This is a genomic window from Streptomyces sp. NPDC056161, assembly GCF_042268025.1.
Classification (GTDB): Bacteria; Actinomycetota; Actinomycetes; order Streptomycetales; family Streptomycetaceae; genus Streptomyces.
In genome coordinates, this window is record NZ_JBHJUV010000007.1 from 112,533 (window position 1) to 169,347 (window position 56,815).

The following is a 56,815-nucleotide window of genomic DNA, read 5'->3' on the forward strand; positions in this document are numbered from 1 at the left end:
TGCCCTGGACACGGGAGCGGTCGTACGCGTGCAGGGGCTGGCCCAGCTCCAGCATCACGTAGTTGGTGATGTCCACGGCCAGCGAGATCGGGCGCATGCCGGCCTTCTGGAGGCGCCGCTGGAGCCAGATCGGGGAGCGCGCCTCCGGGTCGAGGCCGGTCACGGTGCGGGCGGTGAAGCGGTCGCAGCCGACGCTGTCGGCGACCTGGACCGGGTAGCCGAAGGCGTTCGCGGCGGGTACGTCGAGCAGCGCGGGGTCGAGCAGCGGCAGGCCGTAGGCGATCGCCGCCTCGCGGGCGACGCCGCGCAGGGACAGGCAGTAGCCCCGGTCGGGCGTCACCGCGATGTCGAGGACCTCGTCGACCAGTTGCAGCAGCTCAATGGCGTCCGAGCCGACCTCGCACTCCGGCGGCAGCACGATGATGCCCTTGGAGTTGTCGTCGCCCATGCCCAGCTCGTCGCTGGAGCAGATCATGCCGTGCGAGACCTTGCCGTAGGTCTTGCGCGCGGCGATCGCGAAGCCGCCGGGCAGCACGGCGCCGGGCAGCACCACGACGACCTTGTCGCCGACCGCGAAGTTGCGGGCGCCGCAGACGATCTCCTGGGGTTCGCCGGTGCCGTTGGCCTGACCGACGTCGACGGTGCAGAACCGGATCGGCTTCTTGAAGCCCTCCAGCTCCTCGATGGTCAGCACCCGGCCGACGACGAGCGGCCCCTTGAGGTCGGCGCCGAGCTGCTCGACGGTCTCGACCTCCAGACCGACCGAGATCAGCTTCTCCTGGACGTCACGGCCGGTCTGAGTCGCCGGCAGCTCGACGTACTCCCGCAGCCAAGAAAGCGGGACCCGCATCAGATCTCCATCCCGAACGGCCGGGTGAACCGGACGTCACCCTCGACCATGTCTCGCATGTCTTCGACGTTGTGGCGGAACATCAGCATCCGTTCGATGCCGAACCCGAAGGCGAACCCGCTGTACTTCTCCGGGTCGACGCCGCAGGCGACGAGCACCCGCGGGTTGACCATGCCGCAGCCGCCCAGCTCGATCCAGCCTTCGCTGGAGCAGGTGCGGCAGGGCCGGTCGGGGTTGCCGACGGACTCGCCCTTGCAGACGTAGCAGAGCATGTCCATCTCGGCGGACGGCTCGGTGAAGGGGAAGTAGTTCGGCCGCAGCCGGGTCTTCATGTCCGCGCCGAACAGGGAACGGACCATGTGGTCGAGGGTTCCCTTGAGATCGGCCATGGTCAGGCCCTCGTCGACGGCCAGCAGCTCGATCTGGTGGAAGACCGGGGTGTGCGTGGCGTCCAGCTCGTCGGTGCGGTACACCCGGCCGGGGCAGACGATGTAGACGGGGGGCTCGCGGTCGAGCAGGGAGCGGGCCTGCACCGGCGAGGTGTGGGTGCGCAGCACGACCCCGGACTCGCCGTGGTCGCCGTCGGGGCCCGCGACGAAGAAGGTGTCCTGCATCTGCCGGGCCGGATGGTCCGGGGTGAAGTTCAGGGCGTCGAAGTTGAACCACTCCGCCTCGACCTCGGGGCCCTCGGCGATCTCGTAGCCCATGGAGACGAAGACGTCCGCGACCCGCTCCATGAACGTGGTCAGCGGGTGCCGCGCGCCGGCCGGTACCCGGTCGTAGGGCAGCGTGACGTCGACCGACTCCTCGACCAGGACCCGGGCGTCCCGCTCCACCTCCAGTGCGCTCTGGCGGGCGGCGAGCGCCTTGTTCACGGCGCCGCGGGCCTGGCCGACGCGTTTGCCGGCGTCGGCCTTGGCGTGCGGCGGCAGGGCGCCGATCTCGCGGTTGGCGAGGGCCAGCGGGGAGGCGGGGCCGGTGTGGGCGACCTTGGCCTCGTGGAGGGCGTCGAGGGAGTCCGCGGCGGCGAAGGCGGCGAACGCCTCGTCCCGCATGCGCTCGATCTCTTCCGGTTTCAACGCCTCGACCTCGACCGGGTCGTACGACTTATTCGGTGCCGACATCTCTTCCCGTGCTTCCGATTGGCTGGCTGGAGGTCCCCGTCACGGCTCGTGGCGGAACCGTCCCGGCGATCCTGGGAGGGATCGGTACGGTCCCCGGGACACAAAGGTGCCAAAGGCCGAGTCTAACGGGGCCGGGGATGACGGGTGCGCCCGCGGGCAGCACCGGGCCCACGGCGGCTGAGGTTCCCCGTCCCCCACCACCGTCCTATCCGACTCCGCGTGGCAGCTCGAATTCGAAGGCCGGGGTGCCCGCGGGCAGGGTGAATCGGAATTCCGCGCCGCCGCCTGCGGCGCGGCCGACCGTGATGGTGCCGCCGTGGGCCTCGACGATGCCCTTGACGATGTAGAGCCCGAGGCCGGTGCCACCGCGCTTGCTGCCCCGCCAGAAGCGGGTGAAGACGCGCTTCATGGACTCCTCCGGGATGCCGGTGCCCTCGTCGCTCACGGTGACCGATGTACCGGCGTCCTCTCCTTCGCGGGGGGACGCGGCGGGCGTGATGTCGATGGTGACGGTTCCCTCGCCGTGCCGCACGGCATTTTCGATGAGGTTGCTGAGCACCTGGTCGACCTTGTCGGGGTCGGCCCACAGGATGGGCAGCGGCTGCTCGATGCGCAGCAGGAAACGGTCGGCGGGCTGGCCGGCGGCGACGTACGCCTGGATGTGCCGTCCCACGGCCGCCCCCATGTCGACGGGCTGGCGGCGCAGCTCCAGCCGTCCGGAGTCGATGCGGGAGATGTCGAGCAGTTCGGCGATGAGCCGGGTGACGCGGTTGGCGTCCGCGTCGACGGTCTCCAGCATCAGCCGCTTCTGGTCGTCGGTGAACCTCTCCCACTTGGCGAGGAGGGTGGCGGTGAAGCCCTTGACGGAGGTGAGCGGCGAGCGCAGTTCGTGTGCGACGGTGGCGATCAGTTCGGCGTGGCTGCGCTCGGTGCGGCGCCGGGCCTCGGTGTCCCGCAGGGAGACGACGACGCGGCGGACGGGTCCGGTGGGCTCACCGCGCACGTACCGCGCGGAGACCAGGACCTCCCGGCCGCCGGGCAGCAGCAGGTTCCGTTCCGGCTGGCGCACCCGGATGGCCAGCCCGCCGTACGGATCGGTGAGCTGCCACCAGCGGCGTCCCTCCAGGTCTTCTAAGGGCAGGACCTTCTCCAGCCGGCGACCGACGGCGTCCTCCGTGCGGACGGCGGTGATCCGGGCGGCGGCCGAGTTGAAGCAGACGACGAGCCCGTGCTCGTCGGCGACCACGAGGCCGTCGGGCAGGTCGTCGGGGTCGATGCCGGGTCCGGCGAGGCCACTGTGCCGGGGCGCGGGCACCCGCCGTACGTCCCGCCCTCCCGGAGCGCTGCTCGTGCCGACGCTCATCCCCGTACTCCACCTCTCAGCCGGCCTGGGGTACCTCGCCGGGGTGTCCCAGGCGGGCCACCCTACTAGCTCACGGTGACACAGCGGCACCCTCCGGAGGCGCGCTGTGCACGGGCCGAGGCATACAGACAGACGGCTGCGGCCGTCGCCAGGTTCAAGCTCTCGGCCATTCCGTGGATGGGGACGCGGACGACGGCGTCCGCGAGCGCCCGGGTCTCCTGCGGCAGTCCCCATGCCTCGTTGCCGAACACCCACGCCGTGGGTCCGCCCATGGTGCCCTTGTCGAGTTCGTCGTCGAGGTCGTCCGGGCCCGCGCCGTCGGCGGCGAGGACACGCACCCCGGCGCCCCTGAGCCCGGCGACGGCCTGTTCCACGGGGACACCGACGGCGACGGGCAGATGGAACAGGGAGCCGACGGCGGCGCGTACGGCCTTGGGGTTGTAGACGTCGACGGAGGCGTCGGTGAGCACGACGGCGTCGGCACCGGCCGCGTCCGCGCAGCGCAGCACGGTTCCGGCGTTGCCGGGGTCGCGCACGTGCGCGAGGACGGCGACGAGGCGGGGCCCGGTCGCGAGGATCTCCTCGAAGGGGGTGTCGAGGAAGCGGCAGACACCGACCAGGCCCTGCGGGGTGACGGTGGTGGAGATGTCGGCGATCACCTCGTCGGAGGCGAGGTGCACCCGGGCGCCGCCGGCCCGCGCCGCGGCCACGATGCCGGCGTACCGTTCGGTGGCCTCGCCGGTGGCGAACAGTTCGACGAGGGTCGCCTGCCCGGCGGTCCGGTGCGCCGCCGCCTCCCGTACGGCCTGCGGCCCTTCGGCGAGGAACAGCCGCTCCTTGCCGCGGAAGTTCCGCCGGGCCAGCCGCCGGGCGGCCGCCACACGGGCGGAACGGGGGGAGATCGGCTCGTCAGCGGCGGGGGCCATGGAGGTTCACCTTCGGTGTGCTACCCGCCGGGCGGCGCTCGGCCGTCAGGGCGGACTGGGGTCCCCCGGCGTCCTTCGGGCCGTGCGGGGGTGCCAACGGGTGCCGCGGAGCGCGGCGTGTCCGGTGCGGCAACGGCAGGACCCGCAGGCTCGCGGCCTGCGGGTCCTCAAGTCACATCGGCCGGCGCCGGCGCGGCGTCAGGCGGCCTTCGGCGCGTTGACGTCCGCCGGCAGCGCCTTCTGCGCGACCTCGACGAGGGCGGCGAAGGCGCCCGCGTCGTTGACCGCCAGCTCGGCCAGGATCTTGCGGTCGACCTCGACGTTCGCGGCCTTCAGACCCTGGATGAAGCGGTTGTAGGTGATGCCGTTGGCGCGGGCAGCGGCGTTGATGCGCTGGATCCACAGCTGACGGAAGTCGCCCTTGCGCTTCTTGCGGTCGTTGTAGTTGTAGACCAGCGAGTGGGTGACCTGCTCCTTGGCCTTGCGGTACAGGCGCGAGCGCTGACCGCGGTAGCCGGATGCCTGTTCGAGGATCGCCCGGCGCTTCTTGTGGGCGTTGACTGCCCGCTTGACGCGTGCCACTTGTTTAACTCCTTGTAGCGGGGCCGTGGGGGTACGCACACGACCCGGAAACGACTGGGTCCCGGTCCTGGCGCGGGGCGCTCGGCTGCGAGCGCCCGTACGTCACTTGCCGAGAAGCTTCTTGATCTTCTTGGCGTCGCCCGGGGCCATCTCGGCGTTGCCGGTGAGGCGGCGCGTCACACGGGACGACTTGTGCTCAAGCAGGTGGCGCTTGCCGGAGCGCTCACGGAGCACCTTGCCCGAGCCGGTGATCTTGAAGCGCTTGCTGGCACCGCTGTGCGTCTTGTTCTTCGGCATAGCGCCGTTCTCTCCTCGTCGGTGGCGCTCCGGTGCCCGGTCGCGAAAACCGGGCACGGTGGAGCGTCGCTCTTGTTTCGGTTGTGTCCTGGGACTCGCGTCCCGGGTGTGGCTCCGGGGTTCCGGAGTTCCGTACGCCCCAGGGGGGCCGTACCTCCGGACCGCCGGGTGTCGCCCCGGGCGGGTGGCCCCGGGGATCACGCCTCGGCAGGCTCCTCGGCAGGCTCCTCGGCGGGCGCCTCCTGCGGGGAGGCCGCCGTGCGGCCCTGACGCTCGGCCTTGCGGGCCTCCTGCGCCTGGCGGGCCTCGGCCATCGCCTCGGTCTTCTTCTTGTGCGGACCGAGAACCATGATCATGTTGCGGCCGTCCTGCTTCGGGTTCGACTCCACGAAACCGAGGTCCTGGACGTCCTCCGCGAGACGCTGCAGCAGTCGGTAGCCCAGCTCGGGGCGGGACTGCTCGCGGCCACGGAACATGATCGTGATCTTGACCTTGTCGCCCTGCTTGAGGAACCGGACGACGTGACCCTTCTTGGTGTCATAGTCGTGCGGGTCGATCTTCGGCCGGAGCTTCATTTCCTTGATGACCGTGTGCGCCTGGTTCTTGCGCGCCTCACGGGCCTTCATGGCCGACTCGTACTTGAACTTGCCGTAGTCCATGAGCTTGCAGACCGGCGGACGTGCGCTCGCCGCCACCTCGACCAGGTCGAGGTCGTACTCCTGGGCAAGCTCCAGCGCCTTGGCAAGCGGAACAATCCCGACCTGCTCGCCGCTGGGACCGACAAGTCGCACCTCGGGAACGCGAATCCGGTCGTTGATGCGGGGCTCGGTGCTGATGGATCCTCCTCGGTAGCACCACACGACGGTCTGGCGGACAGCCGCGTAACGTCTGTATTCGTGAGACCTAACCGCACCGAAGCAGAAAAAATGCCCCGGACGATCACATGCGGGGCTCCTTGCACTACCGGAGCACCTTCGCGATGACCGCGGGGCGCTATCGGGCGACTCCATTCGTACGCAACGACGTCGGTCGCCTGACCGGATGACCTGCCGCCCCGCAGGACGGTCAGGTGGGAGATCGGAGCCTCCACTTGTAGGCCGGGCACAGTCGTGTCCGGCCGGTCGTTGTTTCAGGCTAGCAGCTCGGGACGGGAACGGCGAACCGAGGCCGGACGGGGCCGGGCACCGTACGGGGAGCGCCAGCACCTATGGTGTCCCGCATGAGTGAGACCTCCCCCTCCGGCCCGGCCGAGCAGCCCGACTTCGACGAGATGGCGCGTGACATCGCCGAGGTCCCCGCGGTCGAGGTGATCGTGACGGTCGCCGTCAACCTGATGAGCGCCGCGGCCGTGAAGCTCGGACTGACGGAGGAGGGCGACAAGTACAAGGACCTGGACGAGGCGCGCAAGCTGGTGACCGCCCTCGCCGGGCTGCTGGACGCGAGCGCGACCGAGATCAGCTCCTTCCACGCGGCGCCGCTGCGCGACGGCCTGAAGTCCCTGCAACTGGCCTTCCGGGAAGCCTCGATCGTCGCGGACGAGCCCGGCCAGGGCCCCGGCGAGAAGTACACCGGACCCGTCTACGGCTGAGCGCCGCGCAGGCCGGGCGGGAGGGCGCCGCCGTTCGTCCGCGGCACGGCGGTGGACTTCGCCCGGCCTTCTCGGCCGCGGTTCATCCGCGTACGTACAAGGGCGTGCCCGCAGGTGCGGTCCCGGCCGGCAGCAGCGCCAGGTCGAGGCCGTGCACCAGGCGGGCGCGCAGTGTCTCGTCGGCGGCGAGACGCCCGGCGACGGCACGGGCGACCGCGGCCGGCTCCGCCACCGCGTCGAGGACGAGGCCGAGGATGCCGTCGGCCCGGCCGGGCCCGAGGTGTGCGCGCAGCACGGCGGGCTCGGCGGCGACCGCGGCCCGTACCGCGTCGACCACGGCCGGGTCGGCGAGCGGGTCGGTCGTCGTGCGGCCCTCGGCGAGGGCGAGCAGCGCCGGGCCGGTCAGTTCGAAGGGCACCGGGCCCGACATGTCCAGGACGACCGTGTCCGCCTTCTCGTGCGCGGCGGCCCGCAGCGCCTGGTGCAGGGGCACGGCGACGGGGCGGGCGGCCGGGTCCCAGCGGGCCAGCGACGCGGTGGAGGTGAAGGCGGGCAGGGCGGTGCGTGATCCGGCCCGCAGGGTCGGCACGGCCATGTCGCTGGTCTTCTCGCGGCGCAGCCCCTTCTCGTCCTCCTCCACCTCGCCGAGGACGGCCACGACCGGAACGAGCAGCCGGGCGCCGCGCAGCGCCTCCAGGACGGGCCCGACGGCGGTGCGGTCCTCGGCCCAGGCGGCGAGCGCGGCGCTCAGCCGTGGGTCGGCGGTTCCGTCGTCGTCGGAGAAGCCGGAGTCGGGAATGTTCTTGTTCGCCACGGTCGACGACCCTATCGAGGGGGTGCCGCCGGGCCGCCGCGGGCCCCGGAACGCGACGGCGGCGGAATTCACCGGAATCTCAGATTCCACTGACCGGGCTCTCACGTTCGTCAAACGACGTCCACAGTCCGCGCCCCGAGCATCGCGGCATGAAGTCCCCCTCAGCCCGCCGGCGGCGCCGGTCCCGCCCGTCCGGGCGCCGTCGTAGGCTCGTGCACCTGGCGCTCGCGGTGCTCGCCGTCGTGGGCGTGACGGCCGGCGGGACGGTGTACGTGAAGGCGCGGGCGCGCCCCGGCGCGCAGGCCGTATCCTCGGCATCCTCGGCATCCTCGGCAACCTCGGCGTCGTCACCGGCGGCCACCGCCTCGGCAACGGCGGGCGAGGAGAAGTCGGTGGAGCCCACAGTGAACCGGAACGCGCTGCTGAGCACGGCGATGGCGACAGTCGCCGTGCCGTCGGGCGCGAAGGTGTCGGCGGCCGTGCTGGACCTGGACTCCGGCGCGAGCGCCCGCTACGGCGACGCGGCCTTCGACACGGCGAGCATCGTGAAGGTCGACATCCTGGCGACGCTGCTGTTGCAGGCGCAGGACGCGGGACGGCAACTGACCACGACGGAGCAGGCGTACGCCTCGAAGATGATCGAGAACAGCGACAACGACGCGGCGTCGGCGCTGTGGCAGAGCATCGGCGGCAAGGACGGACTCGACGCCGCGAACAAACGGTTCGGGCTCACGGGCACCACCGGTGGCGACGGCCCGCTGTGGGGGCTGACGCAGACCACCGCGGCCGACCAACTCGCCCTGCTCCAGCAGGTGTTCGGGGACGGTTCGCAGCTGAGCGAGGCGTCGCGGGACTATGTCCGGGAGCTGATGGAGACCGTCGAGACCGACCAGCGGTGGGGTGTGTCGGCGGTGGCCGACGGTTCCGCCACGACGGCCCTGAAGAACGGCTGGCTGGCGCGCAGCACGACCGGGCTGTGGGACGTGAACAGCATCGGACGGGTGACGGTGGACGGCACCGCCTACCTGGTCGCCGTCCTGTCGAAGGGCACGGTGTCCCAGGCGCGCGGCATCGACCTGGTGGAGGCGGCGGCGCGGGCCGCGGTGTCGGCGTTCACCGGCAGGACCCCCTCGGCCGTGGCGTCCCCGGACGCCACGGTCTCCACGGACTCCACGGACTCCACGGACTCCTCCGAGTCGGCGGTCACGTCGGTGTCCGCGGTCGCGCCGGTGTCCACGGTTCCACCGGTGTCCGCGGCTGGGTAGTTCCCCGGCCGCCCTGCGCCTCCCGTGGCCCTGGCACTCGGCGTCGTACGCCTGGAAACCGGCGTCGTACGCGCGGGGTTCAGCGCTCCGTCTCGCGGCGGCCCCGCCACAGGACCACCGCCGCCACCAGCAGTACCCCGCCGGCGCCGCCCGCGAGCGGACCCGCCCAGCCCGCGGTGGAACCGGCCCGCCGGGCGGCGTCCGGGCCGGACCCGAAGTACTTGTCCGCGTAGGCCGCCGCGTGCGGTTTCTCCGGCTCGATCCGGCGGGCCGCGCTGATCGCGGCGGCGGGGTCGACGAAGCCGAAGCCGCGCGAGTCGTCCCGGCCACCGCTCGGCGCGTCGCGTGCGGTGTCCTCCAGCAGCTTCTTGATCTGGGCCGGGGCCAGGCCGGGGTGGGCCGCCTCGACCAGGGCGACGGCGCCCGAGACGAAGGCGGAGGCGGCGCTGGTCCCCCAGCCCTCGTAGTACTTGTGGTCCGGGTCCGCGATGACGATGTCCACGCCGGGTGCGCTGACGGTGGCGTACCAGCGGCGGGTGGAGAAGGCGGCGCGGGTGCCGTAGCGGTCGACGGCGGTGGCGGCGATCACGCCCGGGTAGGCGGCCGGGTAGGAGATGTGGTCGCCCTGGTCGCCGCCGTTCCCGGCGGAGGCGACGACGACCACGCCCTTCTTCAGGGCGTACTGCACGGCCTCGTCCTCGCTGGGCTCGGGGTGCGCGGAGTCGGAGTCGTCGCCGAGCGAGAGGTTGATGACGTCGGCGCCGTGGTCGGCGGCCCAGCGGATGCCCTCGGCGAGAGCGTTGCCGCGGGTGGCGCGGGCCTTGCCGCGGGCCGTGTCGCCGTCCTCCAGGATCACCCGCACGGGCAGGATCTTCGCCTCGGGGGCGATGCCCATGACGCCGTCGGCGTTGCCGGGCCCATGGCCGTGGCCCGCGATGATGCCGGCCATCGCGGTGCCGTGCCGGGCCCAGGTGCGGTCGCCGGGCTCGGCGCCGAAGCCGACGAAGTCCTTGGTGGGCAGGACGTTGCCGACGAGGTCCGGGTGGTCGGTCTCGACTCCGGTGTCCAGCACGGCGACGGTGACGCCCTTGCCCTTGGTGGTGCGCCAGGCGTCCTCGGTGTGCATGGCGGACAGGGCCCACTGCTGGGAGCGTATGCCGTCGGCGTGCGCGGTGGTGGCGGGCAGGAGGGCCAGCGAACCGGCGAGGAGGAGGCTCAGGGCCGTGCCGGCCGGGCCGGGCCCGCGGCGGCCGCCCGTCGTTCGCGTCATGAGGGCTGCTCCGTGGCCGTGCTGACGGTCTGACGCAGGCGCCGTTCGACGCGGTCGGCGAGACCCTGGGCCTCCTGGCCGAGGCCCGCCTGCGCGGGGGCGGTGGTGGCGCCGGACTGCACGGCCTCCGCGGCGGGCTGGGGCGCGTCGACGGTGCGGCCGTCGGACCAGCCGGAGACGGCGTAGGCGACGACGGGCGCGTCGGTGAGGACGGAGACGGTCCAGGATGCGCACTGCCGGTCGCCGAAGTCCTCGGCGACGGTGTCCTTGGCGGCGTACGGGCGAGGCAGCAGATCGGTACGGCGGTCCAGGCGCTCGTCCTTGAAGCGGGCGGCGAGGGCGGCCATGGCGGCGGAGTCGGCCTTGGTGAACAGCAGCCCGACGGTGGTGACATGGCTTTCGGTGGCGTCCGTGTAGGTGGCCCGCAGCAGCCGTTCACAGCCGACGGGGGCGAGGACCTTGCCGAGGAGCGGGTCGAAGGCGTCGGCGCAGCCGCCGTCCGGGGCAACCGCGATCCGGGTCCAGGTCCGGTCGGCGCCGCCGGGTCCGGCACCCCTGCCCTCGACGGTGGGCGGGAAGAGCGCGTCGACCGGCTCGCTGTGCCAGAGGTCGCCTGCCGCGGCGAAGCCGGTCTCGGCGTCCGCGCCGCCGGCCTCACCGGTGAGCCAACTCCCGGTCACGGCACCGCCGATGAGTCCGAGGCCGAGGACCAGGCAGACGGCGGCAGCGGCGGTGCGGCTGTGCGGGCGCCCGCCCAGCGGTCTGGGCCGGGCACGGTCGTCGTATCCCTCGGGCTGCCCGAACGACACGACGGGTCGTCCGCCCGGCGGCGGGAACGCGCTCCAGGACAGGGCGGGATCGGGCGGTACCCCGCGCCCGGCACGCTCCGGTCCGGCCCCCGGAAAGTCCCCGGGCCGCCGGGCGCCGTCCTCGGTCCCGTCGCCGGCGGCGCCGGGACCGGCCCAGCTCGCGGCGCCGGTGGACCGGTTCGTGGCGCCGGGCCACGCGACGGTCGACGGTGGTTCGCCGCCGGGCCCGGCCGGTGTGCCGGACTCGTGGGCGGGTGGTGCCGGCCGCAGGCGCGCGCTGGTCCCCTTGGCGGCCTCGGCAGGAGGCCCGGACCGGCGGGGCGGAACCGGGGTACGGCCGTCATGTCCGGGGCTCCCGTCCCGTCCGGAGCGGGTGCCCGCGGTGGGCGGGGCGTCCGGGAAGCGGGCCGAGGCGGGTGGCGGCGGGGGCGACGGGACGCCGGGGGTGCCGCCGGGCGCGGCATGGGACCGGCGTGGTCCAGGACAGCGCGGCTCGGCGTCGCCTGGGCCGGACCGCACGGGAGCGGGGCCGTCCGCGGCGCCGGCGCGCGGTGCCGAAGTGCTGGTGCGCGGTACCGAAGTACCGGTGCGCGGTACCGAAGTACCGGTGTGCGGTTTCGAATCACCGGCGCGCGGCGCCGGAGTTCCGGCTTCCGTCGGCCGCTCGGCCCGGTCGGCCCCGGTCGGCGGACGCGCGGACACGGGAGGGTTTCCGCCCGTACGAACGCGGGGCGGCTCCGCGTCCGTCCGCGGGCCCGGGGGCACCGGCGTACCCACGGCACGGCCGTCGGCCGGACCCGGGCCCGTCGGCGCCTCCTCCGTACCGGCGCGCCCGACGGACATCGGGGTACGGGGGGAAGAAGCAGCGCCGCCCGCGGTGTCGACCGGGTGCGCGGTGATCGCCGTGTTCCCGCCCGGTCCGGGTTTCCCCGGACCCGACGAGCGCCCGGCCTGCGCGCTCCGCCCGGCCTCTCCGACCTGTGCGGCTTTCACGCCGTTCTCGCGGTTCTCGCCGTTCTCAGGGTTCTCAGAGTTTGCAGAGTTCGCAGAGTTCGCAGAGTTCGCTGGGTTCGCTGGGTTCGCTGGGTTCTCGCCGGTTTCGGCGTCTGCCGTTTCCGTGCTGTCCGCCGGGCTGTCGGGGGCGTTCGTGGAGGTGGGGCGCGGGGGGATCGGAGCGTGGCGCGCTTCCGTGCTCATGCACCCCCCGTTTCCTAGTGCCCGGCCGACTCCTCGGTGCGCGGGCGGCCATGCCCCCCGCCCAGGGCCCGGCATGGCCCGTCCCGGGCACTGCATACCCGCGCGGACGCGACGGCATCCCAGCGCGGGATCCGCGGCCCCGCGGCCCGTCCCGTCGTGCGTGCGCGTCACTCTACGGGTTGTTCCACGGCGAACGGGAACCAGTCCGTGACGCCGCGGCATCTGCCCGGAACGTCCCTCTACCCAGCGGTAATCCGGTCTGGCAGGCTTCGTGCATGACTGCGCGCGCCGCCGACCGGGCCCGTTACGACCGGGCCACCGCCCATCTCGACGCCCCTCTCGCGATCGTGGACCTGGACGCCTTCGACGCCAACGCGGACGACCTCGTGCGCCGGGCGGGCGGGAAGCCGATCCGCGTCGCCAGCAAGTCCGTACGCTGCCGCGCCCTGCTCGAACGTGCGCTCGCCAAGGACGGATTCCAGGGCGTCATGGCCTTCACGCTGGCCGAGTCGCTCTGGCTGGCGCGTTCCGGGTTCGACGACGTACTGCTCGCCTACCCGTCCGCCGACCGGTCCGGTTTCGCCGAACTGGCCGCCGATCCCAAGCTCGCCGCGGCCGTCACCGTGATGATCGACAACCCGGCGCAGCTCGATCTCATCGACGCCTCCCGCGGCGGCGGCGCCGAAGTCGTGCGCGTCTGCCTGGAGTTGGACACGTCGCTGCGACTGCTCGGCGGGCGGCTGCGGTTCGGGGCGCTGCGCTCCCCGCTGCACTCCCCCGACCAGGTCGCCGAGCTGGCCCGCGCGGTGCTGCGGCGGCCCGGATTCACGCTCGTGGGGATCATGGCGTACGAGGGTCACATCGCCGGTGTGGGCGACCACGTCGCGGGCCGGCCGGCGCGTTCCCGAGCCGTCCGTCTGATGCAGGCGACCGCCCGGCGTGAGCTGGCCGAGCGGCGGGCCGCCGTGGTGCGGGCCGTCCGGGCGGTGGCGCCGGGTCTGGAGTTCGTCAACGGCGGTGGCACGGGGAGTGTGCAGTACACGGCCGCCGAGGACGTCGTCACCGAGATCGGGGCCGGTTCGGGGCTGTATGTGCCGCACCTGTTCGACACCTACACGTCGTTCACCGGCCGGCCGGCCGCGCTGTTCGCGCAGCCGGTCGTACGGCGGCCGGGCGTCGGGGTGGTGACGGTGCTCGGCGGGGGCTATCCGGCGTCCGGCACGGCCGGCCGGGACCGGCTGCCGGTGCCGTATCTGCCTCAGGGACTGCGCTACGACTCCCAGGAGGGGCCGGGCGAGGTGCAGACGCCGCTGCTCGGTTCGCCCGCCGACGACCTGCTCATCGGCGACAAGGTGTGGTTCCGGCACGCCAAGGCCGGTGAGCTGTGCGAGCGGTTCGACGCGCTGCACCTGGTCGAGGGGGACAGGGTGACGGCGACCGTGCCCACCTACCGGGGCGAGGGCCGCACGTTCCTCTGACCGGCCGAGTCCCCCCGGCCGTGGGGGTTCCCGGGTGTGTCGGTCGGCGCGGCCCTCCGGGTGGGGGCCGGTTCAGCCCGCCGGGTCGAGGCGGGCGGCGCCCCCGCTGGCGGCGGTGGCGTTGTCCTCCGAGCGCGCCCGGTCGGCGGTCCGGCCCGGCAGGGTGCCGCCGGCGAACCGGTCGACCACGACGGCGGCATCATCGGCGGCCGGGGTCCCGGCGGATCGCGTGGCGGGCGTGGGCGCGGCAGATCGCGCGGCGCTCGTGGCGGGCGTGGGCGCGGCTCCGGCGTGGAGGGAACCACCGCGGTCCTCGTGGTCCTCGCGGAGCAGGAGGGCGCCGATGACGATCGCCGCTACCAGAACGGCTCCGGCGGCGATCAGCGCGACCGCCTTGGCCCGCCCGGAATTCGGTTCCGGCGCCGGCGGCGCCACGTCCGCTCCCCGCGCCCGGCGGTGCTCGGTCCAGGCGCCGCCGTCCCACCAGCGCTCCAACCGGGGAGCGTTCGGGTCGGGGTACCAGCCCGGCGGCGGCGTCATGCTCATCACGGCACTGTAAGCCGGACGCCACGGCCCGGTACACGGCGCCCGGCCAGAGGGAACGGCCGGGCGCCGTCGTGGGGGCGCCGTCGTGGGGGCGCCGCGAGCCGGCAACGGCGGGCGGTCCGGCCACGCGGGCGTCCGCACGGGCCTCTAGAGGGGCGTGACGTACGCGCCCGAGATGCCGCCGTCCACCAGGAAGTCGCTGGCGTTGACGAAGGAGGAGTCGTCGCTGGCGAGGAAGGCGACGGCGGCGGCGATCTCCTCGGCCTCGGCGAACCGGCCGGCCGGGATGTGCACCAGGCGGCGGGCGGCCCGTTCGGGGTCCTTGGCGAACAGCTCCCGCAGCAGGGGGGTGTTGACCGGACCCGGGCACAGCGCGTTGACCCGGATGCCCTCCCGGGCGAACTGCACACCCAGTTCGCGGGACATGGCGAGCACCCCGCCCTTGGAGGCGGTGTAGGAGATCTGGGAGGTCGCCGCGCCCATGCGGGCCACGAAGGAGGCCGTGTTGATGATGGAGCCCCGGCCCTGGCGGCGCATGTAGGGGATGGCGGCCTTGCAGCACAGGTAGACGGAGGTGAGGTTGACCTCCTGGACGCGCTTCCACGCCTCCAGGCCGGTCTCCAGGATGGAGTCGTCGTCGGGCGGGGAGATGCCCGCGTTGTTGAAGGCGACGTCGACGCTGCCGTAGGTGTCGTAGGCCGTCTCGAACAGCGCCTCGACCTGATCGGGGTCGGTGACGTCGGCCTTCACGAACAGAGCGCCGACCTCGTCGGCGGCGGCCTGGCCGCGGGTCTCGTCGATGTCGGCGCAGACGACGTGGGCGCCCTCGGAGGCGAGGCGGCGGGCGGAGGCGAGGCCGATGCCGCTGCCCGCTCCGGTGACGACGGCGGTCCGGCCGGCCAGTCGGCGACAGATGATCTCAGGGTTCTCGGACGTTCCAGCGGTCACTGTGCGGGGCCCTCCGTGCTGATGAAGACGTTCTTGGTCTCGGTGAAGGCGGACAGGGCGTCCGGTCCCAGCTCGCGGCCGAGACCGGACTGCTTGAAGCCGCCGAACGGGGTCCAGTAGCGGACGCTGGAGTGGGAGTTGACGGACAGGTTCCCGGCCCGCACGGCCCGCGAGACCCGCAGGGCACGGCCGAGGTCCCGGGTCCACAGGGAACCGGCCAGGCCGTACGGGGTGTCGTTGGCGAGCCGGACGGCGTCGGCCTCGTCGGTGAACGGCAGCAGGACGGCGACCGGGCCGAAGATCTCCTCGCGGGCGGCGGGCGAGTCGGGCCGCTCCCCGGTGAGCACGGTCGGCGCGAACCAGTAGCCGGGTCCCTCGGGCGCGGTGCCGCGCAGGGCGGGGGCGCCGTCGGGGACGAAGGACCGCACCCGGTCGCGTTGCCGGGCCGAGATCAGCGGGCCCATCCGGGTCTTCGGGTCGGCCGGGTCGCCCACCACGACGGCCGCGAGCGCGTCCGCCAGCACCTCGCGGACCTGGTCGTACACCGGCTCCTGCACCAGGATCCGGGTGCGGGCGCAGCAGTCCTGGCCGGAGTTGTCGAGGAAGGAGAACGGGTCGACGGCGGCTTCGACGTCGGCGTCGGCGAAGACGATGTTGGGGCTCTTGCCGCCGAGTTCGAGGGTGACCGGTTTGACCAGGCGGGCGCACCGGGTCATGACCTCGCGGCCGGTGCGGGTGGAGCCGGTGAACACGATCTTGGCCACGTCCGGGTGGTCGACGAGCGCGCGGCCGGCGATGTGGCCGTGTCCGGGCAGCACCTGGAAGAGATGCTCGGGCAGGCCCGCGGCCAGGCCGAGTTCGGCGAGGCGGAGCGCGGTGAGCGGGGTGGTCTCGGCGGGTTTGAGGACGACGGCGTTGCCCGCGGCGAGGGCGGGGAAGGAGCCCCAGGCCGCGATGGGCATCGGGAAGTTCCAGGGCGCGATGACCCCGACCACGCCCAGCGGCTCCTGGAAGGTGACGTCCCAGCCGCCGGGTGCGGGGATCTGCTTGCCGAGGAGGCGTTCGGCGCCGCCCGCCGCGTACAGCAGCAGGTCGCGGGCGTTGCCCGCCTCCCAGCGGGCGTTGCCGAGCAGATGCCCGGCCTCGCGGACCTCCAGCTGCGCCAACTCCTCGGTGTGGGCGTCGACTTCGTCGGCGAAGCGGCGCAGCAGCCGGGCCCGGTCGGCGGGCGCGAGGGCGGCCCAGCGGGTCTGGGCCGCCGCGGCGCGTACGACGGCGGCGTCGACGTCGGCGGCGGTGGCGGCCGGGACCGTGGCGACGACCTCTTCGGTGGCCGGGTCGCGCACCTGGAGCTCGGGATCGGTGGACGCCTCGGTGGCCGGTTCGCCGGGCGGCTGCGGGGACTGCTCGTCGGACAAGGCGGGCCTCACATGCGTTCGAAGGAGCGGCGCAGCTCCCAGTCGGTGACGGCGGCGTCGAAGGCGTCCAGTTCGACGCGGGCCAGGTTGTGGTAGTGGTCGACGACCTCGTCGCCGAAGGCGGCTCGGGCGATGGGGCTGGCCGCCCAGCGTGCGGCGGCCTCCCGCAGGGTGGTGGGGACGTGCTCGTACTCGGCGGTGTAGGCGTTGCCCGGGCAGGGCTCGGGCAGCTCCAGTTCCTGTTCGATGCCGTACAGCCCGGCGGCGACCAGTCCGGCGACCGCGAGGTGCGGGTTGACGTCGCCGCCGGGCAGCCGGTTCTCGAAGCGCAGGGAGCGGCCGTGGCCGACGACGCGCAGGGCGCAGGTGCGGTTGTCGTGGCCCCAGGCGACGGCGGTCGGGGCGAACGACCCGGGCTGGAACCGCTTGTAGGAGTTGATGTTGGGGGCGTAGAGGAGGGCGAAGTCGCGCAGCGCCGCCAGCTGTCCGGCCAGGAAGTGCCGCATGACCTCGGTCATGCCCTCGGGCCCGGCCATCGCGTTGGTGCCGTCGGTGTCCGCGAGCGAGAGGTGGATGTGGCAGGAGTTGCCCTCGCGCTCGTTGTACTTGGCCATGAAGGTGATCGAGACGCCCTCCTGGGCGGCGATCTCCTTGGCGCCGGTCTTGTAGACGGCGTGCTGGTCGCAGGTGACCAGGGCCTCGTCGTAGCGGAAGGCGATCTCGTGCTGGCCGGGGTTGCACTCGCCCTTGGCCGACTCGACGGTGAGGCCGGCGCCGGCCATCTCGTTGCGCAGGCGGCGCAGCAGCGGCTCGATGCGGCCGGTGCCGAGGATGGAGTAGTCGACGTTGTACTGGTTGGCCGGGGTCAGACCGCGGTAGCCCGTGTCCCAGGCCCGCTCGTAGGTGTCCTTGAAGACGATGAACTCCAGCTCGGTGCCGACCTGGGCGGTGTAGCCGAGCCGGGCCAGTTTCTCCAGCTGGCGGCGGAGGATCTGGCGGGGCGCGGCGACCACCGGCGAGCCGTCCGCCCAGGCGAGGTCGGCGACGACCAGCGCGGTGCCCGGGTGCCACGGGACGCGGCGCAGGGTGCTCAGGTCGGGGTGCATGGCGAAGTCGCCGTAGCCGCGGTCCCAGGAGGACATGGCGTAGCCGTCGACGGTGTTCATCTCGGTGTCCACGGCGAGCAGGTAGTTGCAGCCCTCGGTGCCGTGCTGGAGGACCTCGTCGAGGAAGAAGCGGGCGGCGAACCGCTTGCCCTGGAGCCGCCCTTGCATGTCGGGGAAGGCCAGGACGACAGTGTCGATCTCACCGCCCGCGACGAGGGCGTGCAGTTCCTCGACGGCGAGCGGGGGTGTGCGGTCTGCCACGGGAGAGCCTCCTTCGGCTTCTTCGGCCGGCCGGTAGCCATAAGGTATTGGTGAGAACCATTGGTTGGGAAGGGGGCGCGGCCGTATGGCGCGGGACATGCGGCGGGGGACGCCGGACGACCGGCTCGCGCCGGTGCTGCGGCCGGTGCGGGCGGGCAACGGCTTCGAGGAGGCGTTGGAGCAGATCCTCCAGGTCGTACGGCTGGGTCTGGTGCCGGGCGGCGAGCGGCTGCCCGCCGAGCGCGAGCTGGCGGAGCGGCTCGGGATCAGCCGGGTGACGCTGCGCGAGGTGCTCAAGGTGCTCCAGGACCAGGGCCTGGTGGAGTCCCGGCGCGGGCGCTACGGCGGCACGTTCGTACTGCCCAGGGCCGATGCGAGCGGCGGGGCGGAGCTGCGGCGGCGCCTCGCCGGGGTCGACCTCGACGACGTGCTGCGGTTCCGGGAGGTGCTGGAGGTCGGCGCGGCCGGGCTGTGCGCGGCGCACGCGCTGTCCGACGGGCAGTCCGAGCGGCTGCGTACGGCGCTGGCCCGCACGCACGACGCGCCGCTGGCCGAGTACCGGCGGCTGGACACGCTGCTCCACCTCACCGTGGCCGAGCTGTCGGGTTCGCCGACGCTGGCCGCGCAGTACGCGGCGGTCCGGGCGACGGTCAACGACCTGCTCGACTGCATCCCGCTCCTGGTCCGCAACCTGGAGCATTCGCAGCGGCAGCACACGGCGCTGGTCGAGGCGGTCCTGGCCGGCGACGCGGACGCGGCGCGGGCGACGATGCGGGAGCACTGTGCGGGTACGGCGGCACTGCTGCGGGGGTTCCTGGCCTGACCGCCCGCCCGACGGGCCCTCCGCCCGGCGGCTGCGGGGCGCCGTCCGGCCGAGCTGCGTCTGTCCGGACCGCGCGGGCGATGGGCTCGGCCCAGGAGGAGTCGGCCGCCGGAGGGCTGACCGGCGGCGGGCCCGACCGGTGGAAGGCCGGACCGGCGGAAGACCCGACCGAGGGGATCCGACCGGCGGAAGACCCGACCGAGGGGATCCGACCGGCGGAGGACCCGACCAAGGGGATCCGACCGGCGAACGACACGGCGGTGGCGGGCTCGTTCGGTGCGGGACTTGTCCGGCACGGGTCCGTCCCCGTGGGGCTCGTCCGGTGCGGGACTTGTCCGGCGCACGGTTCGCGGCAAAGGTATGTGAGCATGCCATTAGCGCAGTGAAGGAGGGGCCATGGCGGGCAGGCCGTTGATCGGTGTCAGTACGTATCTGGAGTCCCGGGCGCGCTGGGGGGTGTGGGAACTGGAGGCATCGCTACTGCCGGCCGGGTACCCGCGGCTGGTGCAGCGGGCCGGCGGGCTGGCCGCGCTGCTGCCGCCGGACGGGCCCGAGCACGCCGCGGCCGCCGTGGCGCGGCTGGACGGGCTGGTGATCGCGGGCGGCCCGGACGTCGAGCCGGTCCGCTACGGCGCCGCGCCCGGACCGCGGACCGGCCCGCCCGACCGGGCCCGGGACGCCTGGGAACTCGCCCTGATCGACGCCGCGTTGGCGGCGGACGTACCGCTGCTCGGGATCTGCCGCGGCATGCAGCTGCTGAACGTCGCCCTCGGCGGCACACTCGTGCAGCACCTGGACGGGCACGCGGAGGTGCCGGGGATCTTCGGGCGGCACCCCGTCAAGCCGGTGCCCGGCACCCGGTACGCCGGCATCGTCCCGGACGAATGCTCCGTACCCACCTACCACCACCAGGCCGTGGACCGGCTCGGCGGCGGACTCGTGGCGTCGGCGCACGCGGCCGACGGGACGGTGGAGGCGGTCGAACCCGCGGGACCCGCCGGGTGGGTGCTGGGAGTGCAGTGGCATCCGGAGATGGGCGAGGACCTACGGGTGATGCGGGCACTGGTGGAGGCGGCGGCCGGGCCGCCGGACCACCCCGGAGCGGCCGGCTGACCGTCGGCCGGAACGGCCCACCGGCACCCGTCCGAGGCCGGTCGGCCGGTCCCCGCTCACCCCCGCGTCAGCGACAGCAGCTGCCGTGCCGGTCCCGTCGGCCGGTGTCCCGTGCGCCACACCGCGCGCAGCTCACGGCCGAAGGACGTCTCCCGCACGGGGATGCGCACCAGGCGGCGCAGTGCCAGTTCCTCCCGTACCGCCAGTTCGCTCAGGACCGCGGGCCCGGCGCCGCCGACCGCCGCGGCCTTGACCGCCGTGGTGGAGGACAGCTCGATCAGCGGGCGGGCCAGGCCGCCCAGGGCGGCGTCCAGGACCTGACGGGTGCCCGAACCGCGTTCCCGCAGGATCAGAGGGGTGGTGGCCAGTTCGTCCGCGGCCAGCGGGCCGCGTCGGCGGGCCCAGGGGTGTGCGGGGGCGGTGACGACGATCAGGTGGTCGTGCGCGATGACAGCGGAGTCCAGCCCCGCGGGGACCGTGAGCCCTTCGACGAAGCCCAGGTCCGCTTGGTCCGCGAGCAGCCGCTCGGCCACCATCGCCGAGTTCCCGGCCAGCAGGGACACCGCCGTGTCCGGCCGCTCGGCGCGCAGGGCCAGCAGCCAGCCCGGCAGCAGGTACTCGGCGATCGTCATGCTGGCCGCCACCCGCAGCCGCGAGTCGCGGCGGTCCCGCAGCGCGTGCGCGCCCGCGTCGAAAGCCTGCGCCGCCTCCACGATCCGCCGCGCCCAGTCCGTCACCAGCACCCCGGCGTCGGTGAGCCGGGAGCCGCGCGGCGAGCGGTCCACCAGGGCCACGCCGAGCTGGCGCTCCATGGAGCGGATCCGGCTGCTGGCCGCCGGCTGGGTGACGCCCACCTCCCGGGCCGCCGCGCCGAGGCTGCCGGTACGGGCCACCGCCAGCAGCAGTTCCAACGCGCCGAGATCCGGCACCCGATGGGCCAGCGATCCCGCCCCGCGCCGCTCCTCCGCCTCGCTCATAAGACCAGCTTATGCCCTCATAGACGAGTGCTCCCTGGTCGGCGCTCCCGGCGCGCGGGACGGTGGACCCATGGTCACCGCAGTCCAGCCCCTCGTCCTCCGCCGGGTCCCGGCCGTCCGCCACCTCGGCCCCAACTGGTACGCCGCCGTCATGGGCACATCGGCGGTCGGCACCGGCGGCGCCGTGCTGCCGGGTCTCACCGACGGCCTGCGCACCGTCTGCACCGCCGTGTGGGCGCTCTCCCTGGTGCTGCTGGTGGTCGTCCTCACCGCCCGCGCCCTGCACTGGACGTACCACCGCGACCAGGCCCGGACCCACCTCCTCGACCCGGCGATCGCGCCCTTCTACGGCTGTCTGTCCATGGCGTTGCTCGCGGTCGGCGGCGGTGCCGTCACCGTCGGGCGGGGGTGGCTCGGGACGCCGGGAGCCGTGGCCCTGGACGCCGTGCTGTTCACCGTCGGCACAGCGGTCGGACTCGTGACGGCCACGGCGGTGCCGTTCCTGCTGACCGTGCGCCACCGCACCGAGCTGGGACAGGTGACCCCGGCGTGGCTGCTGCCGCTCGTCGCACCCATGGTGTCCGCCGCGCTCGGCCCGCTGCTGCTGCCGTACCTGCCGCCGGGCCCGCCCAGGGAGACCCTGCTCATCGGGTGCTTCGCCCTCTTCGGGCTCAGCCTGTTCATGACCCTGCTGATGCTGTCCCTCGTCTTCGCCCGGCTGGTCCTCGCGGGCCCGCTGCCCCTCGCGCTCACCCCGACGCTGTTCCTGGTGCTGGGGCCGCTCGGGCAGTCCACCACCGCGGTGGGGATCTTCGGGGACCGGGCGCCCGGGGTCGTACCGGCGCCGTACGACCGCGGCCTGGCCGACTTGGCCGTCCTGTACGGGATTCCGGTGATGGGGTTCGCGCTGCTGTGGCTGGCGTTCGCGACGGCGCACGTGGTGCGGGCCCGGCGGCGCGGGATGCGGTTCGCGATGACCTGGTGGGGGTTCACCTTCCCGGTGGGCACCTGTGTCACCGGCAGCGCGGCGCTGGCCCGGCACACCGGACTGGCCGCGTACGACTGGCTCACGTTCGGCCTGTACGGACTGCTGGTCGCCTGCTGGGCGGCGGCCACCGTGGGCACGGTGCGCGGGCTGGTCAGCGGCGAACTGCTCGCAGCGCCTCGGACAGCACCCGCGGAGCCTCGGCGAGCGATGGCCCGTACCACGTCAGATGCCGTCCGCTGACCAGGGCGCAGGGCAGGCCGGGGAACGCCTCGGGGCCGTCGTCGGCCGTGAAGCGGTAGGGCTCGTCGGGCAGTACGACGAGATCGCAGGCGGCGGCCCGCAACTCGTCCAGCGGGACGCGCGGGTAGCGGTCGGGGTGCCCGGCGTACACGTTGTCCACGCCCAGCCGGACCAGGACGTCGCCCGCGAAGGTGTCCCGGCCGAGGACCATCCACGGCCGGCGCCACACCGGCACCACCGCCCTCGCCCGCTGCCCGGACGCCGTCCGCGGCGCCGTTCCCGTCGGCGGCGCCGACCAGGCGTCCTCCGCCTCGTCCAGCCACCGCGGCCGTGCCGTCGCCCCGCACGCCGTCAGCACCCGGGCCAGTTCCCGGAACGCCTGCGGCACGCTCCGCACCTCGGTGACCAGCACCGTGAGGCCCGCCGCGCGCAGCGCCGCCAGATCGGGAGCGCGGTTCTCCTCCTCGTTGGCGACCACCAGGTCCGGGGCGAGGGCGACGATCCGCTCCACCTGGGGGTTCTTGGTGCCGCCGACACGGGTGACCGACAGTTGCGCCGGGTGGGTGCACCAGTCGGTGGCGCCGACCAGGGCACCGGGTACGGACTCGGCGACCGCCTCGCTGAGGGAGGGTACGAGGGAGACGACCCGCATCAGCGGGGCCGGTCGTGGACGGCCTCGATGTGCTCGGCCACCGCGACCACGACCACCCGGGTGTCCGGCACCGTGGCCCGCCAGCGGTGACGCACCCCGCCGGTGAGGTAGAGGGTGTCGCCGCGGCCCAGCCGGTAGGCGCGGCCCTCCGCCTCTATCTCCACGGCGCCGTCGGCCACGTACAGCAACTCGTCGTTGCGGTGCTGGAATTCGCGGCCCGCGTCGTGGTCGCCGGTGAACTCGGAGGCGTGCAACTGATGGTGACCACGCACCAGCGAACGCACCCGGGGGGTGAAGTCCGCCTCGGCGGCCTCGCCGCGCACGACGTCGACGCTGCATGCCGGGTCGGCCGCGGCGAGGAGTTCGACGGCCGTGGTGCGCAGCGCGTCGGCGACCTTTTCCAGGGAACTCGTGCTGGGGCGGGCCCGGTCGTTCTCGATCTGGCTGAGGAAGGGCACCGACAGGCCGCTGCGCTCCGCTACGACGGCGAGGGTCAGCTCCAGCGCGCGACGCCGCCGCCGGACGGCCGCGCCCACGCGGACGGGCTGTTGTTCTTTGTGGTCGCCCATCGCTCCGGCTCCCTCCTTCGCTCGTCGTGCCGCCGTGCCGGGGACCTGCGTCGGGCCCCTGCGCCCTGATGGGTTCTCTGCACCCTACGCAGGTTCGGCAAACCATTTCATGCGGCCGTCACATCCATGTCACGTCGGGTAGGCACGACCATCACGGTTCGCGCCAGTGGCCGTGCGGGCCGCCGGCCGAACCGGCCGACCGCGGGACGGTGGCGCCATGGCGACCAGCTCCCGGATTCGTGGCGCGACGCTGACCCCGTCTCAGCACGGGACCGCGTCCCTCTTTTTCAATGCGCCGGCGGCCGCAAGTGTTCCCGGGCCGTGCACCGCGTCCCGAAGGTGCGGTGGAGCCGCTGGTCAGGGCGGGTGTGCCGGGCGGAATCCGGGCGGGGCCCGCTCCGGGCGGCGATCGGCCGGGCGGCGGGGCGGGCCGGTGGCCGCCGCGGATGCGGTCGTGGCCCGCGGCCGGCCGTCGGAACTGGCCTGGGCGGGCCCGGACGGGCTCGGACAGGCTCGGACAGGGCCGTAGCGCTCTGTGGTTGGCCGGATCCTTGTCGTGGCTGGGCGCACTCCCCCGACGCGGCGGCCGACGCCAGGTGTCCTCGGGACACCGGCGCCGGCTTCTCCTCAGGACACCGGTGCCAGCTTGTCCTCAAGTCCCGGCTGGGCGTCCAGCCACTTCCGTGCGGACGCCTTCTCGTTCCCGGCGCCGCCCTGCTGGATCGCGACCTCCAGGGAGGTGAGCTGGCCCTCGGTCAGCTTGAAGTTCTTCAGCCAGCCGGAGAACTCCGGGAAGTCCTGGCTGAAGGTCTTCTTGCCCACCATGTGGATCCGCTCGCCCTGGCCCCAGGCGGTCATGGGGTCCTTGAGCTTCTTCAGGTCGTACTTCCCGTACGCCCAGTGCGGCGACCACAGGGTGACCACCACCGGCTGGTGATTCTTGATCGACCGGTCCAGCTCCGCCAGCATCGCGGACGTGCTCGACGACACCACCTGGTACTCGTCCTGGAGCCCGTACGCCTTCAGGACCTTGTTGTTCAGTGTCGCCATCTCCCCGGCGCTCGCCTCGATGCCGATGATCTTCCCGCCGAACTTCTTCCCCTGGCCCTTCAGATCGGCCAGCGAATCGATCCCCTTCACGTACGAGGGCACCGACAGCTCCAACGAGGTCGGCCCGTACCACGACCCCAGGTCCTCCAGCTGGGACCCGTACTTGTCCATGTACGCCTTGTGCGTCGTCGGCAGCCACGAGTCCAGCTGGATGTCCATCTGGCCCTGCGCGAGGGAGCTGTAGAGCGGGCCCGGGTCGAGCTGCTTGAGGTTCGGCTTGTAGCCGCGGTCCTCCAGGATGTTGTCCCAGAGGAAGGTGCTGGCGATGGCCTCGTCCCACGGGAAGTAGCCCATGTCGACGGTCTTGCCTGCGTCCTTGCCGGGACGGGCTGCGGAGCCCGCCTCGGCCTTGCCGGAACCGGCCAGGTTCAGACCGCCGGCGACCAGCGCGAGCACGACGACACCGACGACGGCGACCGCGCCCGCCGGCCGGTAGCGCGCGAACCTGGCGCGCCCCGCCAGGGAGCCGGCCCTGGCCGCCGCGCGGCGGCCCAGCGGGGACACCCGTTCGCTCAGGGCGCCGGTCATGCGGTCGAGGTACATCGCGAGGATGACCACGGCCACCCCGCTCTCCGCCGCGAGACCCACCTTGAGCTGGGTGATCGCCGAGTAGACCTGCTCACCGAGGCCGCCCGCGCCGGCCATGCCGCCGATGACCACCATCGACAGGCTCAGCATGATCACCTGGTTGACGCCGGCCATGATGGTCGGCAGGGCCAGCGGCAGCTGGACCCGCAGCAGGACGTCGCGGGGCATGGTGCCGAACGCCTCGGCCGCCTCGACGAGTTCGCCCTCCACCTGGCGGATGCCGAGTTCGGTCATGCGGACGCCGGGCGGCATCGCGAAGATGATCGTCGCGAGCAGGCCCGGGGTCGTACCGACGCCGAAGAACATGACGCCGGGGATGAGATAGATGAACGCCGGCATGGTCTGCATGACGTCGAGCAGCGGCCGCAGCTGGGCGCTGACGCGCCGGTTGCGCGCGGCCAGGACACCGAGCGGGACGGCGATCACGACGGTGATGACCGCGGCCACCAGCACGAGGGACAGGGTGTTCATCGCGTCGTCCCACAGCCCGAGCGCGTCGATGAGCGCGAGCCCCACGAAGGCGAGGACGCCGGGCAGCAGACCGCGCAGCCAGGCGGCGATCACGGCGAGGATGCCGGCCACCAGCAGCGGTTCACCGCCGCCGAGGACCGTGTCGACACCGCTGTACATGCCGTCGAGTACGGCGTTGACGATGTCGAAGACCCAGGTCAGGTGGGACTGCAACCAGTCGACCGCGGTCTCCACCCAGTCCCCGAAGTGGATCCTAGGCACGGGCGGCCCCCTCTCCTTGGCCCGTACTGCTACAGGGCTCGGGCTCGCCCTGCTGGTCGCCGAGGAAACCGACGAGGCGCTGGCGCGGGACGACTCCGACGAGCGTGCGGTCGCCGTCGACGACGGCGACCGGGTGGGTCAGGCGGGCGCTGATCGCGCACAGCTCCGAGAACGGCGTGTGCGGCGTGGCGGTCTCGCAGTCGCAGTCGGCCTCGTCGCCGCGGAGTTCGGTGTCCATGACGGCGGCGGCGGTCAGCACGCGGGAGCGGTCGACGTCCTTGGTGAACGAGGCGACGTAGTCGTCGGCGGGGCGGACCAGGATCTCCTGTGCCGTACCTGTCTGGACGATCCGGCCGTCGCGCATCACGGCGATCCGGTCACCCAGGCGCATGGCCTCGTTGAGGTCGTGGGTGATGAAGACGATCGTCTTCTTCAGGCTCTGCTGGAGTTGCAGCAACTGGTCCTGCATGTCCCGGCGGATCAGCGGGTCGAGCGCGCTGAACGACTCGTCCATCAGCAGCAGGTCGGCGTCCGTGGCCAGGGCGCGGGCCAGCCCCACCCGCTGCTGCATCCCGCCGGACAGCTCGTCGGGCCAGGACTCCTCCCAGCCGGCCAGTCCGCACAGGGCGAGCGCCTCGTCGGCGCGGCGCTCGCGCTCGGCGCGGGGCAGGCCCTGCACGCTCAGGCCGTAGGCGGCGTTGTCGCGGACGCTGCGGTGCGGGAACAGCGCGAAGTGCTGGAAGACCATGCTGATCCGCTGGGAGCGCAGCGCGCGCAGCTCGCGGTCCGGCAGCGTGGTCAGGTCCTGGCCGTCGAACCTGACGCGTCCCGCGGTGGGCGCCGACAGGCCGTTCAGCATGCGCAGCAGCGTGGACTTCCCGGAACCGGACAGTCCCATCACCACGAAGATCTCGCCGGGCGCCACCTGGAAGGAGGCGTCGATCACGGCTGCCGTGGTGCCGTCGGCGCGCAGCTCCTCCCGCGCGGCACCCTGCCGAAGCCGTTCCACTGCCTGATCGGGTCGTCTTCCGAACACCTTGTACAGATGGTCGGCCTCAAGCCTGGATGTCACGCGCACCTCTCGTCTCAGGGGATGGGACAGACGCCGCGCCTGCCCCGAGTAGAGGCGGGCAAACTTTTATGTGATTCAGGTCATATACAGCGGGTGCGGGTCGTCGCCGTCGCTCACGGGTGGGGGGCGAGCGCCGCCCGGGGGTGGCTGTCGGTGCCGTACGGCATGATGCGGAGCGTGACCGGACGACTGATGCTCCTCGACACCGCCTCGCTGTACTTCCGCGCCTACTTCGGTGTGCCGGACTCCGTCAGAGCCCCGGACGGCACGCCGGTGAACGCCGTGCGCGGGCTGCTGGACTTCATCGACCGGCTGGTGAAGGACCACCGGCCCGACCGCCTGGTGGCCTGCATGGACGCCGACTGGCGGCCGAAGTGGCGGGTCGAGCTGATCCCCACCTACAAGGCGCACCGGGTCGCCGAGGAGCACGCGGCGGGCCCGGACGCGGAGGAGGTGCCGGACACCCTCTCCCCGCAGGTCCCGGTCATCGAGGACGTCCTGGACGCGCTCGGCATCGCACGGGTGGGCGTCGCCCGCTACGAGGCGGACGACGTGATCGGTACGTTCACGGCGCGGGCCGCGGGACCGGTCGACATCGTCACCGGCGACCGCGACCTGTACCAGTTGGTGGACGACGCCCGCGGGGTGCGGGTGCTGTACCCGATCAAGGGCGTGGGCACGCTCCAGCTCACGGACGAGGCCGTGCTGCGCGAGAAGTACGGCGTCGACGGCCGGGGGTACGTGGACCTGGCGCTGCTGCGCGGCGATCCCAGCGACGGACTGCCGGGGGTGCCGGGCATCGGCGAGAAGACGGCGGCCAAACTGCTCGCCGAGTTCGGCGACCTGGCCGGGATCATGGCGGCGGTCGACGACCCGCGGTCCCGGCTGACCCCGGCACAGCGCAGGCGTCTGGCCGAGGCCCGGCCCTACGTCGCCGTCGCCCCGAAGGTCGTCCGGGTAGCCGCCGACGTGCCGCTCCCCGACGTCGACACGGCGCTGCCGCGCACCCCGCGCGACCCGGCGGGCCTGGACGCGCTGGCGGCGCGCTGGGGACTGGGCGGATCTCTGCAACGGCTGCTCACCACGCTCGCCGCGTGACGGGCGCTCCGCCCCGTCCGGCGGACCGGCCGGCTCCCGCCCGGCGGACGGTGTCCCCGTGCGGCGGTCGATGTTTCTGTCCGCCGCACAGGCCGTGATGCTAACTTAGGTAAACCTAAGGTCGTGCATTGGAGGTCGCCATGGCAGAACGTCCGGCCCGCAAGCCGCGCAAGCCCCATACCGCGCAGGTCGTGCGCACCGAACGGCTGAGCCCCCACATGCAACGCGTGGTGCTCGGCGGGGCGGAGCTGGCCGGCTTCGAGGCCGACACCTGCACCGACCACTATGTGAAGCTGCTGTTCCCGGCCGCGGGCGTGACCTATCCGGAGCCCTTCGACATGGAGCGGATCCGGGCGGAGTTCCCGCGCGATCAGTGGCCGGTGACCCGGACGTACACGGTGCGGGCCTGGGATCCCGCGCAGCGGGAGCTGACCCTGGACTTCGTGGTGCACGGCGACGAGGGCCTGGCCGGTCCGTGGGCGCTGCGCGTACGACCCGGCGAGACCGTGCGGTTCATGGGCCCCGGTGGCGCCTACGCGCCCGACGCCGGCGCCGACTGGCATCTGCTGGCCGGTGACGAGAGCGCCCTGCCCGCCATCGCCCGTTCCCTGGAGACGCTGCCGGAGGGGGTCCGGGCCCATGCCTTCGTCGAGATCTCCGGCCCGGAGGAGGAGCAGAAGATCGACTCCGGTGTGCCGGTCGTCTGGGTGCACCGCGGGGACCGGCCGGTCGGCGAAGCCCTGGTCGAGGCCGTGCGGGCGCTGGAGTTCCCGGCGGGCCGGGTGCACGCGTTCGTGCACGGTGAGGCGGGCTTCGTGAAGGAGCTGCGCCGACTGCTGCGGGTCGAGTACGCGATCCCCCGCGAGGATCTCTCGATCTCCGGCTACTGGCGGCTGGGGCACAACGAGGACGGCTGGCAGGCGTCCAAACGGGAGTGGAACGCGCGTGTCGAGGCGGAGCAGGAGGGAGCCGCCGCCGCGTGAGCCCGGCGGCACCGTGAGAAGCCGCCGCGTCCCACCGGCACGGCGGCGCCCCTTCGGCGCACGCCGGCCCCGCTCCCCCATCGGTCACGTCGGCTTCTGCGCGACCGGCCGCGCCCGCCGTTCGCCGTCGCCACGCTCGTTACGCACCCGTCGCGGCGCCCATCACGGCGCCCACCGCCGCGCGCGTTACGGCGCCCCTCGCCGCGTCGGCTCAGACCGACCGCTGATACGCACGGAACGTCCTGATCGACACCCACACCGCGGCCAGCGCCAGTGCCAGCAGCGCCCCGCCGCGGAGGGCGACGTCCGCCCAGTCGGGATCCGCGGACATCGCCGAACGGCCCGCCACCATGGCCCAGTCGAGCGGGTTGAAGTCGGCGACGTGCCGCATCCAGGACGGCATCTGGGACGGAGCCATGAAGGCGGAGGAAAGGAAGGTCAGCGGCAGCAGCAGGAAGGTGTTGATGCCGATGATCGACTCCCGCTCGCGCACCAGCATGCCCAGGGTGTTGGAGAGCGCCCCGAACACCGTGCCGAGCAGCACCGAGGCGAGCACCAGGACCGCGATGCCGCCGATCCCGCCCGGGTAGTCGGCGCCGCCCAGCAGTCCGAGCAGCACGATGACCACCGACTGGAACGCGGTGACCAGGCCGTTGTTGACGACGTTGCCGTTCATCAGGGCGGCCCGGCTGACCGGTGTGGTCAGGAAGCGGTCGAGGGTGCCGCGCTGGATCTCCTCCAGCGTGCCCATGCCCGCCCACATGTTGGAGCTGAGGGCGCTCATCACGACGACGCCCGGCACCAGGTAGTCCAGATACGAGGTGGTGCCGAAGCCACCCAGTTCGACGACCTTCTTGAAGAGGTTCCCGAACAGGAACAGCCAGATCACCGGCTGGATCAGCGTGATGATCGCGTACGCGGGCTGCCGCGCGAACACCATGAGCTGACGCTGGGTCATGTACCAGGTCTGGGTGAGCGCGTTGCTCATCGCGCACCTCCGGCGAGCGCGGGGGCGGCCGACTCGGATGCGGACTCGGCATCGGCGTACCGGCGGCCCGCGTAGCGCAGATAGACGTCGTCCAGGGAGGGGCGGGCCACGGTGGCCGAGGCGACGGCCACCCCGGCCCGTTCGAGCGCGGCCAGCAGCGCGGGCATCGCGGCGGCCCCGTCGGCGGCGCGGGCACTGACCCGGCGCCCGTCGACGAATGCCTCGTGCACGCCGGGCAGCCCGGTGAGCGCGCCGGCGAGCAGCGTACGACCGGCGTCGCCGACCGCCTCGCGCAGCTCCACATGGACGGCGTCACCGCGGAGTTCGCCCTTGAGCCCGTTGGGGGTGCCGGTCACCACGACCCGGCCGCGGTCGACGATGGCGATGCGCTCGGCGAGCCGGTCGGCCTCCTCCAGGTAGTGCGTGGTGAGCAGGATGGTCAAGCCCTCGTCGCCGGCCAGCCGGCCGATCTCCTCCCACATCGCGGTGCGGGCCTCGGGGTCCAGGCCGGTCGTGGGCTCGTCGAGGAACAGCACCTCGGGCCGGTGCACCAGGCCGAGGGCCACGTCGAGACGGCGCCGCATGCCGCCGGAGTAGCCCTTGACCGGGCGGCGGGCGGCGTCGCTGAGCGAGAGGCGTTCCAGCAGCTCGTCGACCCGCCGGTCGAGGCCGGGCCCGCGCAGCCCGTGCAGCCGGCCCTGGAGCCGGAGGTTCTCGCGGCCCGTGGCGACGGGGTCGGCGCCGGAGTTCTGGGCGACCACACCGATCGCGCGGCGCACCCGGTCCGGGTGGCGCAGCACGTCGTGCCCGGCGACGGTGGCCGTGCCCGAGTCGGGACGGGCCAGGGTGGTGAGGATCTTGACGGTGGTGGACTTCCCGGCCCCGTTCGGGCCGAGGAGGCCGAAGACGGTGCCCGGCTCGACGGTGACGTCCAGGCCGCGCAGCGCGGTGACGTCACCCGGGTAGGTCTTGATCAGCTGGCGCGCCTGCACCGCGGGCGCACGGGTGTTCATGATGGCTGCTCTCCTCGTGAGCGAGTGAATGACAGCTGATCCACGTGCCGGGCGCCGGGCTATCCTGGGTGTGCCGCACCTCGATCGCCTGGAGCCGTCGCGACGGCGGAGTCAGCTCGGGGTTCGAGACCCCGGCGGGGCTGCTGCAACAGCGCCGCCGGGGTTTTCTCGGTTCTGGATCACGTCTCGGTCTCGGGTGCCTCCCAGTCGTCCGGCTCCCGGAATACGGGCGGGATCTCACCTGTCTCATGGAACTGCCGCCATGCCTCGACCCCGGGCAGTGAGCCCTTCCGGATCTCGTCGAGGAAGCCGCGCACCCACTCCGCCTGCGCCTCCAGCATGTGCAGTTGGTACTCGGTCTCCACCAGAAAGAGCCGGGGCAGCGTCTCGTACAGCTTGGCCAGCGCTCCGCGTCCGCTCGCCGCCTTGACCTCCAGGGCGCTGAGCCGCTCCTCCAGGAGCCGCACCACTTCGTCGGGCGGCAGGACGCCGATCAGCGACAGTACGGTCTCGAAGATCGGGAACTCCTTGACCGGGACGGCCAGCAGATCGGCCATCCACTCGGTCAGCTCCCCGCGTCCGGCATCGGTGAGGCCGTAGATGGTCCGCTCGGGGCGGTTGCCCTGCCGCTCCACGTCGGTGACCTCGACGAACCCGTGCTTCTGCAGGTTCTGCACGACCGTGTAGAGCGAGCCGTAATTGATCTTCGTGCTGGTGTCCTTGCCCTGCCGGCGCAGGGTCTGGGCGATCTCGTACGGATGCATCGGCTTCTGCCAGAGGGTCGCCAGCACGGCGAGCGCCAGTGGGTTGCTGAGCTTGCGGCGCCGCATGGCCACGGCAGATCACCTCGCTTCCGAATATCCGTTGACGAACATATCTTGACTGCATCGCGAAGGTCAATACACACGATGTATCGCGTTCGGATTCCCGGCAAGGGCGCACGGAAGCAGGGCGGCCGCTCCGGCGCACGCGTCGCGCCGCCGCCCGCCCGTACCGCCCGCCCGTACGCTGGGCCGTGATGAGACGCAAGACGCGGATCCCGCCCGCTCCCCTCCCCCAGCGCGACGGCGTCGATCCCGTACGGGTGCGGCTGCCCGCCGAGGGACCCTGGGAGACGGTACGCGCGCACCTCGTGGCACGGCTGTCCGGGGCGCCGCCCGGCGTGGTCGACGGGATGCTGGCGGCGGGCCGGATCGTCGGGGCGGACGGACGGGCGGTGGCCCCGGACGATCCGTACGTGCCCGGCATGTACGTCTGGTTCCACCGGGAACTGCCCGCCGAGGTGCCCGTGCCCTTCCCGCTGGAGGTCGTGTACCGCGACGCGCATCTCGTCGTGGCCGACAAACCGCACTTCCTCGCCACCACCCCGCGCGGCGGCCACATCACCGAGACGGCACTGGCACGGCTGCGCCGGGAGCTGGGCGTCCCCACGCTGTCCCCGGCGCACCGGCTGGACCGGCTGACGGCCGGTCTGGTGCTGTTCACGGTGCGGCCCGAGGAGCGCGGCGCCTACCAGTCGCTGTTCCGCGACCGGCTGGTGCGCAAGGAGTACGAGGCCGTCGCCCCGTACGATCCCTCGCTCGCCCTGCCCCGGACGGTGCGCAGCCGGATCCTGAAGGAGCGCGGGACACCGGCCGCACGGCAGATCGCGGGCGAGCCGAACGCGGTCACCCGGGTCGAACTGGCCGAGCACCGGGGGCCCGGCGGACCGGCCCGCTACCGCCTGATCCCGCACACGGGGCAGACCCATCAGCTGCGGGTGCACATGAACGCGCTGGGCGTGCCGATCCTCGGTGATCCGCTGTACCCGGTGGTGCTCGACCCCGAACCGGCCGGTGACTTCCGCCGGCCGCTGCAACTGCTCGCGCGGCGGCTGGAGTTCACCGATCCGGTCACCGGGACCGAGCACCGGTTCCACAGCGGGCGGGTGCTCACGGCCTGGTCCGCGTACCAGGAGTGGGCGGGGACGGGACCGGGCCGACCGTGACCGTCGTCGGCCCGGTGATCGCCACCGTCCCGGTGACTGCCGTCGCTCCGTGACCGCCGTCGCCAGCTCAGCGACCTCCGCCGACTCACCGACCTCCGCCGACTCACTGACCTCCGCCGGCTCACTGCCCCCTGTCGACTCGCTGACCCCCGTCGGCCCACTGCCCCCCGTCGGCCCACTGACCGCCGTGGGATCGGCGGCCGAGGCGGGTCAGTGACCGCGCCACCAGCGGCGCAGCCGCTGCCAGACGCCGCGCGGGCGGCGCGGCTCGGGTGCCGCCACGGGCTGTGGGGCCGCCGCCAGGGGCTCGACGGCCGGCACGGGCGCGGGTGCCGGAATCGGACGGCCGGTGTCGATCTGCCAGCCGGCCCGCTGCGGCGGGATGGGCGCGTGGCTCGGCATGGCCTTCACGTCCTGCTGCGTCTTGGGTTCGAAACGCACCGGAAGGGCCACCAGACGGCGGGAGGCGATCGACTCCTCCCACTCCAGTTCGTCCTCCTCGCAGTCCAGTTGGACGTCCGGCAGCCGCATCAGCAGCGCGTCGACGCCGACGTCGGCGATGGCCCGCCCGATGTCCTGACCCGGACACTCGTGCGGGCCGCCGCCGAAGGCGAGGTGCGAGCGGTTGCCCTGCATGCTGGCGGTCAGGTCGGGCCGTACCCGGGGATCGATGTTCCCCGGGGCCGGCGCGAACAGCAGCCCGTCGCCCTGCCGGATGCGCTGGCCGCCCAGCTCCGTGTCCTGCTTGGCGAAGTAGGCGAAGACGGTGCTGAAGGGCGGCTCGTCCCACAGGGACTGCTCGACCGCCTCCGGCACCGTCATCTGGCCGCCGTTGAGCTGGGCACGGAAGCCCGGCTCGGTGAGTACCATGCGCAGCGCGTTGCCGAGCAGGTTGGCGGTGGTCTCGTAGGCGGCGAACAGCACCAGGCGCAGGTGTTCCCTGACCTCGTCGTCGGTCAGCCCGGCCGGATGGGCGATGAGATGGCTGGTGAAGTCCTCCTCCGGGCGGGCCCGGCGGCGGACGGTCAGTGCGCTGAGCGCGTCCATCACGTACTGGTGGCTGGCGATCGCGGTCTCGGAGCCCTTGAGCGCGTCACGGGCGGCCTGCACCATGCGCTCGTTGTACTCCTGGGGCATGCCGAGGATCTCGCACATCACGGCCATCGGCAGCGGCTCGGCGAACTGGGAGACCAGATCGGCCCGGCCCTGCTCGCAGAACTCGTTCACCAGGCGCTGGGTGTAGCGGCCGATGTGGCGGCGGATGCCGCGGTGGTCGATGGTCGACATGGCGCCGGTGACCGCAGCCCGCAGCCGCTGGTGCTCGTCGCCCTCGGCGTGCGAACAGATCGGCTGCCAGGCGATGTGCGGCATCAGCGGGTGGTCGGGCTTGACCATGCCCTCAAGGAGCGGGTTCCAGATGCGGCTGTCCCGGGTGTACTGCGAGGGGGTGCGCACCATGTGCATGTTCTCCGCGTGACCGAGGACCACCCACATCGGTACGTCGTCGTGGAGCAGCACGGGTGCCACGGGACCGTGGTTCTCGCGCAGCTTCTCGTACAGCCCGCCCAGGTCCTCCGTCCCGGGGCCGTAGAGCCGGTGCAGCCCTCCGGAACCCGGGGTGTGCGCCGGGCAGCCGGGCGGCGGGGCGGGCGCGGGATCGTCCGTGCCGGTGAGGGAGTGGGGTTCAGGCGTCACAGTGGTCGCTCCGAAACTGAAGTGGATCCGAGGTAACGGGGTCGGAATAACGGGGCCGGAGATAACGGGCCGGAGATGACGGGCCGGAGATGACGGGCCGGAGATGACGGGATGTCAGGGGATCGGCCGGTGCGGTTCAGGTGAGCGCACCGGTCATGGCGAGCGAGTGCAGGAACCGCATCAGGGTCATCAGCACGTCGCGGCTGGAGGCCCGGCGGCGCACGTCGCACTCCACGAGGGGGATCTCCGGGGGGAGGTCGAGCGCCGTGCGCAGTTCCTCCATCGGGTAACGGGGCGCGTCCGGAAAGGAGTTGATGGCGACGACGAAGGGCACGCCGCGTTCCTCCAGACGCCCTATGACGTCGAAGCTGACCTCCAGGCGCCGGGTGTCGACGAGCACGACCGCGCCGAGGGCCCCCTCGAACAGCCCGTTCCACAGGAACCAGAAGCGTTCCTGGCCAGGCGTGCCGAAGAGGTACAGCACCAGCTTCTCGGTGATGCTGATCCGGCCGAAGTCCATCGCGACGGTCGTGGCCGTCTTGGAGTCGGAGCCGTAGTTGTCGTCGACACCGACGCCGGCCTGCGTCATGGTCTCCTCGGTGGTCAGCGGTCTGATCTCGCTGACCGACCCGACCATGGTCGTCTTGCCGACGCCGAAACCGCCCACGATGACGATCTTCACCGCGGCCTGAGCGGTCTGCGGGAGATGGTCCTCGGTGCGCGGGCCGGGGATGGTGTCAGAGCTTTTGAAGTCCATGCATCACCGCTTCGAGGAGTGACCGGTCAGGGCGCGCCTGGCGGGCGATCGGCGCGCGCGCCTGCACCAGTCCGTCCGTGATCAGCTCGGTGATCAGTACGGTCATCGCGCTGAACGGAAGGCTGAGATAGGCCGAGAGTTCGGCCACCGACAAGGGGGCGGTGCACAACCGGAGCAGCGTGGCCTGCTCCGGCGGGACGGACGGCGGCGGGTCGGAGCGCGCCACGATCAGGGTCACCAGATCGAGTTCGGCGCGGCCGCCGTCAGCGGCACCGGTGATCACGTACAGCCGCTCGGGATTCTTCGACCGGCCCTGTTCGCCGCCGTCGGCGCCAGCGGCCGGTCTGGGGGTCGGCGGCGGTTCCTGCTGTGGCCGGCGCCGTTTGCGTCGCGGAGGAGTCATACGGTCTGCCCGTTGCGCCGGGGCGGGCTCGTCAGGTGGGCGCCGATCCGGACGACGAGGTCGCGCATCCGGTTGCTCATCCGGCCGGGTTCGCAGACCACGTCGGCGAGGACGGCCAGGTAGGCGTTGGCCCCCGCGGCCATGAGGTAGAAGTAGCCGCCGTCGATCTCGATGACGACGAGTTTCATCTCGCCGCTGCTGCCCGGGAGTTCCTGGGCCACGGCGCCCGCCAGGCTCTGTACGCCCGCGCAGGCCGCGGCGAGCCGGTCGGCGGAGTCGGGTTCGCCGCCGTGGCGGGCGATGCGCAGCCCGTCGGCCGAGAGCACCACGATCATCTCGATGCCTGGTACGCCGTCGGCGAGTTCCTTGAGCATCCAGTCGAAGTTGGCTCGCTGCTGGATCACTTGAGGTCCCCCTCGTCGTCGGCCTCGCTGTGGGCCGGTTTGTCGATCAGATGCAGGTATGCGGTCGGGTTGCGCGTGAAGTCGGTGGGGTGGACGCCTTCGTTGTCCTTCTTCAGCCCCTCCCAGAAGGCTTCCACCCACAGTCCGGGTTCCCGGTTCTTCAACTTCTCGCGCTCGGGGTCCGCCTCGGGCTCGGGCCTGGGCTGGGACCAGATGGTCGGCCTGCCCTCGCGCTCCGCCCGTTCGATGGCGGCCTCCTCGGCGAGCCGCTGGCTGAGCGGGACCTTCACCTTGCTGCGGCGCTGCGGCAGGCCGTTCGCCGTCCACTCGGTGACCTCGGGTACGTCGTCCTCCATCGAGATCCCGGCGGGGATGCGCGGGCTGGTGGGACGGCGCTTCTTGGGCGGGCGCTTGGGACCCTCCAGGGCGCCGAGTTCGGCCTTGGGCACCGCGGTGGCGCCGATGCCGTGGGCGAGTCCGGGTGCGGGCTCGGTCGTCATCATGTTGCTCGGCACGATGAGCACGGCCCGGACCCCGCCGTACGCCGAGGCACGCAGCGAGACCTGCATGTCGTACGTCGAGCAGAGCCGGCCGACGACGGCCAGGCCCAGGCGCGGGCTCTCGCCGAGGTCCTCCAGGTCGACGCCGGCCTTGGCGCGCTCCAGCATGCCCTCGACCCGTGCGCGGGCCTCCTCGCTGAGGCTGACGCCGCCGTCCTCGATCTCGATGGCGACGCCGGTCTGCACCTCGACCGCGGTCACGTGGACCTTGGTCTGCGGTGGTGAGTAGCGGGTGGCGTTGTCGAGGAGTTCGGCGGCGGCGTGGATGACCGGCTCGACGCAGGTGCCCTTGATGTTGACCTTCGCGATGGAGGCCAGTTCGATGCGCCGGTACTCCAGGATCCGGGACATGGCGCCGCGCAGCACACTGTAGAGGGCCACCGGGTTGGGCCACTGGCGGCCGGGGCGGCCGCCGCCGAGCACGGAGATCGAGTCGGCGAGCCGGCCGATCAGCGCGGTGCCGTGGTCGATGCGCAGCAGGTCGTCGAAGACCTCGGGGTTGCGGCCGTGGTCCTCCTCCATCTCCCGGAGTTCCTTGGCCTGCTGGTGGACGATGGCCTGCACGCGCTGCGCGATGTTGACGAAGGAGCGCTGCGCCGCGTCGCGCATGGACTCCTCGGCGTCCACCACCTTGAGCACGAGACGCAGCAGGTCGCGCTGCGATTCGGGGAGGTGCCGGAGGTCGGGGTCGGCGTCGAGGACGGAGTGGATCACCTCGTGGGGGGATTCTCCGTGGCGCAGCCGGTACAGCGCGGTGGGGACGATGTCCCTGGCGAGCCGGACGATCTCCTCGTCGTGTGCGGCGATGCGCCGCTCCAAGTGCGCGGCGTGACGGGCGTGTTCGGCCCGTGCGGCGCGGAGGTGGCGCCCGCGCCGTACCGCTTCTGCCGCCGTCGCGGTCACCAGCACGGTGGCGACGGCTCCGCACCAGCCGACGGCGGTCCGGGCCGGCCCCGTCACCAGGGCGACGGCGGCTCCGGTCGCCGCGGCCATCAGTATGGCCGGCAGCAGCAGTGTCAACGCTGGGGGAAGTTCACGGCCACCGGGAGGCGATTGCACACTCACCATGTATGCCCTCTGAAAATCGGCTGGGTGTCGGGGGAGCTTTCGGGGGGAAGAGTCATGGAACTATCCGGGATCTTCCGTACCATTGGGAACAAGCGCACGAATTACCTCAACTCGGTGCGCCGCGGGCGAGCTTAGTCCGACCGGATCAACGCCGTGTCATATTCAGCAACCGCCTGAAATCCCCCGCGGGACAGGAGTACCCTCAACCTCATTTGCACGCTGCGAACTCACCCGAACACAAGGAGTGAGCACACGCAGGCATACGAAACCCCACCACCCTGACCGGCCCGGAGAGACCACCCACCCCAAGGGGGCGCGGGGAACTACGCGACCAGCGCCCCGCCACCGCAAAGGAGCACGAGAACGTGCACGCCAAGCCCCCACCCACCTAAAAGGGGCGCGGGGAACTGCGCGACCAGCCCCCACCCACCCGCACCCACCTCACGCCCCGACCACCCACCCCCCTCCTAGGGGCGCGGGGAACTGCGCAAACACCCCCACCGCCCCGCGCCCACACAACAACACTCACCCCATCCCCAGGGGCGCGGGGAACTGCGCAAACCACCCCGCACCCCCGGAGGGACCCGTCACCCCACGGACGAGTACGCCACAACCCCCCGCAGCAACTGGTCAACCGCCTTACGCGCACTCTTGGCCACCGTCGAGCCCTCCGCAGGAGCAGCCGCCGAGATCTGGCCGAGGACATCGATGACCTGCTTGCACCACCGCACGAAGTCACCCGCCGGCATCTCCGCCTCGCGCAACACCTCGTCGAGGCCCGTACCGGAGGCCCACATATAGGCGGCCCAGGCGAAACCGAGGTCGGGCTCGCGCTGTCCCACCCCCTCGCTCTGGGTGATCCGGAACTCCTCCTCCAGGCCGTCGAGCCGACCCCAGATCCGCACCATCTCACCGAGCGCGGCCTTCGCCCGGCCCGAGGGCACCCGCGGCGACAGCGCGTCGTCACCGACGCGCGACTCGTACACCAACGCCGAGACGCAGGCCGCGAGTTCCGCGGGGCCCAGTCCCTCCCAGACCCCCTCGCGCAGGCACTCGCTGGCCAGCAGGTCCAGCTCGCCGTACAGCCGGGCGAGGCGCTTGCCGTCGTCGGTGACCTCGTCGCCGCGCAGGTAGTCGAGTTCGGTCAGCAGCGCCACGATCCGGTCGAAGGTCCGCGCGATCGTGTTCGTACGCCCCTCGATACGGCGCTCCAGCTGCGAGGTGTCACGCAGCAGCCGGTGGTAGCGCTCGGCCCAACGGGCGTGGTCCTCACGGTCGTTGCAGCCGTGGCAGGGGTGGGCGCGGATCGCGGTGCGCAGCCGGGCGATCTCCCGGTCGTCGGCGGCCTGCGACCGCTTCTTGCGGTGCCGCTCCGGCGGGATGTGCCCGGCCCTGCTGCGCAGCGCGGAGGCGAGGTCCCGGCGGGACTGCGGGGAGCGCGGGTTGAACGTCTTCGGGATACGCATCCGTTCGAGCGGCTCCACCGGCACCGGGAAGTCGATCGACGCCAGCCGTTTGACCTGCCGCTCGACGGTGAGGACCAGCGGGCGCGGCCCGTCGTGGTACTCGACGCCGCGGTGGCCGCCCGAGCGCCCGGCGGGCAGACCCGGGTCGAGGACCAGGGCCAGGCCCGCGTACTTGCCGGTCGGCACGTGGATGACGTCTCCGGGCCTGAGCTTCTCCAGCGCGACGGACGCCTCCGCGCGCCGCTGGGTGGCGCCCTGCCGGGCCAGTTCGGTCTCCCGGTCCTTCAGTTCGCGGCGCAGCCGCGCGTACTCCTCGAAGTCGCCGAGGTGGCAGATCATGGACTCCTTGTAGCCCGCGAGTCCTTCCTCGTTGCGCTGCACCTGCCGGGAGATACCGACGACCGACCGGTCCGCCTGGAACTGCGCGAAGGACGTCTCCAGCAGTTCGCGCGAGCGGTGCCGCCCGAACTGGTCGACCAGGTTGACCGCCATGTTGTACGACGGCTTGAAGCTGGAGCGCAGCGGATAGGTACGGGTGCCCGCCAGACCCGCGAGGTGCTCGGGGCTCATGCCCCGCTGCCACAGCACGACCGCGTGACCCTCGACATCGATGCCACGGCGCCCCGCCCGGCCGGTGAGCTGTGTGTACTCGCCTGGGGTGATGTCGGCGTGCTGCTCGCCGTTCCACTTGACGAGTTTCTCCAGCACCACCGACCGCGCGGGCATGTTGATACCGAGCGCAAGGGTCTCGGTGGCGAAGACGGCCTTCACCAGACCGCGTACGAACAGTTCTTCGACGACTTCCTTGAAGGTCGGGAGCATGCCCGCGTGGTGGGCGGCGATGCCGCGTTCCAGGCCCTCCAGCCATTCGTAGTAGCCGAGGACGTGCAGGTCCTCGCGGGGGATGGAGGCGGTGCGCTCCTCGACGAGGTCGTGCACCCGCTGCCGGGCCTCGTCGTCGTTGAGCCGCAGTCCCGCGTGCAGGCACTGCTGGACGGCGGACTCGCAGGCGGCGCGGCTGAAGATGAAGGTGATCGCGGGCAGCAGGCCCTCGGAGTCCAGCCGCTCGATGACCTCGGGGCGGCCCGGGGTCCACAGTCGGGAACGCTGCCGCCGCTCGCGCTCGCGGTCCGCCTCGCGCATCGCCCGGCCGCGTCTGCGGTCCTGGTAGGACGGCCGGCCGGCCTCCGTACGGGCGAGCCGGACGAGGTCGGGATTGACCGCCCTCTTGTGGCCGTCGCCCTCCTCGAACAGGTCGTACATCCGGCGTCCGGCGAGCACGTGCTGGAACAGCGGCACCGGCCGGTGCTCGGAGACGATGACCTCGGTGTCACCGCGGACGGTGTCCAGCCAGTCGCCGAACTCCTCCGCGTTGGACACGGTGGCCGACAGCGAGACGAGGGTGACGGACTCGGGCAGGTGGATGATGACCTCCTCCCACACGGCGCCGCGGAAGCGGTCGGAGAGGTAGTGCACCTCGTCCATGACCACATGGCCCAGGCCGAGAAGGGTCCGGGAGCCCGCGTACAGCATGTTCCGCAGCACCTCGGTGGTCATCACGACCACCGGGGCGTCGGAGTTGACGCTGTTGTCGCCGGTGAGGAGGCCGACCTTGTCCGCGCCGTAGCGGCGGCACAGGTCGGCGTACTTCTGGTTCGACAGCGCCTTGATGGGTGTCGTGTAGAAGCACTTCCGGCCCTGTTGCAGGGCGAGATGGACGGCGAACTCGCCCACGATCGTCTTGCCCGAGCCGGTGGGGGCGGCCACCAGCACGCCCTTGCCGGCCTCAAGCGCCTGGCACGCCTCGATCTGGAAGGGGTCGAGGCCGAAGTCGTACATCTCGCGGAAGGAGGCGAGCGCGGTGGCCTGCTCGGCAGCACGCCTGCGGGCTGCCGCATACCGCTCGGCCGGTGAGAGGTCCTCTGTCATCGTGCTTTCGAGCGTACCGGGCCGCACTGACAACAGGACGATCATTATCCGGAATGCGGGATGTACGCCGGGCGCGCCGCAGCGCCGCACACGCCGGTGCCCGCGCCGTCCACGGGCGCGGGCACCTCACCGGTCGCGGTGTGCGACGGTCAGGTCACGTCGTCGTAGCCGTTGACCCGGTCCGTGCTCGCCCGTTCGGGCAGCGCCCGGCTGGCGGAGACCCGCTCGGCATCGCCGATGTCCTCGGGCGTGAGGTCCAGGTCGGACGCCTCGTCGTCGGCTGGGCCCTCGGCATCGCGTCGCTGCTTGCGCCTGTCGTTGAGCAGGGAGAACCCGACCGCGGCGAAGTACAGCACCCAGATCGGTCCGGCGAGCGACATCATGGAGAGGGGATCGGTGCTCGGTGTGGCCACGGCCGCGAAGACCGTGATGCCCAGGATCATGGCCCGCCACCAGCCGAGCATGCGCTTGCCGCTGAGCACACCGGTGAGATTGAGCATGATCAGCAGCAGGGGCAGCTCGAAGGACAGGCCGAAGACGACCACCATGCGGGTGACGAGCTGGAGCAGGTCGTCCAGCGGCAGCAGGTTCTCGACGTCCTTCGGGGTGAAGCCGATCAGCACCTTCGCGGTGGTGGGCAGCACCCGGTAGGCGAAGTAGGCGCCACCGAGAAAGAGCGGGACACCGGTGCCCACGAACGCGTACGCGTACTTCTTCTCGTGCCGGTGCAGTCCGGGTGCGACGAACGCCCACAGCTGGTAGAGCCAGACCGGCGAGGCGACCACGATGCCCGCCATCAGGGAGACCTGGAGGGCCAGCGTGAACGGAGCGAGGAGGCCGTTGATCGTGATCCGCGCGCACTGGGAGCTGTCGCTGGACCTGGCCAGTTCCTCGAAGGACTTCCCGCAGCCGACCGAGTCGAGGACCGGCTTGGTGAGGAAGTTGATGATGTCGTTGTAGAAGAAGGCGGCGACGACCGTGACGACGATGATGGCCAGCATCGCCTTCGCAAGCCGGTTGCGCAGCTCACGAAGGTGATCCGCAAGGGGCATCCGCCCCTCGGGATCCTTCTCCTTGTTGCGGGCAGGCTTGGGCAACCCACGTCCTCATCTCGTGCGGCAGGCCGGAGCGGTCCGGCCTTGCGTCAGCGCTTGGTGGTGTCCGTCGGCTCGGTGACCGGTCGCGAGCTGGTCACGTCGCCGGGAGCGGCCTGGATGGTGCGCTGAGCCGAGGACTGCTCGTCGGAGCTGGGCGTCTGGGCGGCGGTGCTGTTGCCGCCGTCCTCCTTCATCGCCTTCGCCTCGCTCTTGAGGATGCGAGCGGACTTCCCGAGCGAGCGGGCCATGTCCGGAAGCTTCTTCGCGCCGAACAGCAGGACGATGACGACGAGGATGAGAATGATCTCGGGGGCTCCGAGCCTTCCGAACATAAGTCTTTACCTTCTCACCGAGGCGGCTGGGTGGGTGCTGTCCAATCCCTCGGACATCTGTCCGAGGGACCGATCTGGCAGCGATCGTAACGCTCAGGGGTAAACGCGAGGCAATCCCTGTGCGTACTCCCGGTCCGCGGTACGGGCCTCGTTCTGCGCACCGCGACCAGCAGCGTACCTGCCGGAACGGGCAGCATGACAGGGCGAAGTGACGCAAAGCGCTTCCGGTCCGCGGGGGACAGCCGCCTCCCAGGGGTCTCACAGCGAGTCCACCGCGCGGGACGCGCTGACCGCCGCCCGTTCCAGATCCTCGGCCGCCCGGTTGATCCGGCGCGCCGAATCCTCGACCTGCCGGGCCAGACCCCGCGCCTCCAGGAAGACCCGGACCGCGAGCACACCCAGAACGGCGAGACCCACGAACCCCATGGCTACCGCGAACATCGCCCAGAACATGGCGTCGAGCCTAGACCGTGGAGTGCAGCCGCAGTGTCTTGACCCCACCGCCGGTCAGCAGCTCGACGACACGTTCACCCGCGGGCTTGCGCACCGAGGCGCCGCACTCCGGACAGGTGAAGGAGTAGAACGTCGTACGGCTGGTCGCGCCGATGGCGAGCCGCAGGGCACTCGCGGAGAGCTCGAAGCGGCCCCGGCAGTCCGGGCAGCCGGCTCTGAACACCACGGGAGTCACGCTTCGCATGCCCGCGAAGGCGGCCGCTACCGTCATTTCCCCCGCACCGGACACCGGAGACTCGCTCAAAGTCCCTCCTCACTTCGTGGTCGATCGCCTTCGGGGCGTCACCGCCCGATACCGCGGGAACTCCGCTCCCGGCGCGCCGGCCGCCACGCGACGACCCGGCGGCACCGGGCACGTCCCCGCGGCTCACTCCGCCCTGTCTTACAGCCCGTCCCGCCGCGAATTCGTCACACCACGCGGCACCGCCTGCGAGACGTCCCGCTCCGTGTCCACCCCGTCGTACCCCGCGAGCGCCGCGCGGGCGGCCTGCCGGGCACTGTCGGCCAGGTCGGACGGCGAGACGATCCGGCCGTCGCGGCCCAGCCGCAGCGCCAGCCGTCTCAGCGATGCCGGATCAGGGGTGCGCAAGACGATGCGCAGCCCGCCGTCGGGAAGCTCGTCCGCGCTGTCGTGCGGGTAGTACTCGGCGACCCAGCGGCCGCCCGGACCGACCTCCACGACGACTTCAGGGTCCTCGGCGGCCGGCTGCACCAGCCCCTCCGACAGGTCCCGCAGCTCGACCTCCGGCGGCGCGGACGGCTCATCGAGGATCTTGATCTCGGCGACCCTGTCCAGCCGGAAGGTACGGCGCGCCTCGGAACGGCGGCACCACGCCTCCACATAGGTGTGGCCGACGCTGACCAGGCGGATCGGGTCGATCTCCCGCTCGGTGACCTCGTCACGGGCCGGTGAGTAGTAGCGGATCCACAACCGGCGCCGCTCCGAGATCGCCCGGTCGACGTCGGCGAAGACACCGCCCTCGGACTCGAAGGTGACCGAGAGCCGGGAACTGGCGCCCGCCGCCTCACCGGCCGCACCCTCCACCTTGGCGGTGGCCCGCAGCAGCGCCTGCCGGTCGCTCTCCCGCAGCCCCGGCAGCGTGGCCACCGCACGCGCCGCGACCAGCAGCGCGGTCGCCTCGTCCGCGGCCAGCCGCAGCGGCTCCGCCGCCTCCGCGCCGAGGGCGGCAGGATTGTGCCACCAGATGCGCTCGCCGTCCGTGTCGATGTCCAGCAGATCACCGCCGCGGAAACTGGTCCCGCACATCGGCAGCACATCGAGGTCCGAGACCAACTCGTCCTCGGTGATGCCGAAGGCCCGCGCGACGTCCGCGACCCGCGCGCCGGGCCGCTCCCGCAGATACGTCACCAGGGAGAGCATCCGCCGAGTCTGGTCGATGGCGTTCACAGCCCTGACAGGTTTGCCTGCCACTGTCCTGCTCCTCCCCCGCTCAGCCCTTGGCCACGGCACGCAGCCGGTCCACCACGTCGGCCCGCAACTCGGCCGGCTCCAGGACCACCACGTCGGGCCCGAACTCCACCAGCCAGGCGTCCAGACCGTGCCCGTACGGAATCTCCAACTCGTCCCAGCCGTCACCGAGTTCCCGGACCTTGGTGGCCTTCGCCCGAAGGGGGTACCCGGCGCCCGAACGCAACCGGATCAGCGCCGAGCGGTCGGCGACCTCACCCGCCCAGGTCGCGACGGTCTCACGCACCGTCACGACGTCCGGGACCGGGGCGGTGAAGCCGCTCCCGCGCGAGCGCACCCGGCCGGTGATCCGGGACAACCGGAACACCCGCTCCGCACCCCGGTCACGGTCCCAGCCCGCGAGGTACCAGTGGCCGCGCCAGCACTCCAGCGCCCACGGCTCCACATGCCGCGCCTCCGGGTGGGCGGCGGTCGCCTTGCGATAGTCGAAGATCACCGGACGGCGGTCGCGGCAGGCCAGCATCAGCGGTTCGAAAGCGGCCTCGTGCACCGGAATGCGCGGCTCCAGCGCACCGTGCGCCTCGTACGGGTCGACGTCCTCGGGCAGCCCCGCCGCACGCAGCTTCTGCAGGGCGCCACTGGCCGCTCCGGCGAGCCGGGCCTGCTGCCACACCTTGGCGGCAAGACCCAGCGCGGCGGCCTCCTCGGCGTCCAGCGTGATCGGCGGCAGCCGGTTGCTGTCACGGCGGGCCAGATAGCCGACCTCGCCGTCGAGATTCTCGACGGTCTCGATGACCAGGCCCAGCTCGCGCAGATCGTCCTTGTCCCGCTCGAACATCCGGCTGAACGAATCGTCACCGGCGGCGCCCTTCCCCGGCCCGAAAGCCTCGACGTAAGCCTCGATGGACTCCCGCAGCTCACGCTTGCTGAGCGGCCGCCGCGTCCCGAGCAGACACAGCGCCAGATTCATCAGCCGCTCGGCCTTGGCAATGGCCATCGACGCCCTTCGCCTCCCTGTGGTGCCTACGATCGACGACCGTACCGCTCCGCGGGGTCGCGGCAAAAGCCGAGGGTCCGCGCCCAGCCCGGGCACGGACCCTCCATGATCGGATCCGGTCAGACCGCGACCAGGTCACAGACGAAGATCAGCGTCTCGCCGGGGGCGATCCGACCGCCGCCGGCACCGCGGTCACCGTAGGCCAGGTGCGCCGGAATGGTCAGCTGACGCCGGCCGCCGACCTTCATACCCTGCACGCCCTGGTCCCAGCCCGCGATGACCTGGCCGGCACCCAGCTGGAACCGCAGCGGAGCGCCACGGTTCCAGGACGCGTCGAACTCCTCGCCGGTGGAGAAGGCCACGCCCACGTAGTGCACGGAGACGGTGTCGCCGGCCTTGGCCTGAGGACCGTCGCCCTCCCAGATGTCCTTGATCTCAAGGTCCGCCGGGGGCTCGCCGCCCGGGAAGTCGACCTCGGGCTTGTCGATGCTCACGTCTCTAGCTCCTGCTTGTGTACGACACGGAACGCGGACAGTCTGTCATCCCCGGCCCCCGCCCGCCCGCCGCGGGCCGGACGGACCAGCCGTCACATCGCCGCCAGGATGTCCACGGAGAACACCAGCGTGGAACCCTTCTTGACGACACCACCGCTCGGCGGCGTGTCACCGTAGGCCAGCTCCGGGGGCACCACCACGAGCACCCGGCTGCCGACCTTCTTGCCGGTCAGGCCCTGCGACAGCCCCTTGACGACCTGCTCCATCTGCTGCAACGAGAACTGGCTGAGCCGGCCCGTGCCATAGGTCTGCTCGAATGCCTTGCCGCTGTCCCAGACCTCGCCCTTGAACTGGCACAGGACCGTCTGCTCCGGCTTGAGCTCGGCGCCGTCGCCCTCCAGGACGTAGTTCGACACCAGCTTCCCGGGCGGCGACGACTTCGGGATCTCGATGGAGGGCGCGTTGCCGTCCGTGTTCGTGCCGATCTTCGGCAGGGCCGTGTCGGTCTGCGGCACGGCCTCGCCCTGCGCGGAACTCTTGGCGTTGTAGGTGTCCAGCAGATCCACGACGAACACCAGCGTGTCCGTACCCTTGATACCCGCCTGCTCATTGCCCGACGAGCCGTAACCCCAGGTCGGCGGCACCGCCATCGCCACCCTGCTGCCGACCTTCCGGCCCGCCAGCGCATACCGCCAGCCGTCGATGACACTGCCCTCGGCCAACTGGAGCACCAGCGGGGTCTTACGGTCGTAGGAATTGTCGAAGACCTTCGCCGTGGACCAGATCTGGCCCAGGTAGTGCGCCTGGACGAAGTCGTTCTCCGCGACCGTGCGGCCGCTGCCCGCGATCACCGTCTTCACCGCGAGGTCCTTCGACGGCTCCCCCGGCCCCTTGGCCACCGTCGGCTTCTCACCGAACTTCGTCCCCGCGGTGATCGCCGGCAGCGGCCCGTCCACGAGCTTCGGCGGCGGCACGGACGACCCCGACGCCGACGGCGACGGTGACGCCCCCGCATCGCTGGCATCGGACTTGCCGTCACCGCACCCGGCGAGCGTGACCAGTCCGGCGGGTACGGCAGCGAGGAGAAGTGAGCGTCGGCGCACGGTGGGGGCCTCGTAATCGGTCGATCTTGCGGATGGCGTGCGCGCGCAACTCTACGGCGAACCAAGGGCGCCGTACGGGAAAACGTACGGCGCCCGTGTGGCGTTCCACCGAGGCCCCCCGTTCGAATGAAGTCGAACGGGGGAACACCCGGACACATCACTCACATACCGGCGATGAGCTTCTCCACCCGGTCGTCCACCGAACGGAACGGGTCCTTGCACAACACCGTGCGCTGAGCCTGGTCATTGAGCTTCAGGTGCACCCAGTCGACCGTGAAATCACGGCGCTGCTCCTGGGCCCGCCGGATGAAGTCACCGCGCAGCCGGGCCCGAGTGGTCTGCGGCGGAACCGACTTGCCCTCGAAGATCTTCAGATCGTTGCAGATCCGGGCCGCCTGGCCCTTCTTCTCCAGCAAGTAGTACAAGCCACGACGACGGTGGATGTCGTGGTAGGCGAGGTCTATCTGCGCGACCCGCGGATGGGACATGGTCATGTTGTGCTTGGCCCGGTACCGCTCGATGAGCTTGTACTTCATCACCCAGTCGATCTCGGTCGCGATCCGGTCCAGGTCCTCCGCCTCGATCGCGTCGAGCGTACGACCCCACAGCTCCAGCACCTGTTCCACCGTGCCGGTGCGGATACCGCGGCGCTCACAGAAGTCCAGAGCCTTCTCGTAGTACTCGCGCTGCACCTCCAGCGCCGACGCCTCCCGGCCACTGGCCAGACGCACCTTGCGCCGACCCGTGATGTCGTGACTGACCTCGCGGATCGCCCGGATGGGATTCTCCAGCGTCAGATCACGCATCACCGTGCCCGCCTCGATCATGCGCAGCACCAGATCGGTCGCCCCGACCTTCAGCAACATGGTCGTCTCGGACATGTTCGAATCGCCCACGATGACATGCAGACGGCGGTAACGCTCCGCGTCCGCATGCGGCTCGTCACGCGTGTTGATGATCGGCCGGGAACGCGTCGTCGCCGACGACACACCCTCCCAGATGTGCTCCGCCCGCTGACTCACGCAGTACACCGCACCGCGCGGCGTCTGCAGCACCTTGCCCGCGCCGCACAACAACTGCCGCGTGACCAGGAACGGAATGAGGATGTCCGCGAGCCGGGAGAACTCCCCGTGCCGCGCCACCAGATAGTTCTCGTGGCAACCATAGGAGTTGCCCGCCGAGTCCGTGTTGTTCTTGAACAGGTAGACGTCGCCCGCGATTCCCTCCTCGTGCAGGCGGCGCTCCGCGTCCACCAGAAGTCCTTCGAGAATGCGCTCCCCGGCCTTGTCATGAGTGACCAGTTCGATCACATTGTCACATTCGGGTGTCGCGTATTCCGGATGTGACCCCACGTCGAGATACAGCCGGGCCCCGTTGCGCAGAAACACATTGCTGCTACGGCCCCATGACACGACACGGCGGAAGAGGTACCGCGCCACCTCGTCAGGTGACAGGCGGCGCTGTCCCCTGAACGTGCACGTGACGCCGTACTCGTTCTCCAGCCCGAAAATGCGGCGGTCCATGACTGAACATTACGCCCGATCCCCCGAGCTGAAACGAGGTTCGACAGCACGATTTGGATCATTTTCCGAAGCCGACGCAACCACCCCTCCCCCAGCGGGAAGTGCGAGGACCCGTCCACCCGCCAGCAGAACCAGCAAGGACACGGCCCCCGCGGCCCCCGGCACCACGAACCCCCACAGCGCACCACCGGCCTCCACCACCGGACCCGCCACCCCCGTTCCCACCGAAGAACCCACTGTGAACGTCGTCACAAGCCAGGAGAACGCCTCGGTGACCGTTCCGCTCGGCGCATGCCGGTCGACGATGACGAACGCACACGCCAGACACGGCGCGAGAAACACCCCCGCCACCACCGTGAGGGACACCATCGCCACCACACCCGGCATCAGCGTCAACGGCAGATAACACACCGCCAGAAACGCCACCAGCACCCGCAGCCGCCGCTCCGGCACACCACCCCACTGCCGCGCCCCGTACACCGTGCCCCCGACCAGCGCACCGAGCCCCAGGCCAGCCATCAGCCAGCCGTACACCGCGTCCCCGCCGTGACCGTCGGCATAGGACACCGAAGCCACCGTGATCGAGCCGAGCGCCATCCCCACGAACAGGAACGCACCGAGCAGCACCAGCAGCCCCGGCGACCGCAGCGCACCCAGCCAGTGCGCCGCACGCGGCGCGGAACGCCACGCACGCGACGGCGGCGACACCGCCACCGACAGCGCCCCGAGCACCCCCAGCGCGTTCACCACCAGCACCGCCGCCCGCTCCGACCACACCGACACACAGAGCGTGACCAGCAGCGGACCGACCGTGAACATCACCTCCTGGGCAACCGCGTCCATCGCATACGCCGTATGCACCTGCTCCTCACGACGCAGCACCAAGGGCCACAGGGCACGCAGCCCGCCCTCCAGAGGCGGCGTGAACAGCCCCGCGGCCGCCACCGCCCCGTACGCCAGAGGCAGCGGATCCAGGCCGCAGAAGGCGAACACCGCCATCGACGCGGCCGACAACACCGCCGCCGGCAACTGGACCCGGGGCTGCCCGCGCAGATCGACCAGCCGCCCCAGAACCGGCTGCCCGACGGCATTGGCCACCCCGTAGACCGCCGCCAGCACACCCGCCAGGCTGTAGGTCCCGCCCTCCGCACGCACGAACAGCACCAGCGCGATCGCCGCCGTGGCATTCGGCAGCCGTCCCACCAGCGTGCCGGCCAGCAGCCTGGCCGCGTGTCTCGCCCTGAGGATCTCCAGGTATCCCGCGGCCATCCCCTGCCCTCCAACGGTTCGCCCGAACTGCGCCCACGCAGTCAAGTGTTACGTATAACGTCCGCCGTCATACGTACCATGAGCGCTGTTCACCCGTCCAGACGACCAGCCCAAGAGGAGCGCACCCACGGTGCCCCGCAGCAGCACCCGCCCCACCAGCCGCGACGTCGCCCAGGCCGCCGGCGTCTCCCAGGCAGCCGTCTCCCTCGTCCTCGGCGACAAATGGCACGGCCGGGTCTCCCCCGCCACCGCCCAACGCGTGCGCGACGCCGCCCACCGACTCGGCTACCGACCCAACCTCGCCGCCCGCAACCTCCGCCTCGGCCACACCCGCACCGTGCTCCTCGTCGTCCCCGCCCTCACCACCGAATTCTTCGCCGGCGTCTACACAGGAGCAGCCCGCATCGCCGCCCAGCACGGCTTCGGCGTGGTCCTCTACCCCTCCCCCGAAGGCATCGGCCCCGCCCGCAACCCCTTCGCCTCCGCACAAGCCGCCCTCGACGGCATCATCGCCTCCTCCATGGCCGCCGACGCCCTCACCGCCATCCGCGGCGACCAGCTCCCCCTCGTCATGCTCGACAGCGACCCCGAAGGCAGCCTCGGCGCCGCGACGGTCAACCTCGACATCGCCGACGGCACCCGCCAGATCGCCGACCACCTGCTCGGCCTCGGACACCGCCGCTTCCTCCACCTCGCCGCCGACGTACCCTCCTGGACCTTCGACGTACGCGCACGCGAACTCGCCGCCCGCACCGCGACCGTCCCCGGAACCGACGTACGGACCATCCGCGCACCCCTCTCCATCGAGGACGCCACAACCGCCACCGAGACCGCCCTCGCCACCCCCGGCCCCCACCCCACCGCCCTCGTCTGCGACGACGACAAACTCGCCGCAGGCGCCTACAAAGCCCTACGCCGCCACGGCCTGCGCGTCCCCACCGACGTCTCCGTCACCGGCATCGACGACCTCGCCCTCGCCACCGCCATCGACCCCGAACTGACCACCGTGCGACTCGACGCGGAACTCTTCGGCGAACGCGGCATGCAAGCCCTCCTGGCCGTCCTGGACGACCGCGCACCCGACCGGACCGACATCCCCGTCCACCTGGTGGTACGCGGCTCCACAGCCCCACCCGGACACACCTGACAGCCACCCCGCCCCCAGCAACGCCCCGGGCCGGAAACACACCGCGCCCCGGCCGCGGAGCGGGCCAGGGCGCGTGAACGAACAACAGGACGGGCGCGACCTACTTCTTCCCGTCGCCGTCCGCCTCCTCGGCGCTCTCCGCCTCCGTGGCGGCACCGTCCGCCTCCAGCAGACGCGACAACTGCCCGCCACCGATCCGCTTGAACTTACGCTGCTGCGGCCGCGTACGATCCAGCACCGCCACCTCCAGCCGCTCGGCCGGAATCTCCCGCTCACTGCCGTTCGTGTCACGGGACAGCGCCTGCACCGCCAGCTTCAGCGCCTCCGCCAAGCTCATGCCGTCACGATGCCGCTGATCCAGGAAACTACCGATCTGCTCCGCATTGCCACCCACCGCGACCGAACCGTGCTCATCCACGATCGAACCGTCATGCGGCAACCGATAGATCTGATCACCCTCCGGAGTCTCCCCGACCTCCGCCACGACCAACTCCACCTCGTACGGCTTCTCAGCCGCACTGGAGAAGATCGTGCCCAACGTCTGCGCATAGACATTGGCCAGACCACGCGCGGTCACATCATCCCGGTCGTACGTGTAACCACGCAGATCCGCGTAACGCACACCACCGATACGAAGGTTCTCGTACTCGTTGTACTTACCGGCGGCCGCGAAACCGATCCGGTCATAGATCTCGCTGAACTTGTGCAGCGCACGGGACGGGTTCTCACCGACGAACACGATGCCGTCGGCATACTGCAGCACAACCAGGCTGCGGCCACGAGCGATGCCCTTGCGGGCGTACTCCGCCCGGTCGGCCATCGCCTGCTGAGGTGAGACATAGAACGGCGTCGACACCGGTTATCCGTCCCTTTCTGTCGAAGTCACTGGATCACCTTGCAAAAACCACGGCTACAGCAGCGCGGCCCGCGGACCGTCCGGCTGCTCCAGACGCCGCTCCAGCACCGAGCGGGCGATCCCGGAGGACTCGTCCTCCGTCAGCCGGCGGAAACCGTCCTCGGTGATCACGGTGACGATCGGGTAGATCCGGCGGGCGACATCGGGACCACCGGTCGCCGAGTCGTCGTCTGCCGCGTCGTACAGGGCCTGCACCACGAGGGTCGTGGCCTGCTCCTCGTTCAGATCGTCACGGAACAGCTTCTTCATCGCACCCCGCGCGAAGACCGAACCGGAACCCGTCGACGCATAGCCGTGCTCCTCGGAACGGCCACCCGTGACGTCGTAGGAGAAGATGCGGCCCTTCTCACGGTCCACGTCATAACCCGCGAACAGCGGGACCACGGCCAGACCCTGCATGGCCATGCCGAGATTGGACCGGATCATGGTCGACAGCCGGTTCGCCTTGCCCTCCAACGACAGCTGAGCGCCCTCGACCTTCTCGAAGTGCTCCAGCTCCAACTGGAAAAGCTTGACCATCTCGACGGCCAGACCGGCCGTACCGGCGATACCGACGGCCGAGTACTCGTCGGTGGGAAAGACCTTCTCGATGTCACGCTGGGCGATCACATTGCCCATCGTGGCCCGGCGGTCACCGGCCAGCACCACACCACCGGGGAAGGTCACCGCGACGATCGTCGTCCCGTGCGGCGCCTCGATCACCCCCTGCGTGGGCGGCAGCTGCCGCTTGCCGGGCAGCAGCTCCGGCTGGTGATCGCCGAGAAAGTCCATGAACGACGAGGACCCGGGCGTCAGGAAGGCAGCTGGTAGACGCCCGGTGATACGAGTGTTGGCTTCCACGCGTTTCCTTCCACGTATGCAGCAGCCCGCCTCATGACCTCGGGCTGATCCTTGAACTGCCCCAGCGCGGCGTTGCAGCTGAAGCACAGTACGCCACGGACCCTACCCGTCTCGTGGCAGTGATCCACGTGTGCGGGCGGAGCCGACAGACATATACAGCAGACGCCTTGCTGTTCAGCCACCAGCGTGTCCAGCTCTGCCGGTGTAAGCCCATACTTGCGCTTGAAGTAGCTGACGCGATTCCGCTCCGCCCGGCATGCACGGCAATAGCTGGCCCAAGCGTCCGAGGACGACTTGTTCCGCTCCCAGGCGGAGTGCGGCTTCACCTCTGCGCACTGCGGACACCGCTTGTGCCCCGGGGGCACCGAAACCTTGTCGCGAACCCGCTTCCCCTTGGCCTCCTGGCGCTGCCGGTAGTACTCGGCAGAGCACTCACGGCAGTACGCCTGGAGGCCGTCGGCCATGGCCTTGTTGCTTGCGAACGCAGAGCGCGGCAGATCTTGTCTGCACCGTGAACAGCGCCTGGACCCCAACTCGTCGCCCACTCTTGAATTACCCTGGATCACCTTCGAATCAAAGGCGAAATCACTCTCCGCCCTTCTGAACGAAGGACCTCACGAAATCCTCGGCGTTCTCTTCGAGTACATCGTCAATTTCGTCAAGAACGGAGTCCACGTCGTCACTCAGCTTCTCGTGGCGTTCCTTGAGGTCGTCGGATGCCTGCGCGTCCTGCGCCTGCTCCTCGACCTCCTCGGTGTTGCGCGTGGCCTTCTGCTGGCCGCCGCCGGTGTCCTTGGTTGCCATAACCCTCACCCCGCTCAATTCGCCCGACATGGTCGACAGGTCGGCATTCCTGCCGATCGGTGATGGTCAGACCCTACAAGCCGGGTCCGACATCGGCCCCGCAGTTTCTCCAACGTACGGGGGCCACCTCGATGATTCCCGGACACCGGGATTTCCACCCCGCCGCCCGGTGTGGGCCGCCGGCCTGCTCAGCCGCCGGAGAGGACCCTGACCAGGTCTTCTGCCGTGCGGCAGCGGTCCAGCAGTTCCTTGACGTGATTTCGCGTTCCGCGAAGCGGTTCGAGGGTTGGAACGCGTTGCAGCGAGTCCCGGCCGGGCAGGTCGAAGATCACTGAGTCCCAGGAGGCGGCGGCGACGTCGTCCGCGTACTGCTCCAGGCACCGGCCGCGGAAGTAGGCCCGCGTGTCCTCCGGCGGCTTCGTGCGGGCCCGGTCGACCTCGGTCTCGGTCAGGAGCCGCTTCATGCGCCCGCGGTCCACCAGGCGGTTGTACAGCCCCTTCTCGGCGCGTACGTCGGCGTACTGGAGGTCGACCAGGTGCAGCCGGGCGGCGTCCCAGTCCAGGTTGTCGCGGCGGCGGTAGCCCTCCATGAGTTCGCGTTTGGCGACCCAGTCGAGTTCGCCTGCGAGGCTCATGGGGTCGTTCTCCAGCCGGTTGAGGGTGTCCTCCCAGCGGGTGAGGACGTCCCTGGTCTGGTCGTCGGCATCGGCTCCGTGGCGTTCCTCCACGTATTTGCGTGCGAGTTCGTAGTACTCCATCTGGAGCTGGACGGCGGTGAGTGTCCGGCCGCTGCGGAGGGTGACGAGTCGCTTGAGTGTGGGGTCGTGGGAGACCTGGTGGAGGGTGCGTACGGGCTGGTCGACGGCCAGGTCGACGGCGATGAAGCCGTCTTCGATCATGGAGAGGACCAGGGCGGTGGTGCCGAGTTTGAGGTAGGTGGAGATTTCGGAGAGGTTGGCGTCGCCGATGATCACGTGCAGGCGCCGGTATTTCTCGGCGTCGGCGTGGGGTTCGTCGCGGGTGTTGATGATGGGGCGTTTGAGGGTGGTTTCGAGGCCGACCTCGACTTCGAAGTAGTCGGCGCGCTGGCTGAGCTGGAAGCCGTGTTCGTGGCCGTCCTGGCCGATGCCGACGCGGCCGGCTCCGGCGATGACCGGGCGGGAGACGAAGAAGGGCGTGAGGTGGCGCACGATGTCGGAGAACGGGGTTTCCCGTTTCATCAGGTAGTTCTCGTGCGTGCCGTAGGAGGCGCCTTTGTTGTCGGTGTTGTTCTTGTAGAGGTGGATGGGTTGGGCGCCGGGGAGCTGGGCGGCTCGTTCCGCGGCTTCTGCCATGATCCGTTCGCCGGCTTTGTCCCAGAGGACGGCGTCGCGTGGGTTGGTCACCTCGGGCGCGCTGTATTCGGGGTGTGCGTGGTCGACGTAGAGGCGTGCTCCGTTGGTGAGGATCACGTTGGCGAGGCCGATGTCCTCGTCGGTGAGCTGGCTGGCGTCGGCGGCTTCGCGGGCGAGGTCGAATCCTCGTGCGTCCCGGAGCGGGTTTTCTTCCTCGAAGTCCCAGCGGGCCCGGCGGGCCCGGTGCATCGCGGCCGCGTAGGCGTTGACGATCTGGGACGAGGTGAGCATGGCATTGGCGTTGGGGTGGCCGGGGACGGAGATGCCGTACTCCGTCTCGATGCCCATTACTCGCCGTACGGTCATGCGGCCCTCCTTGCCCGGCGGCACCCTCGGTCGTGGGCACCGCTCAAGTACCCGCTGGCGCTCCGGTGCGTGTGCGGTGCCCGTCCCCGCACTGCGCGACTCGGCGGTAAAAAGAGCCTAGAACGCCTTTGCGCTGGTGGGGAGATCATTTGCGTCTTTGCCTGTTCCGGCGTGGCCGGGAAAACGGACGGCTGCGGGTACCCGGTGGGGGCACCCGCAGCCGCCTGTTTTTTACAGGTACTGCCCGGTGTTTGCCACCGTATCGATGGAGCGCCCGGTGTCTGCGCCTTGCTTTCCGGTGATGAGGGTGCGGATGTAGACGATCCTTTCACCCTTCTTGCCGGAGATTCGGGCCCAGTCGTCCGGGTTGGTGGTGTTGGGTAGGTCCTCATTCTCCTTGAACTCGTCCACGCACGCCTGGAGGAGGTGGGAGACCCTGAGGCCCTTCTGCTTCTGGTCGAGGAATTCCTTGATCGCCATTTTCTTGGCGCGGCCGACGATGTTCTCGATCATGGCGCCGGAGTTGAAGTCCTTGAAGTAGAGGACTTCCTTGTCGCCGTTGGCGTAGGTGACCTCCAGGAAGCGGTTCTCCTCGGATTCGGCGTACATGTGCTCGACCGCGGTCTGGATCATGCTCTGGACCGTGGTGGCCTTGTCGCCGCCGTGTTCGCCGAGGTCGTCCGCGTGCAGCGGCAGGCGTTCGGTGAGGTACTTCTGGAAGATGTCCTTGGCCGCTTCGGCGTCCGGGCGCTCGATCTTGATCTTCACGTCGAGGCGGCCGGGCCGCAGGATGGCGGGGTCGATCATGTCCTCGCGGTTGGAGGCGCCGATCACCACGACGTTCTGCAGTCCTTCTACGCCGTCGATCTCGGCGAGCAGCTGGGGGACGATGGTGTTCTCCACGTCCGAGCTGACGCCGGAGCCGCGGGTGCGGAAGAGCGATTCCATCTCGTCGAAGAAGACGATCACGGGGGTGCCTTCGCTGGCCTTCTCCCGTGCGCGCTGGAAGACGAGGCGGATCTGCCGCTCGGTTTCGCCGACGTACTTGTTGAGCAGTTCGGGGCCCTTGATGTTCAGGAAGAAGCTCTTGCCTGCGGCCTGGCCGGTGACCTCGGCGACCTTCTTGGCCAGCGAATTCGCGACGGCTTTGGCGATGAGTGTCTTTCCGCATCCGGGGGGTCCGTAGAGCAGGACTCCCTTGGGTGGGCGCAGCTCGTGCTCTTTGAAGAGGTCGGGGTAGAGATAGGGCAGCTCGACCGCGTCGCGGATGGCTTCGATCTGGTTGCCGAGGCCGCCGATCTGCTCGTAGCCGATGTCGGGTACCTCTTCGAGGACGAGTTCTTCGACCTCGCTCTTGGGAACGACCTCGTACACATAGCCGGAGCGGGGTTCGAGCAGGAGGGCGTCGCCGGGGCGGAGGGTGACGTCCAGCAGCGGCTCGGCGAGCCGTACCACCCGTTCCTCGTCGGTGTGCCCGAGCACCAGGGCTCGCTCGCCGTCCTCCAGGACTTCCTTGAGGGTGACGATGTCCCCGACGCGCTCGAATTCCATGGCCTCGACCACGTTGAGCGCTTCGTTGAGCATTACTTCCTGG

54 protein-coding genes (2 of these 54 only partly in view) are annotated in these 56,815 nt (G+C 71.3%); 10 read left to right on the top strand and 44 right to left on the bottom strand.

Going from position 1 to position 56,815, the window contains the following annotated elements; all coding sequences use genetic code 11:
• From pheT to infC, 7 genes are all read right to left on the bottom strand, one after another.
• Positions 1-850, bottom strand: partial view of a phenylalanine--tRNA ligase subunit beta gene (pheT, locus tag ACFC09_RS09060; protein WP_376525202.1) — the 5' end (the start) only. 1,706 nt of this gene lie to the left of the window's left edge; 850 of the gene's 2,556 nt are visible here — the first part of the coding sequence; it begins with the start codon at positions 848-850; the stop codon falls past the left edge of the window.
• A complete protein-coding gene (gene pheS, locus ACFC09_RS09065) occupies positions 850-1,974 on the bottom strand; it encodes a phenylalanine--tRNA ligase subunit alpha (RefSeq protein ID WP_376525203.1) in 1,125 nt (374 codons plus the stop codon). Before pheS ends, pheT begins: the two co-directional genes overlap by 1 nt.
• Before the next feature lie 205 nt (positions 1,975-2,179).
• Positions 2,180-3,337: an ATP-binding protein gene (locus ACFC09_RS09070; protein WP_376525205.1), complete on the bottom strand. Its 1,158-nt coding sequence runs from the start codon at positions 3,335-3,337 to the stop codon at positions 2,180-2,182.
• Positions 3,338-3,402: 65 nt separating this feature from the next.
• Positions 3,403-4,263, bottom strand: a complete 861-nt coding sequence (locus tag ACFC09_RS09075; RefSeq protein ID WP_376525207.1) for a TrmH family RNA methyltransferase — start codon at positions 4,261-4,263, stop codon at positions 3,403-3,405.
• A gap of 198 nt (positions 4,264-4,461) precedes the next feature.
• Entirely contained in the window at positions 4,462-4,845 is a 384-nt protein-coding gene (gene rplT, locus ACFC09_RS09080; protein ID WP_055492778.1) for a 50S ribosomal protein L20, read from the bottom strand.
• A gap of 102 nt (positions 4,846-4,947) precedes the next feature.
• Complete coding sequence (gene rpmI / locus ACFC09_RS09085; RefSeq protein WP_121888283.1) at positions 4,948-5,142, bottom strand: 50S ribosomal protein L35; 195 nt, start codon at positions 5,140-5,142, stop codon at positions 4,948-4,950.
• A 197-nt stretch (positions 5,143-5,339) separates the two neighbouring features.
• Positions 5,340-6,002, bottom strand: a complete 663-nt coding sequence (infC, locus tag ACFC09_RS09090) for a translation initiation factor IF-3 (RefSeq protein WP_376525208.1) — start codon at positions 6,000-6,002, stop codon at positions 5,340-5,342.
• 359 nt (positions 6,003-6,361) lie between these two features.
• Here infC and ACFC09_RS09095 point away from each other — a divergent pair, with 359 nt between their 5' ends.
• Entirely contained in the window at positions 6,362-6,730 is a 369-nt protein-coding gene (locus ACFC09_RS09095) for a DUF1844 domain-containing protein (RefSeq protein WP_376525210.1), read from the top strand.
• Positions 6,731-6,812: 82 nt separating this feature from the next.
• Here the strand turns inward: ACFC09_RS09095 and ACFC09_RS09100 are convergent, their stop codons facing one another.
• Positions 6,813-7,544, bottom strand: coding sequence for an SseB family protein (locus ACFC09_RS09100; RefSeq protein WP_376525211.1), 732 nt, complete (start codon positions 7,542-7,544; stop codon positions 6,813-6,815).
• 149 nt (positions 7,545-7,693) lie between these two features.
• Between ACFC09_RS09100 and ACFC09_RS09105 the strand changes: the two genes are divergently transcribed.
• Entirely contained in the window at positions 7,694-8,809 is a 1,116-nt protein-coding gene (locus tag ACFC09_RS09105) for a serine hydrolase (protein ID WP_376525213.1), read from the top strand.
• Positions 8,810-8,888: 79 nt separating this feature from the next.
• Here ACFC09_RS09105 and mycP read toward each other — a convergent pair whose 3' ends face one another.
• Together mycP and ACFC09_RS09115 are read right to left on the bottom strand one after the other, a co-directional pair.
• Positions 8,889-10,079 (bottom strand): type VII secretion-associated serine protease mycosin, encoded by a 1,191-nt coding sequence (mycP, locus tag ACFC09_RS09110; protein ID WP_376525215.1) that lies wholly within the window; start codon positions 10,077-10,079, stop codon positions 8,889-8,891.
• A complete protein-coding gene (locus ACFC09_RS09115) occupies positions 10,076-10,888 on the bottom strand; it encodes a hypothetical protein (RefSeq protein ID WP_376525216.1) in 813 nt (270 codons plus the stop codon). Before ACFC09_RS09115 ends, mycP begins: the two co-directional genes overlap by 4 nt.
• A 1,472-nt stretch (positions 10,889-12,360) precedes the next feature.
• On the opposite strand from ACFC09_RS09115, the gene ACFC09_RS09120 reads away from it, so the two are divergent.
• Positions 12,361-13,563, top strand: a complete 1,203-nt coding sequence (locus ACFC09_RS09120) for an amino acid deaminase/aldolase (RefSeq protein ID WP_376525218.1) — start codon at positions 12,361-12,363, stop codon at positions 13,561-13,563.
• Between the two features lie 72 nt (positions 13,564-13,635).
• Here the strand turns inward: ACFC09_RS09120 and ACFC09_RS09125 are convergent, their stop codons facing one another.
• The 4 genes from ACFC09_RS09125 to ACFC09_RS09140 form a co-directional block, all read right to left on the bottom strand.
• Positions 13,636-14,109: a DUF2510 domain-containing protein gene (locus ACFC09_RS09125; protein WP_376525219.1), complete on the bottom strand. Its 474-nt coding sequence runs from the start codon at positions 14,107-14,109 to the stop codon at positions 13,636-13,638.
• Between the two features lie 147 nt (positions 14,110-14,256).
• On the bottom strand, positions 14,257-15,057 hold the full coding sequence (locus tag ACFC09_RS09130; protein WP_376525220.1) for a 3-oxoacyl-ACP reductase: 801 nt from the start codon (positions 15,055-15,057) through the stop codon (positions 14,257-14,259).
• Positions 15,054-16,475, bottom strand: a complete 1,422-nt coding sequence (locus ACFC09_RS09135; protein ID WP_376525222.1) for an aldehyde dehydrogenase family protein — start codon at positions 16,473-16,475, stop codon at positions 15,054-15,056. The genes ACFC09_RS09130 and ACFC09_RS09135 overlap by 4 nt, the downstream gene beginning before the upstream one ends.
• 8 nt (positions 16,476-16,483) lie before the next feature.
• Positions 16,484-17,842 carry a glutamine synthetase family protein gene (locus tag ACFC09_RS09140; RefSeq protein ID WP_376525223.1) on the bottom strand — a complete coding sequence of 453 codons (1,359 nt, stop codon included), beginning with the start codon at positions 17,840-17,842 and terminating at the stop codon, positions 16,484-16,486.
• Positions 17,843-17,927: 85 nt separating this feature from the next.
• Here ACFC09_RS09140 and ACFC09_RS09145 point away from each other — a divergent pair, with 85 nt between their 5' ends.
• A complete protein-coding gene (locus ACFC09_RS09145) occupies positions 17,928-18,665 on the top strand; it encodes a FadR/GntR family transcriptional regulator (protein ID WP_376525224.1) in 738 nt (245 codons plus the stop codon).
• 396 nt (positions 18,666-19,061) lie between these two features.
• On the top strand, positions 19,062-19,778 hold the full coding sequence (locus tag ACFC09_RS09150; RefSeq protein ID WP_376525226.1) for a gamma-glutamyl-gamma-aminobutyrate hydrolase family protein: 717 nt from the start codon (positions 19,062-19,064) through the stop codon (positions 19,776-19,778).
• A gap of 56 nt (positions 19,779-19,834) precedes the next feature.
• Here ACFC09_RS09150 and ACFC09_RS09155 read toward each other — a convergent pair whose 3' ends face one another.
• Entirely contained in the window at positions 19,835-20,755 is a 921-nt protein-coding gene (locus ACFC09_RS09155) for a LysR family transcriptional regulator (protein ID WP_376525228.1), read from the bottom strand.
• Between the two features lie 70 nt (positions 20,756-20,825).
• Here ACFC09_RS09155 and ACFC09_RS09160 point away from each other — a divergent pair, with 70 nt between their 5' ends.
• Positions 20,826-21,983 carry a TDT family transporter gene (locus ACFC09_RS09160; protein WP_376525229.1) on the top strand — a complete coding sequence of 386 codons (1,158 nt, stop codon included), beginning with the start codon at positions 20,826-20,828 and terminating at the stop codon, positions 21,981-21,983.
• On the opposite strand, the gene ACFC09_RS09165 is transcribed toward ACFC09_RS09160, so the two are convergent.
• The 4 genes from ACFC09_RS09165 to ACFC09_RS09180 form a co-directional block, all read right to left on the bottom strand.
• The gene (locus ACFC09_RS09165; RefSeq protein WP_376525230.1) at positions 21,895-22,635 is read right to left on the bottom strand and encodes a helical backbone metal receptor; all 741 of its coding nucleotides are present in this window, start codon (positions 22,633-22,635) and stop codon (positions 21,895-21,897) included. The genes ACFC09_RS09160 and ACFC09_RS09165 overlap by 89 nt on opposite strands.
• Complete coding sequence (locus tag ACFC09_RS09170) at positions 22,635-23,204, bottom strand: helix-turn-helix domain-containing protein (protein WP_376525232.1); 570 nt, start codon at positions 23,202-23,204, stop codon at positions 22,635-22,637. The genes ACFC09_RS09165 and ACFC09_RS09170 overlap by 1 nt, the downstream gene beginning before the upstream one ends.
• Before the next feature lie 627 nt (positions 23,205-23,831).
• Positions 23,832-25,634, bottom strand: coding sequence for an ABC transporter permease/substrate binding protein (locus ACFC09_RS09175; RefSeq protein WP_376525234.1), 1,803 nt, complete (start codon positions 25,632-25,634; stop codon positions 23,832-23,834).
• Entirely contained in the window at positions 25,627-26,706 is a 1,080-nt protein-coding gene (locus ACFC09_RS09180; protein ID WP_376525236.1) for a glycine betaine/L-proline ABC transporter ATP-binding protein, read from the bottom strand. The genes ACFC09_RS09175 and ACFC09_RS09180 overlap by 8 nt, the downstream gene beginning before the upstream one ends.
• Before the next feature lie 168 nt (positions 26,707-26,874).
• On the opposite strand from ACFC09_RS09180, the gene ACFC09_RS09185 reads away from it, so the two are divergent.
• Positions 26,875-27,804: a 5'-3' exonuclease H3TH domain-containing protein gene (locus ACFC09_RS09185; protein ID WP_376525373.1), complete on the top strand. Its 930-nt coding sequence runs from the start codon at positions 26,875-26,877 to the stop codon at positions 27,802-27,804.
• A gap of 140 nt (positions 27,805-27,944) precedes the next feature.
• Positions 27,945-28,787: a siderophore-interacting protein gene (locus ACFC09_RS09190; RefSeq protein WP_376525237.1), complete on the top strand. Its 843-nt coding sequence runs from the start codon at positions 27,945-27,947 to the stop codon at positions 28,785-28,787.
• Between the two features lie 211 nt (positions 28,788-28,998).
• Here ACFC09_RS09190 and ACFC09_RS09195 read toward each other — a convergent pair whose 3' ends face one another.
• The 3 genes from ACFC09_RS09195 to ACFC09_RS09205 form a co-directional block, all read right to left on the bottom strand.
• Positions 28,999-29,775 carry an ABC transporter permease gene (locus ACFC09_RS09195; RefSeq protein WP_376525239.1) on the bottom strand — a complete coding sequence of 259 codons (777 nt, stop codon included), beginning with the start codon at positions 29,773-29,775 and terminating at the stop codon, positions 28,999-29,001.
• Positions 29,772-30,788 (bottom strand): ABC transporter ATP-binding protein, encoded by a 1,017-nt coding sequence (locus tag ACFC09_RS09200; protein ID WP_376525241.1) that lies wholly within the window; start codon positions 30,786-30,788, stop codon positions 29,772-29,774. The genes ACFC09_RS09195 and ACFC09_RS09200 overlap by 4 nt, the downstream gene beginning before the upstream one ends.
• A 179-nt stretch (positions 30,789-30,967) precedes the next feature.
• On the bottom strand, positions 30,968-31,624 hold the full coding sequence (locus tag ACFC09_RS09205) for a PadR family transcriptional regulator (RefSeq protein ID WP_376525243.1): 657 nt from the start codon (positions 31,622-31,624) through the stop codon (positions 30,968-30,970).
• A 182-nt stretch (positions 31,625-31,806) separates the two neighbouring features.
• On the opposite strand from ACFC09_RS09205, the gene ACFC09_RS09210 reads away from it, so the two are divergent.
• Complete coding sequence (locus ACFC09_RS09210; protein ID WP_376525244.1) at positions 31,807-32,775, top strand: RluA family pseudouridine synthase; 969 nt, start codon at positions 31,807-31,809, stop codon at positions 32,773-32,775.
• A gap of 210 nt (positions 32,776-32,985) precedes the next feature.
• On the opposite strand, the gene ACFC09_RS09215 is transcribed toward ACFC09_RS09210, so the two are convergent.
• The 16 genes from ACFC09_RS09215 to ACFC09_RS09290 all read right to left on the bottom strand — a co-directional run bounded on the left by ACFC09_RS09215 (position 32,986) and on the right by ACFC09_RS09290 (position 49,814).
• Positions 32,986-34,470: a cytochrome P450 gene (locus ACFC09_RS09215; protein ID WP_376525245.1), complete on the bottom strand. Its 1,485-nt coding sequence runs from the start codon at positions 34,468-34,470 to the stop codon at positions 32,986-32,988.
• Positions 34,471-34,606: 136 nt separating this feature from the next.
• Positions 34,607-35,227 carry an ATP/GTP-binding protein gene (locus ACFC09_RS09220; protein ID WP_376525247.1) on the bottom strand — a complete coding sequence of 207 codons (621 nt, stop codon included), beginning with the start codon at positions 35,225-35,227 and terminating at the stop codon, positions 34,607-34,609.
• A complete protein-coding gene (locus ACFC09_RS09225; RefSeq protein ID WP_376525249.1) occupies positions 35,208-35,630 on the bottom strand; it encodes a DUF742 domain-containing protein in 423 nt (140 codons plus the stop codon). The genes ACFC09_RS09220 and ACFC09_RS09225 overlap by 20 nt, the downstream gene beginning before the upstream one ends.
• On the bottom strand, positions 35,627-36,034 hold the full coding sequence (locus ACFC09_RS09230) for a roadblock/LC7 domain-containing protein (RefSeq protein ID WP_376525250.1): 408 nt from the start codon (positions 36,032-36,034) through the stop codon (positions 35,627-35,629). Before ACFC09_RS09230 ends, ACFC09_RS09225 begins: the two co-directional genes overlap by 4 nt.
• Positions 36,031-37,662 carry an ATP-binding protein gene (locus ACFC09_RS09235; protein ID WP_376525251.1) on the bottom strand — a complete coding sequence of 544 codons (1,632 nt, stop codon included), beginning with the start codon at positions 37,660-37,662 and terminating at the stop codon, positions 36,031-36,033. Before ACFC09_RS09235 ends, ACFC09_RS09230 begins: the two co-directional genes overlap by 4 nt.
• A 587-nt stretch (positions 37,663-38,249) precedes the next feature.
• Positions 38,250-41,102: a DEAD/DEAH box helicase gene (locus ACFC09_RS09240; RefSeq protein ID WP_376525253.1), complete on the bottom strand. Its 2,853-nt coding sequence runs from the start codon at positions 41,100-41,102 to the stop codon at positions 38,250-38,252.
• A gap of 104 nt (positions 41,103-41,206) precedes the next feature.
• Entirely contained in the window at positions 41,207-42,154 is a 948-nt protein-coding gene (gene tatC, locus ACFC09_RS09245; protein ID WP_376525255.1) for a twin-arginine translocase subunit TatC, read from the bottom strand.
• Between the two features lie 47 nt (positions 42,155-42,201).
• Positions 42,202-42,486, bottom strand: coding sequence for a Sec-independent protein translocase subunit TatA (tatA, locus tag ACFC09_RS09250; RefSeq protein WP_376525256.1), 285 nt, complete (start codon positions 42,484-42,486; stop codon positions 42,202-42,204).
• 258 nt (positions 42,487-42,744) lie between these two features.
• The gene (locus ACFC09_RS09255; protein ID WP_376525257.1) at positions 42,745-42,939 is read right to left on the bottom strand and encodes a hypothetical protein; all 195 of its coding nucleotides are present in this window, start codon (positions 42,937-42,939) and stop codon (positions 42,745-42,747) included.
• A gap of 10 nt (positions 42,940-42,949) precedes the next feature.
• Complete coding sequence (locus ACFC09_RS09260) at positions 42,950-43,210, bottom strand: hypothetical protein (protein WP_376525375.1); 261 nt, start codon at positions 43,208-43,210, stop codon at positions 42,950-42,952.
• 171 nt (positions 43,211-43,381) lie between these two features.
• The gene (locus ACFC09_RS09265) at positions 43,382-44,431 is read right to left on the bottom strand and encodes a helix-turn-helix transcriptional regulator (RefSeq protein ID WP_376525258.1); all 1,050 of its coding nucleotides are present in this window, start codon (positions 44,429-44,431) and stop codon (positions 43,382-43,384) included.
• A 19-nt stretch (positions 44,432-44,450) separates the two neighbouring features.
• Positions 44,451-45,425 (bottom strand): helix-turn-helix transcriptional regulator, encoded by a 975-nt coding sequence (locus ACFC09_RS09270; RefSeq protein WP_376525260.1) that lies wholly within the window; start codon positions 45,423-45,425, stop codon positions 44,451-44,453.
• Positions 45,426-45,544: 119 nt separating this feature from the next.
• The gene (locus ACFC09_RS09275) at positions 45,545-45,919 is read right to left on the bottom strand and encodes an FKBP-type peptidyl-prolyl cis-trans isomerase (RefSeq protein WP_376525261.1); all 375 of its coding nucleotides are present in this window, start codon (positions 45,917-45,919) and stop codon (positions 45,545-45,547) included.
• A gap of 92 nt (positions 45,920-46,011) precedes the next feature.
• Complete coding sequence (locus tag ACFC09_RS09280; RefSeq protein WP_376525263.1) at positions 46,012-47,022, bottom strand: FKBP-type peptidyl-prolyl cis-trans isomerase; 1,011 nt, start codon at positions 47,020-47,022, stop codon at positions 46,012-46,014.
• Positions 47,023-47,183: 161 nt separating this feature from the next.
• Positions 47,184-48,545 carry a Pup--protein ligase gene (gene pafA / locus ACFC09_RS09285; protein WP_376525264.1) on the bottom strand — a complete coding sequence of 454 codons (1,362 nt, stop codon included), beginning with the start codon at positions 48,543-48,545 and terminating at the stop codon, positions 47,184-47,186.
• A gap of 9 nt (positions 48,546-48,554) precedes the next feature.
• A complete protein-coding gene (locus ACFC09_RS09290; RefSeq protein ID WP_376525266.1) occupies positions 48,555-49,814 on the bottom strand; it encodes an MFS transporter in 1,260 nt (419 codons plus the stop codon).
• 130 nt (positions 49,815-49,944) lie between these two features.
• Here ACFC09_RS09290 and ACFC09_RS09295 point away from each other — a divergent pair, with 130 nt between their 5' ends.
• Entirely contained in the window at positions 49,945-50,961 is a 1,017-nt protein-coding gene (locus tag ACFC09_RS09295; RefSeq protein WP_376525267.1) for a LacI family DNA-binding transcriptional regulator, read from the top strand.
• Positions 50,962-51,061: 100 nt separating this feature from the next.
• On the opposite strand, the gene prcA is transcribed toward ACFC09_RS09295, so the two are convergent.
• The 6 genes from prcA to arc all read right to left on the bottom strand — a co-directional run.
• Positions 51,062-51,817, bottom strand: coding sequence for a proteasome subunit alpha (gene prcA, locus ACFC09_RS09300; protein WP_376525269.1), 756 nt, complete (start codon positions 51,815-51,817; stop codon positions 51,062-51,064).
• A gap of 54 nt (positions 51,818-51,871) precedes the next feature.
• Complete coding sequence (prcB, locus tag ACFC09_RS09305; protein WP_376525271.1) at positions 51,872-52,717, bottom strand: proteasome subunit beta; 846 nt, start codon at positions 52,715-52,717, stop codon at positions 51,872-51,874.
• Positions 52,669-53,181: an endonuclease VII domain-containing protein gene (locus ACFC09_RS09310; RefSeq protein ID WP_376525273.1), complete on the bottom strand. Its 513-nt coding sequence runs from the start codon at positions 53,179-53,181 to the stop codon at positions 52,669-52,671. Before ACFC09_RS09310 ends, prcB begins: the two co-directional genes overlap by 49 nt.
• 121 nt (positions 53,182-53,302) lie before the next feature.
• Positions 53,303-53,521 (bottom strand): ubiquitin-like protein Pup, encoded by a 219-nt coding sequence (locus tag ACFC09_RS09315; RefSeq protein ID WP_376525275.1) that lies wholly within the window; start codon positions 53,519-53,521, stop codon positions 53,303-53,305.
• Between the two features lie 188 nt (positions 53,522-53,709).
• Positions 53,710-55,221 carry a depupylase/deamidase Dop gene (dop, locus tag ACFC09_RS09320; RefSeq protein ID WP_376525276.1) on the bottom strand — a complete coding sequence of 504 codons (1,512 nt, stop codon included), beginning with the start codon at positions 55,219-55,221 and terminating at the stop codon, positions 53,710-53,712.
• Positions 55,222-55,452: 231 nt separating this feature from the next.
• On the bottom strand, positions 55,453-56,815 hold the 3' portion of the coding sequence (gene arc, locus ACFC09_RS09325) for a proteasome ATPase (protein ID WP_376525278.1). The gene runs 404 nt beyond the window's last position; 1,363 of the gene's 1,767 nt are visible here — the last part of the coding sequence; the start codon falls outside the window, past its right edge; the stop codon is at positions 55,453-55,455.

Bases quoted from the DNA above. Each gene is read 5' to 3' on its own strand.
- ACFC09_RS09195 (WP_376525239.1), bottom strand. From the start codon at position 29,775: ATGAGCAACGCGCTCACCCAGACCTGGTACATGACCCAGCGTCAGCTC.
- ACFC09_RS09220 (WP_376525247.1), bottom strand. From the start codon at position 35,227: ATGGACTTCAAAAGCTCTGACACCATCCCCGGCCCGCGCACCGAGGAC.
- tatA (WP_376525256.1), bottom strand. From the start codon at position 42,486: ATGTTCGGAAGGCTCGGAGCCCCCGAGATCATTCTCATCCTCGTCGTC.
- ACFC09_RS09165 (WP_376525230.1), bottom strand. From the start codon at position 22,635: ATGCGGGTCGTCTCCCTCGTACCCTCCCTCAGCGAGGCGGTCGCCGAG.
- ACFC09_RS09270 (WP_376525260.1), bottom strand. From the start codon at position 45,425: ATGGCCATTGCCAAGGCCGAGCGGCTGATGAATCTGGCGCTGTGTCTG.
- ACFC09_RS09260 (WP_376525375.1), bottom strand. From the start codon at position 43,210: ATGACGGTAGCGGCCGCCTTCGCGGGCATGCGAAGCGTGACTCCCGTG.
- ACFC09_RS09185 (WP_376525373.1), top strand. From the start codon at position 26,875: ATGCGGAGCGTGACCGGACGACTGATGCTCCTCGACACCGCCTCGCTG.
- ACFC09_RS09075 (WP_376525207.1), bottom strand. From the start codon at position 4,263: ATGGCCCCCGCCGCTGACGAGCCGATCTCCCCCCGTTCCGCCCGTGTG.
- ACFC09_RS09095 (WP_376525210.1), top strand. From the start codon at position 6,362: ATGAGTGAGACCTCCCCCTCCGGCCCGGCCGAGCAGCCCGACTTCGAC.
- ACFC09_RS09240 (WP_376525253.1), bottom strand. From the start codon at position 41,102: ATGATCGTCCTGTTGTCAGTGCGGCCCGGTACGCTCGAAAGCACGATG.
- ACFC09_RS09290 (WP_376525266.1), bottom strand. From the start codon at position 49,814: ATGGCCGCGGGATACCTGGAGATCCTCAGGGCGAGACACGCGGCCAGG.
- ACFC09_RS09235 (WP_376525251.1), bottom strand. From the start codon at position 37,662: ATGGTGAGTGTGCAATCGCCTCCCGGTGGCCGTGAACTTCCCCCAGCG.
- ACFC09_RS09125 (WP_376525219.1), bottom strand. From the start codon at position 14,109: ATGAGCATGACGCCGCCGCCGGGCTGGTACCCCGACCCGAACGCTCCC.
- ACFC09_RS09070 (WP_376525205.1), bottom strand. From the start codon at position 3,337: ATGAGCGTCGGCACGAGCAGCGCTCCGGGAGGGCGGGACGTACGGCGG.
- ACFC09_RS09155 (WP_376525228.1), bottom strand. From the start codon at position 20,755: ATGAGCGAGGCGGAGGAGCGGCGCGGGGCGGGATCGCTGGCCCATCGG.
- ACFC09_RS09120 (WP_376525218.1), top strand. From the start codon at position 12,361: ATGACTGCGCGCGCCGCCGACCGGGCCCGTTACGACCGGGCCACCGCC.
- ACFC09_RS09145 (WP_376525224.1), top strand. From the start codon at position 17,928: ATGGCGCGGGACATGCGGCGGGGGACGCCGGACGACCGGCTCGCGCCG.
- mycP (WP_376525215.1), bottom strand. From the start codon at position 10,079: ATGACGCGAACGACGGGCGGCCGCCGCGGGCCCGGCCCGGCCGGCACG.
- ACFC09_RS09200 (WP_376525241.1), bottom strand. From the start codon at position 30,788: ATGAACACCCGTGCGCCCGCGGTGCAGGCGCGCCAGCTGATCAAGACC.
- ACFC09_RS09190 (WP_376525237.1), top strand. From the start codon at position 27,945: ATGGCAGAACGTCCGGCCCGCAAGCCGCGCAAGCCCCATACCGCGCAG.
- dop (WP_376525276.1), bottom strand. From the start codon at position 55,221: ATGACCGTACGGCGAGTAATGGGCATCGAGACGGAGTACGGCATCTCC.
- ACFC09_RS09170 (WP_376525232.1), bottom strand. From the start codon at position 23,204: ATGGGCGACCACAAAGAACAACAGCCCGTCCGCGTGGGCGCGGCCGTC.
- ACFC09_RS09105 (WP_376525213.1), top strand. From the start codon at position 7,694: ATGAAGTCCCCCTCAGCCCGCCGGCGGCGCCGGTCCCGCCCGTCCGGG.
- ACFC09_RS09255 (WP_376525257.1), bottom strand. From the start codon at position 42,939: ATGTTCTGGGCGATGTTCGCGGTAGCCATGGGGTTCGTGGGTCTCGCC.
- rpmI (WP_121888283.1), bottom strand. From the start codon at position 5,142: ATGCCGAAGAACAAGACGCACAGCGGTGCCAGCAAGCGCTTCAAGATC.
- pafA (WP_376525264.1), bottom strand. From the start codon at position 48,545: ATGGACCGCCGCATTTTCGGGCTGGAGAACGAGTACGGCGTCACGTGC.
- ACFC09_RS09310 (WP_376525273.1), bottom strand. From the start codon at position 53,181: ATGGCCGACGGCCTCCAGGCGTACTGCCGTGAGTGCTCTGCCGAGTAC.
- ACFC09_RS09225 (WP_376525249.1), bottom strand. From the start codon at position 35,630: ATGACTCCTCCGCGACGCAAACGGCGCCGGCCACAGCAGGAACCGCCG.
- ACFC09_RS09150 (WP_376525226.1), top strand. From the start codon at position 19,062: ATGGCGGGCAGGCCGTTGATCGGTGTCAGTACGTATCTGGAGTCCCGG.
- ACFC09_RS09210 (WP_376525244.1), top strand. From the start codon at position 31,807: ATGAGACGCAAGACGCGGATCCCGCCCGCTCCCCTCCCCCAGCGCGAC.
- pheS (WP_376525203.1), bottom strand. From the start codon at position 1,974: ATGTCGGCACCGAATAAGTCGTACGACCCGGTCGAGGTCGAGGCGTTG.
- ACFC09_RS09160 (WP_376525229.1), top strand. From the start codon at position 20,826: ATGGTCACCGCAGTCCAGCCCCTCGTCCTCCGCCGGGTCCCGGCCGTC.
- ACFC09_RS09315 (WP_376525275.1), bottom strand. From the start codon at position 53,521: ATGGCAACCAAGGACACCGGCGGCGGCCAGCAGAAGGCCACGCGCAAC.